Below are 57,054 nucleotides of genomic sequence, written 5' to 3'. Positions count from 1 at the left end.
GCGCCACGAATACGGCGGGCATCGCGGGTCACCACCACATTTTCATGAGTGACGTGCTCGAGGGCCTTGGCGACGCTGTGCAAATTGCCCATTCCATAATCGATGACGGCAATGGTCATGCTGCGCTCCTTGTCGAGTAAGTGGCCGAGTGAGTGGTCTGGCGGCCTGAGAGGCGAAGAGGCATCATCATGCCATCATGACAGCTTACAAGCTGCCTTTGGTGGACGGCATCTGGCCGGCCATGCGCGGATCTTCGGCAGTGGCCATGCGCAGCGCGCGGCCAAAGGCCTTGAAGATGGTCTCTGCCTGATGGTGGGCGTTGAAGCCCTTCAGGTTGTCGATGTGCAGGGTCACCTGGGCATGATTGACGAAGCCCTGGAAGAACTCCCAGAACAGCTGGGTGTCCAGCGTGCCGAGGCTGCCGCGGGTGAATTCGACGTTCATGAACAGGCCCGGGCGGCCGGAGAAATCCACGACCACGCGTGACAGCGCTTCATCCAGCGGCACGTAGGCGTGGCCATAGCGGTAGATGCCACGCTTGTCGCCGATGGCCTTGGCGAAGGCCTGGCCCAGTGTGATGCCGAGATCCTCGACGGTGTGGTGAGCGTCGATATGCAGATCGCCCACTGCCTTGATGTCGAGATCGATCAGCCCGTGGCGCGCCACCTGGTCGAGCATATGGTCGAGAAAGGGCACGCCGGTCTCGCAGTTGAGCTCACCCTTGCCATCGAGATTCACGCTTACCGTGATCTGCGTTTCCTTGGTGTCGCGGGAAACCGTGGCGGTACGCTGGGTCATGATGGCTGTACTCCTGCGCTGAGCGCATTGCGGTGAAACGCCGTCGCACGCCTGAGCGACGGGGGTCGAGCCAGCCATTATAGTGAATCGCGCCCCCCATCCGCTACAATGCGGGTTATTGTCGGGTTGCCCCGTTAGCCAAGGAGAAACGTCAATGCCGGTTACCCTGCTAAAGGTTACCAAGGCCGAATGGGAACGGGACCCGCAGCTTGCCCTGGATCTTGCCCGGATCTACGCCGATGTGCCTGCCGAGCGGCTGCCGCTGCCGGCGGATGACTACATTCGCGATCAGTTCGAACGACAGGGTACCTTTTGCTGTGGCCGCTTCAATGATCGCCTGCTCGGTGCCGTGGCGATGAATGTCGTCGACGGTGCCTGGTGGCTGTCGAACCTGTGTATTCGCAAGACCACCCGGCGCCGAGGTGTGGCTTCTCGGCTGGTGACGCTGATCTGCCAGGAGGCCCTGCGCGATGGCTGCCTGCTGCGTGTCGCTGCCTCTACGCTGATGCTCGGTGACGAGTTGCTGCTCAAGCGGCTGGGCTTCAGGCTGGTTGCGAACGGTGAACACTACGAAATGGACCCCAAGGCATCACTAGGAGGTAAAGGATGAGAGCACTGTTGCGTACGCTGCTAGCAGTGGTAGGGATACTGGGCTTGGTAGTAGTGGGTGCAGTGGTCTATATCACGACCTTCTTCGACCCTGAAGACCTCAAACCGCATCTGGTCCAGATGGTGCGCGATCAGAGCGGCCTGGAGCTTGAGCTGGATGGCGCCTTGTCCTGGTCCTTCTACCCGCGCCTGGGGCTCAGCGTGGCGGACGCCGAAGCCCGCCTGCCCGACCAGCCCGAGAACGAGCAGGCCTTCCTGGCCTTCAATCAGGCCGAGGTCAGCCTGGCCTTCGCACCGCTGCTGTCCGGCCAAGTAGCGATCGACGGCCTGAACCTCGACGGCATGCGCCTGAACCTCAAGCGTGACGCCGAGGGCCGCGGCAACTGGCAGACCCTGGTCGACCGGCTCCAGCGTCAGCAGCAGCAAGAGCAGACACAGGCGGCCAGCGAGGCCGCCGATTCCTCCGTCGTTGCCGAGGCGCAGGCACAGACGCAAACAAGCAGCGACGGCACCAGCGAGACGACAAGCGATGCGTCTTCAACGCTGCCCGGCGACCTGAGTGGCAAGGACAACGTGGCAGTGGCGCTCGACATTGCCCGCGTAAACGTCACCGATGGCAGCATCCGCTATACCGACCGGCAGGGCGGCCATGCCTGGCACATCGATTCCCTGAATATCAGCGGCAGCAACGTCAATCCTGCCAAGGCCTTCCCGCTCAATGCCGATTTCACCCTGTCGTCGTTCCTGGTGCCCGAGGGGCAATCGCGGGAAGCCGAGGCCCAATGGGTCAGCCAGATGAAGCTGGACAGCCAGGTGAAGCTGGGCCTCGACGATGGCCACTACGTGCTGAGCGACCTGAAGCTGAACACCAACACCCAGTTGGCCGGCACCGATGGCAAGCAGCAGAAGGCCAATCTCAGCTTTCCTAGCTTCGATGCCAACCTCAATACAGGCCGCTATGTGCTAGAAGACGGCACTCTGGAGGCCAGCCTTTCTCACCCGTCGCTAGGCGAAAAGGTACTGCCGCTGTCGCTGACGTTTGCCGCCGATGCCGATCTCGAGGCGCAGACCCTGCGCGTCAGCGAATGGCAACTGAGCGGAGAAAACAGCCTGCAGCTTGGTGGCAACCTGCGCGTCGAGCAGCTGCTCGGTGCCCCGCAGTACCGCGGCCAGCTGACGCTCGAGCCGCTGTCGCTTCGCAATTGGCTCGAGCGCCTGGGCAGCCTGCCCGAGACCGCCGATGACGCCGCACTCAAAAGCCTGGCGCTGTCGAGCCCTGTGGAAGGCAACCTCGAGCGGGTCAGCCTGCCGAGCCTGAACCTGAAGCTAGACGACACCACCCTCAACGGCTCGCTGTCCGCCGGCCTCGACGGTCGTTCGCTGGCGCTCGATTTGCAGGGCGATGTGCTGGACCTCGATCGCTACCTGCCGCCGGCCGCAGAGGGCAGCGACAGTGCTCAGGCAAGCGCCGACAGTGAGTCCAACGCCCAGGCGTCCGGTGAGGCTAGCCAGGCCGGTGCTGCCGCCGTCAGCCAGGCCGGTGGCGAACTGGTGCCGGTGGCGACCCTCAAGGCCCTGGATCTCAACGCGGACCTCGCCCTCGAGCGGCTCACCGTGAAAGGAATGGATCTTGAGCAGGTGGTGCTCAAGGCCCGTGGCAATAACGGCCAGCAGCGCCTGGAGAGCTTCGATGCGCGCTTCTTCGACGGCACGCTTTCCGCTACCGCCGGGCTCGACCTGCGCGAGTCGCCGCTGCGCTGGCGCTTTGCCCCGACGGTCAAAGACGTCGCCGCCGAGCCCTTCCTCGCCGCCCTCACCGACGAAGAGTCGCCGCTGCGCGGCAAGCTCAACCTTAGCGGTGAGCTGACCACCCGCGGCAATAGCGCGGCCGAACTGCCGGCGAAGCTCAACGGCCAGTTGACGGCCAACATCGACGACGGCGCGGTGTTCGACGTCAACGTCTCTGAGGAGCTTTGCACCGCCGTGGCGCTGCTCGAAGGCAAGCAGACCAGCCGCGAATGGAGCACCGATACGCGCTTTGACAACGCCAGCGCGACCCTCAATATCCGCGACGGCCAAGTGCGCAACGATGACCTGGATATCAGCATCCCCGGCATCCAGGTGACCGGCGAAGGCACCTTAGGCCTGGTCAACAAGCGCTTGGACTATCGCGCCGCGGCTCGCTTCGTCGATACCGCCGATGCCGCCTGCGAGGTCAATCCTCGCCTGACCAAGGTGCCGCTGCCGGTGCGTTGCGAAGGCGACCTGTCCGGCGCGCCTGCCGACTGGTGCCGCTTCGATCGCGGCGCCTTCCGCGACGCCGTGGCCAACCTCGCCCGCCAGGAAGTCGAGGACAAAGCCAGCGAAGAAGTCCAGAAACGTCTCGACGATGCACTGGATGGTCTCGATGAGCGTATCGGCGAAGATGCCTCCGGGGAACTTCGTAACGCCCTCAAGGGTCTATTCCAGTAGTCATGAGTGGCCGGTGATGAACCGGCCCTGATGACGAGACGTTTCATGCAAGCCTGTCCTGCGCCGACCCCATCGTCGGCGCTTTTTTTTGGGCTTTTTTACGCTCGAGCCCGTTCGCCGGTTACCCTTCACGCCCACCGCTGTAAGCGGCACCATCCATGACTCAACTGTCCATGACCCAAGCACCCATGACCGATATCCCCGAGGCCGTCGAGCCGATCGACCTCTCGCCCGACGAGTTCCAGCGCCGCCTGATGGCCTGGTTCGACGAATACGGCCGCAAAACCTTGCCCTGGCAGCACGACACCACGCCCTATCGGGTCTGGGTTTCCGAGATCATGCTGCAGCAGACGCAGGTGGCCACGGTGATTCCCTACTACGAGCGCTTCATGGAGCGCTTCCCCGACGTGCACGCCCTGGCCGGCGCCTCGCAGGACGAGGTTCTGCACCTGTGGACCGGGCTTGGGTATTACGCGCGCGGGCGCAATCTGCACAAGGCCGCCCAGGTCGTCGTCAATGAGTACGACGGCGAGTTCCCCGTGCAAAGCGTCGATGCCATGGCCGCGCTGCCCGGCATCGGCCGCTCGACCGCCGGAGCCATCATCAGCATCAGCACCGGCGAACGGGCGGTGATTCTCGATGGCAACGTCAAACGCGTACTGACGCGCCTGCATGCCGTGGAAGGCTGGCCGGGGCGGCCCAAGATCGAACGCCCGCTGTGGGCGCTTGCCGAGCGCTACACGCCGCATGAACGCCTGCCCGACCACACCCAGGCGATGATGGACCTGGGCGCCACCCTGTGCCGTCGCGGCAGCCCCAGCTGCTTGCTGTGCCCCTTCGAGGACGTGTGCCTGGCGCACGCCCGCGGCCAGGAAAAGCGCTTCCCCGAATCCAAGCCCAAGAAAGCGCTGCCCGAGCGCTCGACCATCATGCTGCTGCTGCACGATGAAGAAGGCCGCGTGCTGCTTCAGCAGCGCCCCGCTGTGGGCCTGTGGGGCGGCCTGTGGTGCTTCCCTCAGTTCGATGACCGCGAGGCCCTGATGGGCTGGCTGGACGCTCACGCACCCGCTGCCGAGCTGGCACCGGCCTGGAACGCCTTCAACCACACCTTCAGCCACTTCCGCCTGGCCATTACCCCGCAGCCCGCTCGCGGCAAACAGGCTGCCGTGACCGAAGGCGGCGGCCTCTGGTATAACCCCAGCGAGCCGGCCAGCATTGGCTTGGCCGCGCCGGTCAAGGCACTGTTAGAGTCGTTGGCGCGACTCGCCAGCCCATCCAACCCGCAAGACCCGGAGTAACCCCATGAGCCAGACCGTGTTCTGCCGCAAGTACCAGCAGGAGCTCGAAGCCCTGCCGTTTCCGCCGCTGCCCGGCCAGAAAGGCCAGGAGATCCAGGCCAGCGTGTCCAAGAAGGCCTGGGAGGAGTGGCAGGCGCTGCAGACTCGCCTGATCAACGAGAAGCATCTCAGCATGCTCGACCCCAAAACCCGCGAGTACCTGATGGAGCAGATGGAACGCTTCCTGGATAACCGCGATACCGACCAGGCCGAAGGCTACGTACCGCCCAGCCAGTGATTTTTCTTCATTCCATCTCTTTGAAAGAAAAAGGGTTGACGCGCGGAAAGCTTTCTAGTTAAATACGTCCTCGTTGGCACGGGCCAGATAGCTCAGTCGGTAGAGCAGGGGATTGAAAATCCCCGTGTCGGGGGTTCGATTCCCTCTCTGGCCACCAATCTGCTGGGGTATAGCCAAGTGGTAAGGCACCGGTTTTTGGTATCGGCATTCGCAGGTTCGAGTCCTGCTACCCCAGCCACTGCCAACCCAGATTAAGTAGCATCATCTGGTACTTGTAGTTAGTGAGTTGCCCCCGCCGGCATAGCTCAGTTGGTAGAGCAACTGACTTGTAATCAGTAGGTCCCGGGTTCGACTCCTGGTGCCGGCACCATTAAAAAGCAGCACACACAAGTAGTTAGATATGAAGAGGCCGCCCATTGAAGCGGCTTTTTTGTGTGTCTACATTTTGTCTACGTATAACCGCGCGCCAGCTTTGGCACATGCTCGCATCGCGATTGGCACATACCAGCGTCGATGAAACATCAAGGTTTAGCGAGAGACTTGGTACCGTAGCAGCCTACTAGCTCGTCAGCGATACTCAGGGCCCTCTCTAGGAACTCAGCATCCTGGCGAAAGGCATCAGGTGAGCACAGGCCCTCTGCCAACGCGCCACCCGGAATCACATCCCGGACCACCGCCTCCATCAACTGATAGCAGCATACGAACTGTGAGGCATCCTCTGCGTCCAAGATGCCCAACCTCTGAGCGTTGGATTTGAATACCAGGAAGTAATCTTCCGGAACATTCACCGAGAACTTTATAGGCTGTTCCAACTCCGCCGCCTTCTTCAGGTCTTCGAGATACCCGCGACTGCGAATAACCTCAGAAATTGCGCGCAGCTCCGCAATGAGCGACGCACGCAGCACCTTTGCATCATGCCTCCTTCGCATGTGCTCCAGGAGGCCATGCGGTACCAAGGCAGCTAGGAACCCGATTCCTGCTGCCCCGAGGGTGTACCAACCAGGTTGCTGGCTAGAGACGATATCCTTGATCGTGTCCAACTGACGCATCAGCTCTGTGGCTACTTCCTGCTCCATGAATCCCTGCCCTTCGTTTGGTTAAAAAAGCCCCGCCTGCTCGGCCTCGACTTCCCAGCTGAAGATAAGCACTTCGCTGGCCTCTGCGCCCTTGCCGCCGCCGGCGGTGTAGCGGATGTCGGTGGTCTCGATGTGGTAGCCAGCGTAGATATCGTACGCTTCCACCGCTACTCCCATGAAAGCGAGGACGGTCCTACACTTGATTCCAGCCGCTAGGCTTGTTTACCGCTCGTCGTCACAAGCGCTGCTCTAGCCAATCTCATTACGAACCGCTTAATCGTGCAGCTTTCTGTTTAGCCTTCCCCACACTGAATGACCATGCTCCTTGACACGACGGGGCTGGAATAAGTGCCAAACTGGTTTGAAGTGAGCATGGTCGACTGATCTCCTGTTCGCTCAAGGACGGAGTATCCCTTTGCTCCACAAATCTCACCTGCTTTTTCCGCGCATATCCCCCAGCTAAGAGCGCTTCCTGAACAATCAATGCTATAACCTCGCTCTCCGCCTGACGTGTAGGTCTCGGTTGCCGTCGCACATGCAGCTAGAGCTGACATTATCAGTACTGTGAGCACTGTTTTCATAAATTCATACCATTCCAGTTGTAGTTGTTTTATCCAGCCTGAGTCTGGTTGAGAGCTTACCGCTCGACAAGCAATAAGAGTTGCTCCGCCTGTGTGCTAAATGTGTCTGTTCTTATGTACCTATGCACTCAGCCGCCCTGTGGTTGGTTTCCCTCCTGCATCTCTCAATGCCACCCTGTGAGCAGCTTGGCGGCTTGCGCAGTTGCAGCACTAACGCCCATAGCCGGCCTCAAGCGCATGATGCCTACCCGATGCCACGCTTTGGCGATGCAACGCTCCTTGAAATATTCGTTCTCGTTCGTACATTCATGTTGGCTGCCCCATGGCATAGCCGGGGCGGTGAACAATCACGGATCCACAGCATAAGAAGAACTCATCCACGGCCAAGTGCCGGGCTGGATCTGCACTTATTTCACAGATGCTTTTTCACAAGCAATGGAGGTGATCTAGTGTCAGTACAGACCGCTACCCGCCAAGCGACACAAGCCACTAACGCGCCGCGCGATCCCTATCCCACGCGCCTAGCGCAGCCGCTGGATATGCCCTGGCTGAAGCGCCAGGAGCCGGTGGTGAAGGGCCGCGCCGAGGATGGCCCATTGGACCCGGGCCAGCTCGAGCGCTTCGAGCGCGAAGGTTTCCTGTTCGAGCCGAACTTTCTTTCCGGGCGCGAACTCGAGGAGCTGCGCGACGAGTTGAAGACGCTTTTGGAAAACAAAGACTATGCCGGGCGTGATTTCAGCATCACCGAGCCCGGCAGCCAGGTGATCCGCTCGCTGTTCGCGGTGCACTTTCTCTCCGAGCGCTTCTCAAGGCTCGCCCAGGACGAGCGGTTGATGGGCCGCGCCCGCCAGATTCTCGGCGGCGAGCCCTACGTGCATCAGTCGCGCATCAACTACAAGCCGGGTTTCCAGGGCAAGGGCTTCAACTGGCACTCGGATTTCGAGACCTGGCACGCCGAGGACGGCATGCCGGCGATGAACGCCGTTAGTGCTTCGATCGTGCTCACCGACAACCACACCTTCAACGGCCCGCTGATGCTGATTCCCGGCTCGCATCGGGTCTTCGTGCCTTGCCTTGGCGAGACGCCGGACGACCACCACAAGCAGTCGCTGAAGACGCAGGAATTCGGCGTGCCGAGCCGCGAGGCGCTGACCCGGCTGATCGAGCGCCACGGCATCGAGGCGCCGACCGGTGCAGCGGGCGGGCTGTTGCTGTTTGACTGCAACACCCTGCACGGTTCCAACGCCAATATGTCGCCGGACCCGCGCAGCAACGCTTTCTTCGTCTACAACCGCCGCGACAACGCCTGTGGCGAGCCCTATGCGGCGAAGCGCAAGCGCCCGGACTTCCTGGCGCATCGTCCGGGAGACGACTGGAGCGCGCAGCAGCGCTGAGGCCGGTGCGCCTTGGTTCTATGGCGTGGCGCCCTAGTTCTTTGGTGGAGGGCCACCTAACGAGGGCATGGGTGACGTAGACTGACGAGATTCAGTCACGGCGAGGGGTGCGCTTCGCTGCACCGCTCGCTGCTTGCTCATCATCAACTCGCCATGCGCTGGACCTGGTCAGGAGAATCGCCCCATGCATTTCGTGCCCCGCTTTACCGACGGACAGGACTTTCCCCATGCACTCGGCAAGATCGTCTGCGTGGGGCGCAACTACGCCGAGCATGCCAAGGAACTGGATAACCCGGTGCCGAGTGCGCCGTTGTTGTTCATCAAGCCGGCCACGGCGGCGGTGCCCTTGAAGGAGCCGATCGATATTGCTCCGTCGCGGGGCGAGGTGCATTTCGAGACCGAACTGGCGCTGCTGATCGGCGATACGCTGACCGATGCGAGCCCCCAGCAAGCCGAGCAGGCGGTGGCCGGCATCGGCCTGGCGCTGGACCTGACCCTGCGTGAGGTGCAGAGCCGCTTGAAGGAGAAAGGGCACCCCTGGGAAATCGCCAAGTCCTTCGATGGCGCCTGCCCGCTGTCGCAGTTCCTGCGTCTTAACGGCCCGCTGGACTGGTCGAGCCTCAATTTCTCGCTGGATATCGACGACGAGCGCCGCCAGACCGGCGATACCGCGGACCTGCTGTTCCCGATTCCCGAGCTGCTGGCCGAGATGAGCCGCCACTTTACGCTCTTGCCCGGCGATGTAGTGCTCACCGGCACTCCGGCAGGTGTCGGGCGGCTGCCTCGCGGTGCCCGCCTGCATTTCGACTTGAATGGCTGGCTCGAACTCGAGACGCAGGTCGCGCCCTGAGTCGCCGAGCCGTTGACGCTGGTGTCGCGCTGGCCGTGCCCGGCACAGAATGAAGAGCAGTGCCCCGCCAACCGGCGGGGCACTGTCGTTATGGGGCTGCCTGCGGAGCGCTGTGCTAGGTTGTCGAGACCGTCCGCAGGAGGCTGACCCATGCCCCACCAGACTCATCCCTTGCTCTCCAACCGCCCCTTTACCGAGAAGGGCAAGGTCGTCTCCGCCCAGGAGGCGGTGAATCTGATCCGCGATGGTGACGCCGTGGCCACCGGCGGTTTCGTCGGCATCGGCTTCGCCGAGCATCTGGCGGTGGCGCTCGAGGAGCGCTTCATGACGACCGGTCAGCCGCGGAATCTCACGCTGATGTATGCCGCGGGGCAGGGCGACGGCAAGACCCGCGGGCTCAACCACCTGGGGCACGAGGGGCTGGTGGCCAGGGTGATCGGCGGCCACTGGGGGCTGGTGCCCAAGCTGCAGAAACTCGCCATTGAGGGGCGCATCCAGGCCTGGAATCTGCCTCAGGGGGTGATCTCACATTTATTTCGCGATATCGCCGCCGGCAAGCCCGGCACCCTGAGCCGGGTAGGGCTCGGCACCTTCGTCGACCCGCGCCTGGGTGGCGGTCGCATCAACGACGTATCCACCGAGGAGCGGGTCTCGCTGCTGCCCATCGACGGCGAGGAATACCTGTTCTACAAGGCCCTGCCGCTGCAGGTCGCCCTGCTGCGCGGCACTACCGCCGACACCCTTGGCAATATCAGCATGGAGCGCGAGGCGCTGATCATGGAGTCACTGGCCATTGCCACGGCGGTGCACAACTCGGGTGGCCTGGTGATCGTGCAGGTCGAACGGCTGGCCAAGCGCGGCTCTCTGCCGCCGCAGAGCGTGCGTATTCCCGGCATTCTGGTCGATTGCGTGGTGGTCTGCGACGACCCGGAGCACCACTGGCAGACCTTCGGCACCCGCTATAACCCGGCCTATTCCGGCGAGATCAAGGCGCCGATGGCCACTCCCGAGCCGATTCCGCTGTCGGCTCGCAAGATCATCGCCCGCCGGGCGGCCTTCGAGCTCAAGCCCAATAGCGTGGTCAACCTGGGTATCGGCATGCCCGAAGGCGTCGGCCCGGTGGCAAGCGAGGAGCGAGTGCTCGAGCTGATGACCTTGACCGCCGAGCCGGGCGTGATCGGCGGGCTGCCCGCCAGCGGGCTCAACTTTGGCGCGGCGCTGAACGTTCAGGCGATCATCGACCAGCCGGCTCAGTTCGACTTCTACGACGGCGGCGGCCTGGATATCGCCTTTTTGGGCATGGCGCAGGTCGATGGTCAGGGCAACGTCAACGTCTCGAAATTCGGCCCTCGGCTGGCTGGCGCCGGCGGCTTCATCAATATCAGTCAGAACGCCCGCCGGGTGGTGTTCATGGGCACCTTCGTGGCGGCACTCGAAGAGCTTGCCATCGTCGATGGCGAGGTGAGGCTCGCCGAGGGTGGGGTGAAGAAGTTCGTGGCAAGCGTCGAGCATCGCACCTTCAGCGGTGCGCTGGCCGCCGCCGAGTCCAAGCCGGTGCTCTACGTGACCGAGCGCTGCGTGTTCCGCCTGACCGCCGAAGGCCTGGTGCTCGAGGAAATCGCCCCGGGGGTGGATCTTGAGCGCGATGTGCTGGCGCTGATGGACTTCAAGCCGCTGATGCCGGTGCCGCCACGGCTGATGGATGCGCGTATCTTCCGTGAAGAGGCGATGGGCCTGCGTGAGCACCTGCTGGATCAACCGCTGGCTCAGCGCTTCACCTTCGATGCGGCAGAAGAGGTGTTCTTCATCAACTTCGAGAACCTGAAGGTCAGCACGCAAGCGGATATCGATACCATTCGCGAGACCGTCGAAGCCTGGCTGACGCCGCTTCAGCGCAAGGTCTATGCCATCGTCAATTACGATCACTTTCGCATCGACGAGGATCTGCTGGGCGTCTACACGGAGATGGTCAGCGACCTGGAAGCGCGCTTCTATTCGAAGGTGACCCGCTACACCACCAGCGTATTCCTGCGCATGAAACTCGGCGATGCCCTCGAGGCGCGCTCGGTCGCCGCGCATATCTATGAAAGCGCCGAGGAGGCCAGGGCGCATCTGAAGCCCTAGCCAGGTTCGGCTAGGGCGGAACCATGGTCAGCCCAGGTAGGTGTAGCTCTTGAGCCCGGCATGCAGGTCGTCGAGGAAGGCGCGGCGCTGGGCTTCGGGCAGGCCGCTGGCTTCGAGCTGATGGCTCAGGCGAGCGCGCAGCACCTCGGCATCGAAGTTGACGTAGCCAAGCACCGAGGCCACGTCGTCGCCGCGAATCGCCTCTGAGAGTACCCAGCGGCCGTTGGCATCGAGCGCGGCGTCCACCGAGTCGGTATCGCCGAACAGGTTGTGCAGGTCGCCGAGAATCTCCTGGTAGGCGCCGACCAGGAAGAAGCCCAGCAGCTTTTCGTCGTCGTGCTGCCAGTCCGGCAGCGGCAGGGTGGCCTCGACGCCCTGGCCGTCGACGTAGCTGTCGATGCGCCCGTCGCTGTCGCAGGTGATGTCCTGCACCACGGCGCGGCGGGTCGGCTCCCGGTCGAGCCCCGAGAGCGGCAGCACCGGGAATATCTGCTGAATGCCCCACACATCGGGCACCGACTGGAACAGCGAGAAGTTCACGAACAGCTTGTCGGCGAGCTTCTCGGCCAATTCGTCGAGGATCTCCCGGTGGGCGCGGTTGCGGGCATCGAGCTGGCCACGCAGCCGGCCACAGGCGGCGAAGTAGACGGCCTCGCCTTCGGCACGGGCGGTGATGTCGGCAAGGCCCAGCACGAAGCGGTCCTGCAGCTCGGCCATCGCCTGCACCAGGTCGTGATAGGCCTCGACCAGGCCGCGGGGCTCCTGGCTGGCCGCCAGTTGGTCGTGCACCCGCCACAGCTCCTGCACCTCGCCGTCCTGAGCGGTGCGCGCCGCCGGCGGCGCCTCGCCGATGCGCTCCTCGCCGATCACGTTGGTGATCAGCACCGCGTGGTGGGCGGTCAGGGCGCGGCCGGACTCAGAGATCAGGTGCGGGTGGGGCAGGCCTTCGGCATCGCAGGCCTGGCGGAAGGCGGCCACCACGTTGCCGGCGTATTCGCGCATCGAGTAGTTGATCGAACATTCGCTGCGCGAGCGGGTGCCCTCGTAGTCGATGCCAAGCCCGCCGCCGACATCGACGGTATCCACCGGCGCGCCGAGTTCCCGCAGACTCTGGTAGAAGCGGGCACATTCGCGCAGGCCACGCTGAATGTCGCGGATATTGGCGATCTGTGAACCCAGATGGAAGTGAACCAGCTGCAGGCTCTCGAGGGAGCCTGCTTCGCGCAGGCGCTCGACCACCTCGAGGATCTGGCTGGCGGTGAGGCCGAACTTGGACTTCTCGCCGCCGGTGTTCTGCCACTTGCCCTTGCCCACCGAGGCCAGCCGGGCGCGCAGGCCGATGCGTGGGGTGACTTCGAGGCGGCGCGCCTCTTCAAGAATCAGCTCCAGCTCGGAGAACTTCTCGACGACCAGATAGACCTTGTGGCCCAGCTTTTCGCCCATCAGCGCCAGGCGCACGTACTCGCGATCCTTGTAGCCGTTGCAGACGATCAGCGAGGGAGCGTCGCCGGAGAGGGCAAGCACGGCCAAAAGCTCCGGCTTGCTGCCGGCTTCCAGGCCGACGCGGCCGCGGCCGCGCTCCTGAGTGGCGAGAATTTCCTCGACCACCCGGCGCTGCTGGTTGACCTTGATCGGATAAACAGCGGTGTAGCCGCCGTCGTAGTGCTCGTCCTGCATCACGTAGTCGAAGGCCGCGCAGAGCTGTTCGACCCGGTCGTGCAGGATATCGGTGAAACGCACCAGCACCGGCAGGCGCAGGCCGGCCGCACGCAGTTCGTCGACCAGGGCGTCCAGCGGTAGACTGGGGCCTTCGACCTCGCTGCCTAGCGGGCGCACCAGGGCATGGCCCTGGTCATCGACGTCGAAATAGCCGCTGCCCCACTGGTCGATGTTGTAGGTGCGTCTTGCCTTGGCGGCGGGTGCGGTCATGTCGCTCTCCTGAGCTGGCCTGAGCCGGCGCGATGACGGAAACGGAGCCGCATTATGACGCGGGGCAGCGCGACTGTCAGGAGCTTGAGCCCTCATCGGCTGTCGTTGCCTTTGTCGTTGCCTCCGTTGCTGTCGTCACGGCAGCTACGGGGTCGGCAGGCGTGGCGGCCTCGTCGGGCGGTGTCGCCGGTTCCAGCGCCAGGTAGTGGCCACGATAGGGGAAGACGGTCGACTGCTCGGGAGCATCCTTCTGGTGGCGGATATGCAGTACCACCAGGCCATCGGGATGAGCACGCCGCCAGGCGGGGATGTCCTGGTCGTCGAGCTCTGCGAGTGGCTCGGTGAAGCGTCCGGCGAACTGGAAGGTCGCCTGGTAGCTCATGTCTTCTATGGCGACCGGGCCATGATCTGCCTGCCATTCGGCGATCAGGCGCGCGGGCGGCGCCACATCGTAGGCCGACCACAGCGGCGCGAGCATCACATGCACGGTGGCCACGAAGGCCAGGCCATTGATCAGCACCAGGCCGCGCAGTGCCGTCTGAAGCGATCTCCAGCGCCAGGCCAGCGCACCGGCGGCGACCGCCATCAGCAGAGCGGCGCCCAGCGGGTCGATATCGCCGCTAAGCGACGGCTTGCCGAATAGCCACAGCCCGAAGCCGGCAGCCGCCAGCAGGCCCCAGCCGAGTCCAAGCCCCCATAGACGGGTCGGCGTCTGGCTGGCGCGGCCCAGCGCCTGGGCAGCGATCAGCGCAAGCCCTGGCAACAGCGGCATCAGGTAATGCACCTGCTTGGCGCTGATCAGGGTGAAGATGGCGAAGCCGCCCAGCGTCCACAGCCAGGGCAGGCGCGCCAGGCGCGAGCTGATCGTAGAAGGTGACGAATCGGTGCCGGGCTGGGCGTCGTGTGGTTGAGAGTCAGATGCGGCCCGGCGCCGCGGATAGAGGCGCGGCCATAACAGTGCGGGAAACAGCAGCAGCGGCAGGCAGTATAGGTACCAGTACCAGGGGCGGGCGTGGTCGAAGGCGTTGACCATGCGATCGGCGGTCTGGCCCCACAGCAGCATCCGCGCAAAGGCATCGCCGCCCTGCCAGGCGGCGGGTAGCGCCCAGCACAGCAGCATCAGAATGCCCACACCCAATGTCATTGCGCCGCCACGCCACCAGGCGCCGGGCGTCTTCTCGCGCCACAGCGGTGCACTGAGGAAGACGATGCCCCAGGTGAGCAGTGCCACCGGCCCCTTGGCCAGTAGCGCGAGCCCGAGCCAGGCCCCGGCGATCAACCACTGCTTGCGACCGGGAACACCACCATCGACGCTGATCAACGGTACGATGGCGCCCAGAATGCAGGCGGTGAGCAGCACATCGAACATCACCACGCCGCTGTAGGTCACCCATAGCAGCATGGCCCCCAGAATCAGGGTGGCGCGCCAGGCGAAGGCGGCGTTGCCCATGCGCCGTGCCAGGCGGTAGAGATGGAAGTGCGCCAGCAGGGCGGCCAGTGGCATGATCAGCTTGGGCCAGACGCCGTTGACGCCGCCGACCGTCCAGCCGAGCTGCATTAGCCAGAACAGCAGGGGCGGCTTATGGGAATAGGCCTCGCCGTTCATATGCGGCACCAGGAACTGCCCCTTTTCCCACATTTCCCAGGCCACGCTTAAATAGCGGGTCTCATCGATGGGGATATAGGGCCGGGCGAGGGCGGCAAGCGTCACCAGCAGATAGAGGCCAAGCAGCGTCAGCGCGTTGCCAAGCTGGGGGGATCGTGTCATTAGGGCTCCTTGGCGCTAGGCCACTCCGTTCGCGCTGCAATGCGAGTTGCCTTGCCGGCGACATGGGCAGCAGGGGCGTCTTGAATGCGCGGAAGAACCTTAGCGGCGGTGACTTAACGCAATCTTAGCGTTTGCCGAACCGCACGAGCGAAGCCGCAAACGACGACGCCCGCCGAATCTATCGGCGGGCGTCGCGATGAGCAGGGGGCTGGGAGTAGCCGCCGTTCGGTCAGGCCGGCAGCGGCAGGGCGCCCTTGAGGCGCTGGCCGAGAATGGTGCGGAAACGCTGGGGGTCATGGGGCGTGAGGTCGTGAGCGGGCGGATCCACGTAGACCACCAGCAGCCGCGAGAGCCAATAGCGCAGTGCGGTCATGCGCAGCATCATCGGCCAGGCATCGCGCTCGCTGCAGGTCAGCTCCCTGCGGGTCTGATACGCCGTGAGAATGGCGTCGTGGCGTTCCTTGTTCAGGCGCCCGTCATCGTCGGTGGCCCAGTCGTTGATGACGATCGCCAGGTCGAAGAGCAGATCGCCAGTGCAGCCATTATAGAAGTCGATGATGCCGCCCAGCTGCTCGCCGTCGAACAGGGTGTTGTCGCGGAACAGGTCGCCGTGAATGGCGCCCTGGGGCAGGTCGGACGCATCGCCGAAGAAGGCCTGATAGGTGTCGATCTCATCGCTCATCAGCGCCTGGTCCTCGGGCGAGAGATAGGCCAGCACCCGGTGGTGCATGGGGGCCAGCCAGTGCAGATCGCGGGGATTGGGGCGCTGGCCCTCGAAGTGGCGCGACACCGAATGCATATGGCCAAGGGTGTCGCCGAGGGCGCTGCACTGGGCGATGCTGGGCGCGGTGGGGTGCTTGCCGGGCATGCGCGGAAACAGCAGCGCGGGCTTGCCGGCGAGGCTCTGCAGGGCGACGCCATCGCGATCGTGCAGTGGGCCGGGCACCGGCAGCCGATGCTCATCGAGGTAGTCGAGCAGGTCGACGAAGAACGGCAGCTCCTCGTGTTCGCCCTGCTCGAACAGCGTCAGCACCAGCTCGCGAGAGTCGGTGGTCACGAAATAGGTGGTGTTCTCGGTACCGCTGGCCACGCCCTTCAGCTCCTTCAAGGAGCCTGCCTCGAAGCGTGTCAGGAAGTCGGCGACCTGCGCGTCGTCAAGCGGGGTGAATACGGCCATGTCTCTCTCGCCAGGAATGCCAAACGGCACATTGTACCGTCTTGCCGGCGCGATGCACGGCCCATGTCGTCAGTCCGTCGGCTGAGTGACGTCCTGTGTCTGCAACAGGCCTAAAGGCTAGCGGATGATGGGCGAATAGACCTTCACAACCGGTGCCGGGCCAAGCGCCGATCTACCACTCGACCAGCACCCAACTGGGAATCGCGATCTGATCGCCGGATTGGCGGGCGAAGTTGCCATCGCCGTCTTCATCGATCAGGAAATAGGAGGGCCCCACCTTGGGCGTGATCTTGATCGCGTAGAGCTGGCCGTTGACCCGGTATTCCTCGATGGTGCGGTCTTCCTGCTGGCGGATGGTGACGTCTGGTTCGACATCGGCGGACTGGGCCAGTGCCGGGGCCGTGGTGGCCAGGCACGAGCCGATGATCAGGAACAGGCCGAAGCCTGCGGTGAGGATAAGGCGACGCGATATGGCGAACATGGTGAGCTCCCGATATATCAGCGAAACAGTGTTCACGCTTGTCTCGCCAGTGTAGGTCAGCTCGATAGCGCTAGGCGAGCCTGACGTGATGCAGGGAGCTGCGTATCATGGGAGGCAGTGATCTTGCTCAAGGAATTGGTATTTATGGCCACCCCGCCCATCGTCCTCGTCGACGGCTCCTCGTACCTGTATCGCGCCTTCCATGCCCTGCCGCCGCTGACCACCTCCAAGGGTCAGCCGACCGGGGCCGTGAAGGGCGTGATCAACATGCTCAAGAGCCTGATCAAACAGTATCCGGACAGTCCGATGGCGGTGGTCTTCGATGCCAAGGGCAAGACCTTCCGCGACGAGATGTTCGAGCAGTACAAGGCGCAGCGCCCGCCTATGCCGGATGACCTGCGCAGCCAGGTACAGCCGCTGCATGACTGCGTGAAGGCGCTGGGCCTGCCGCTTCTGTGCGTCGAAGGGGTCGAGGCCGATGACGTCATCGGCACCCTGGCCCGCCATGCCACCGAGGCCGGACGCGATGCGGTGATCTCCACCGGCGACAAGGACATGGCCCAGCTGGTGAATGGCCACATCACCCTGGTCAATACCATGAAGGGCGAGACCCTGGACGTGGATGGGGTGAAGGACAAGTTCGGCTTGCCGCCGGAGCTGATCATCGACTTCCTGGCGCTGATGGGCGACAAGGTCGACAACATTCCCGGCGTGCCGGGGGTGGGCGAGAAGACGGCGCTTGGCCTGCTGCAGGGCATGCAGGGCGGCCTCGACACCATCTACGGCGATCTGGAACGCATCAAGACGCTGAGCTTCCGCGGCGCCAAGACGCTGGGCAAGAAACTCGACGCACACCGCGACGAGGCCTTTCTGTCGTACAAACTCGCCACCATCAAGACCGACTGCGAGCTGCCGGTCGGGCTTGATGATCTCGACATCGCGCATCCGGACCGCGAGGCGCTGACCGAGCTGTACCGGGAGATGGAATTCAAGGCCTGGCTTTCCGACCTGCTCGAAGGCAAGGACGAGAGCATCAGCGCGGCGGTCGCTGGCGAAAGCGATGCGGCCGACGAGCCGGAAGAGGAAGATCAGGAAGCGCCGGCCAGCACCCGTGAGGATCACGTCATCCTGGAGCAGGTCGACTTCGATGCCTGGCTCGAGCGTCTCAAGGCCAGCGAAGCCTTCTGCTTCGATCTCGAGACCACGAGCCTCAACTACATGGAGGCCGAGATCGTCGGCGTCGGGCTGGCGCTCAAGGCCGGCGAAGCCGCCTATGTACCGCTGGCGCACGACTATCTCGATGCCCCCGCCCAGCTCGATCGTAAGGCGGTGCTCGAGGCGCTGACGCCGCTGCTCGAGGATGCCAGCAAGGCCAAGATCGGCCAGAACCTCAAGTACGATATCTCGGTATTGGCGAGCTATGGCATCCGGGTCGCCGGGCCGCTGCACGACACCATGCTCGAGTCCTATGTGCTCAACTCCACCGCCACCCGCCACGACATGGACTCGCTGGCGCTGAAATACCTGGGCGAGAAGACGGTGAGCTTCGAGGAGATCGCCGGCAAGGGCGCCAAGCAGCTGACCTTCAACCAGATCGCCCTCGAACAGGCCGCCCCCTACGCCTGCGAGGACGTCGACATTACCCTGCGCCTGCACCACGAGCTGCGCCCGCGCCTCGAGCAGGAAGGCCGTGTCAGCGAGGTGCTGGACGCCCTCGAGCGGCCGCTGATTCCGGTGCTGTCGCACATCGAGCGTACCGGCGTGGCCCTGGACGCCGAGCGCCTGCACACCCAGAGCCAGGAGCTTGCGACGCGCATCCGCGAGCTAGAGGCCAGCGCCCACGAACTCGCCGGCCGCGAGTTCAACCTGGGCTCGCCCAAGCAGCTCGCCGAGATCCTCTTCGAGGAGCAGAAGCTGCCGGTCAAGAAGAAGACCCCCAAGGGCGCGCCTTCCACCGCCGAAGCGGTGCTCGAGGAGCTGGCGCTGGACTTCCCGCTGCCCAAGGTGATCATCGAGCATCGCGGGCTCTCAAAGCTCAAATCGACCTACACCGACAAGCTGCCGCTGCTGGTCAACAAGGCCACCGGCCGGGTGCATACCAGCTATCACCAGGCGGTTACCGCCACCGGGCGGCTGTCATCAAGCGATCCCAACCTGCAGAACATCCCGATCCGCACCGAGGAGGGGCGCAAGATCCGCCAGGCCTTCATCGCCAGGCCCGGCTACAAGATCGTCGCCGCCGACTACTCGCAGATCGAGCTGCGCATCATGGCGCATCTCTCCGAGGACGCCGGCCTGCTGGAAGCCTTCGCCGAGGATCGTGACATTCACGCCGCTACCGCCGCGGAGGTATTCGGCGTCGAGCTTGATAAGGTTTCCAGCGACCAGCGGCGCAGCGCCAAGGCCATCAACTTCGGGCTGATCTACGGCATGAGCGCCTGGGGGCTCGGCAAGCAGCTCAACATCGAGCGCAACCAGGCCCAGACCTACATCGACCGCTACTTCGACCGCTATCCGGGCGTGGCCCGTTACATGGAGCGCATCCGCGCCCAGGCCGCCGACGACGGCTTCGTCGAGACCGTCGCCGGCCGCCGGCTCTACCTGCCCGAGATCAAGGCGCAGAACCAGGGGCGCCGCCAGGCCGCCGAACGCACCGCCATCAACGCACCCATGCAGGGCACCGCCGCCGATATCATAAAGCGCGCCATGATTGACGTGCACGCCTGGCTGATGGACGGCGAGATGGATGCCTGGATGGTCATGCAGGTGCACGACGAACTGGTCTTCGAGGTGAAAGACGAGCAGGTCGATGACTTCATCGATGCCGTGAAGGCCCGCATGCGTGACGCCGCCGACCTGAAGGTACCGCTGATCGTCGAGGCCGAGAGCGGCATCAACTGGGATGAAGCCCACTGAGGCAGTAGCAAGTATCAGCACAAAAGCATCAGCCCGGCTTTGGCCGGGCGGATGTGGGCGGATATGGGCGGATGTGGGTAGGGTAAGCGCTGGCTGGATAAGCCGTGCTTGAATGCGCTACATGCTCGCCGCGCGCTCGGTAAGGCACTCATCGGAGGCCATTTCGAACTCCCGGCAAATCAGCGGCCGGTTCTCATAAATCGAGCACATCAAGGTGTCGCGATCGAGTGCCGAGCACCAGCCATCCTCCAGGCGGCGCATCGTCTCTCCGCCCCACTCGTCCACCTCGATATAGCGTTCCGGCACGCCGGTGTCGGTCAAGATGACCACTTCCAACCGGCAGCAGCAGGCCTGGCAGTTCGAGCAGGCGACCTCGCTGACCGGCAGGTTTTTCGCTTCTATAGGCGTCATGGATATCCGAGGTTGGAGACGTTTAGCGCCATCATACGCTAGCTTCTTGGCATTTTTCTGGGTTTGCTTGGTGTAAACCCATTTCCATGTCACCAGTCCAGCTCCTCATCGCATTCGTCTACGGAGGTGTCCACCCCCTCGCGAATAGACTCACGCATTCCCGGCACGGATAGCAGGTAAATTGTTTCCTGAATGGCCGACCAATCTTCCTCGGATACCAAAACCGCTTTGTTACGCTTACCCATAATGACGATTGGTTGGTGGGACTCGGCGGTCTCGTCAATCAATCGATAAAGGTTGCTGCGCGCCTCAGTCGCTGTAATCCTAGTCATGACGCATCTCGTACACGTTAAAACTTTAATAGGTGTACGCCTATCTGTACGTACGTCAAGGCGAGCGTACTTCATGCTGCCCTGCAGCAGGCACGGAACCCGCAGTTTAGTAGGTGCTGCCGCACCTGGTCTGGTTATATCTCTCTCGGTAGATCCAGATCCTTCTTGATTCTGTCTTCAAGGCTCTGTGCATCATCATAGCCATAGGTATTCGAGTATCCGATTAGATGCCTCACGGCCTCTTCAGGCCGGAGCCCCCTCCATCTGAGATAGCGCCTGTACCAACCAGGAAGCTCTATGTATGCTGCGGAAAGTTCAGCTGACGACTTGCAATTTGATCTTATGCGTTCCCTATGAAACTCCTTCATCTCGTCATTCAGGTTGTCAGCTTTTATAACCTGAGCATAAAAAATGAACTCAGAATGTACCCGCGCCCGAATCTCACGAAACCGTAGTACTGGTTGTACCGAGAAGGTGGAAAACCAATACCCCACGGCACCAGCAAAAATGCCTATAAGGGCCGTTATGAGATTAATATTCAATTTTCAACCTCCGGAAATACAACGCCTAATCGCAGTTAGCCGCCCAAAGCGTGGCAGCGCTTTGGGCGGTCAACTGTAGTGTCCTGCTATGGGTTTTCTGAGAACTTTATAACTTCCTTTAATTCTTCGATTTGGCCTATATGCATTTTTGCTTTTTTTATGTAGTCGTCGGAAGCTCGAATATACTCATTTCTCCGCCGGCGTTTTATAAACGGCTTGAATTCTTCAATAGCAGCTACGTGCAAAGGCAAGGACTCTGCTATGTATTTTGACATAGGGTGATTTATAAAATTAGTACCATCGGCAGAGCGTTTCTTGGGGAATTGCGTTTCAATTTTCACCTGTTCTGGAATCATCACTGATCTGAATTTTATTGCTGCAGCATTCCTGGCGTTATTTGCGCTAATAAAATATGATGCCAAAAAACCGATAAGTCCGCCAATAATAGTGGCTGGGATGCCAGCGATAACTTTTATCATCATTTCCGAACACATGCTGCCCCCTTTTTTGCTACCATAACGCCAGCCAGCATGCGCGGCTACGAAATGGAGGCGAAGCCGCATTGTAGTAGGAATCGCCGTGACTGGCATTGTTAACCTACAAGTATCTCGGCGGGCTCTATGTGCTGAGATAGTATCGCTAAGACTTGGTTAAGGTATGAGTGTATTTCCACATAGTTAGCGTCGGCGTGGTTCGGGCCCATTGCTGGATTGGTTTTCCCTACCTCTTCTGGCCATAGCTTGTTTGGAACTTCCGGAAGGGCTTCCTTAGCCAGATTTAGAAGCTGGTTATAGTTATCTGCAAAGTGTGCATTCGGTTTCTTCTCCCTCTCTTTTGCCGAAAGCTTTTCTAATGCACGCACAGAAGCTGCAACTTGCGGCTCCAAAACTTCAGCAATTATCTCCATTGCTTTTCTCCTTTTATGGTTAACAGTGATTAGGCAGCTTGCCCGTTTCCCCACTTGAACAAACGTGTGCTTTCAATATTCTTATGCTTCCTATTTAAGCTGCTGATTTTTATTGATTTTCTATTTTGGTGGCTGTGTAGTGCCAATAAGTGCGCCTGCTGCCTTTGCCACCAAGGTCGGCTTGGGGCGAGGGTGCTATTCGTCATGTGCTTCATCTCTAATGTCATGACTCAAAGTACCGAATGGCGTAGCTGGGGGAAAGAGGGCCTGCCAACGTTTTGGCTTAACGCCCGTCATGTTAGCCGATGGTGCTGCGGGCGATGCCTGACTGGACTTGCCGCTGGTGGCGAGGGATAACAGGAGGGGGTATCAGAGGAAACCACGGCGGAGGGACATCATGGCGGGAGCGGACAGGGTCGAGGTGCTGGCCTTCGATGTGTTCGGTACGGTGGTCGATTGGTACGGCTCCATCGCCCGCGAGGTCGATGCGCTGGGGCTGGATGTCGATGGCGGCGAGTTCGCACTGGCCTGGCGGGCGGGCTACAAGCCGGCGATGCAGCGGGTGCAGTCCGGTGAGCTGGGCTGGACGCACCTTGATGACCTGCATCGCGGCATTCTCGATCAGTTGCTCGAGCGCTTCGCCATCACCTCGCTTTCCGAAGCAGACAAGCGCCACCTGAACCGGGTTTGGCACCGGCTCGACCCCTGGCCCGATGCGGTGGAGGGGCTCACGCGCCTCAAAAGACGCTTCACGCTCTGTACGCTTTCCAATGGCAACCTGGGCTTGCTCACTAACATGGCCAAGCGTGCCGGGCTTCCCTGGGACTGCATCCTCTCTGCTGAGGTGTTCCGCCAGTACAAGCCGCATCCCGACACCTATCTTGGCGTTGCCGATGTCTTCGATGTGCCGCCAGCGGCGGTGATGATGGTGGCGGCTCATCAAGAGGATCTCGATAGCGCCCGCTGTCATGGCCTGAGAACGGCCTACATCGAGCGCCCGCATGAGTTCGGGATGGCAGCGTCCAAGGACGTGTCCGGCGCGCTCGACAACGACCTGCATGCGGCTTCGTTGGTGGGCTTGGCGGAGCGCCTCGGCTGCTGAGCCGTTGGCTTAAGTGATTAATTCATTAGTTACGTAAGGATTAACCAGTAAAAACTTGCCGTCTTTTTGGCTACAGCTACTATGGAAATAATGCTATAAATCAGGTGTTTTCTATACTGCCAGTTCAATGTATCGGTATCGCATTGAAAATGCCGTACTAAGACCTGTTTTGGCCCTGAGCAGGCAACGGCGTCGTGAGCAAGGTCGTATCGAAGGTTGATTGGTAGGGGCGATTAACGTTGCTATGAGGGTTACTGCTTTACTCGGTGGTCTTGTCCGGTGCTGGGGGATGCCGCATGAGGTAATGCTTTCACTGCTCGCCCTAGAAGTTTCACCCGCTGGGTGTTGAATCCATGCAGGCAAGGTCAGATAAGACGAGGAGCACATGGAGCGTGTTTTGCTAGGGGCAGGGCCTCATGAAAGCTATATCATCATGTGCTCATGCGGAGCCATCGAGGTCACAAGGGAGCCTACTCAGTGGCGTCGTTTCACGCCTTACCATCACTTGGTGCGCTGCTATTGCGATGAATGCGGCGAAATCAACAGCATGGAGGTTCTCGAAGAGAATCTTGCCGGGTCGGACCGTCAGGCGGTGCTCAAGGCCCTGAACGCCGTACCCAGCGTGACGATCCCCACGCCTGCGCTAGCCCCTCGTGACAATGTGGTCGTCGCGCTCCCTAGGGTGGGCCGAGACGCGGACGTGCCCGATTAAATCGGTGGTAGATTGAATGACTGATTCGAGCAGACGCTCATCGCTCACCGCCTGTGTCAGGAACGCCCTGAGCTGACCTCCTAGCCGGCGAAAACAAGGCAGATATGAGACAAACACAAGAAGGCCCGCAGCCATGCTGCGGGCCTTCTTGTGTTTGTGGCCGGTCGCATCACCGCTTTGCATCTCGCCGAGCCGGCACATGACTCGGTGTGGTGGGTTATCTTGTTAGCCTGAAAATTATATACTCGCTATTATTCGTGCTGGGCGGACGACTCCTTTGCACTCGCAAAGGGGGGGGCGGTTCCACCCAGCCCCGCGGTGTTTATCTATCTCTGTGGCCTGCGCGATGCCGGCCGTTCTTCATCTTCTAACGCCGCCAAGGCAGCGTCATTTTTTGTGCTGCGTGTCTCGTCATTTCTCATCTTATTGATTTCTCACAAGGGGAGCGTCGCTTGTTGGTACTAGACACTGATATGCGTGCAACCTGGTGGTGTCACGGCGGTACGCCATGAGCCAGGTAGACTTGCTGTTCGAGCGCTATGGCCCGCGTTACAAGCTGTGGGTCACCCTGACCGTGATGCTGGGCCTGGTGGCGCTGGGCATGTCGATCACCATCGTCAATGTGGCGATTCCCTACATCAAGGGCGCCTTCGGCATGAGTAACTCCCAGGTGCAGTGGCTCTCCACCGGTTTCCTGGCCTCGACCACGGTGTCGCTTTTGATCGCGCCCTGGCTGGTGTCCGCGGTGGGGCAGCGTGCCACCTTTATCGGCCTGCTGGTGGTGTTCATGGCGGCCTCGATCCTGGGCGGCCTGGGGCAGGGCATGATGGCGCTGATCGGTGCTCGGGTCGTGCAGGGTGCAATGACCGGGTTGATTCGGCCGGTGGCCATGCAGGCGCTGTTCGCCGCCTACCCGCCACAGGAAAGGGGCATGGCCGTGGCGATGTATGGCATGTGCCTGGGGCTGCCGCTGACGCTGGCCACCGTCATCGGCGGTTGGCTGGTCGAGAGCTTCACCTGGCGCTATGTGTTCTTCATCACCCTGCCGATCTGTTTGGCGGCGGCGGTGATGGGGTATTTCTTCCTGCCGGCCCGCGAGCAAAAGGGGCCGCGCCCGCCCTTTGACTGGGCCGGCGTAGTGCTGCTGTTCGCGGCGGTATTCGCACTGCTGACGGCGCTTTCCAATGGCCAGCGCTGGGGCTGGTACGACCCTCGCATTCCGGCGCTGGTGCTGCTATCGCTGGCCTGCGCCGGTGTCTTCGTGGTTTGGCAGCAGCGCACCGCTCACCCGCTGCTGGATCTGTCGATATTTGGCTATCGCATCTTTCTGGTCGGCACCCTGGCGATGTTCCTGTTCGGCGGGACCTTCTACGGAATCATGTACTTGCTGCCCCAGTTCGTGCAGTCGGTGCTGCATTACAGCCCGGTGAGCGCCGGTCAGATATTCCTGCCGTCCACTGCCGTGCTGGGCATTCTGGTGCCGCTGGTGGGCTGGCTCAGCGACCGCTACCCGCCGCACTGGATCACCTTGCCGGGGCTGGCCTGTACGGTCTTTTCGGCCTGGCAGATGGCGCAGATGGACTGGCATACCTCCTTCGCCTATCTGGCAACGGCGATGGCGATTCTGTCGGTGGGCATGGCGTCCTTCCCGCCGCCGACCCTGTCGAAGGCGATCTCCGGCCTGCCTCGGCATCTCACCGGCTATGGCTCGGGGGTGATCAACTTCGCCATGCAGTTGGGCGGCGCCATGGGCACGGCAGGCCTGGTGATTCTGCTCGACCGACGCTCGGTGCTGCACGGCCAGCAGCTCAACGCTGGCGTTACCGCGGGCAACGATATGGCCCAGCAGCAGCTGAGTCAGCTCGTCGAACTGGTGGGTCGCCTGGGCGTGCCCGCCAACCAGCAGCAGGCCATGGCCGGCTATCTGACGGGCCAGGTCGAGGCGATCTGGGCGTCGATCCTCGCCTATCAGGACGGCTTCTGGTTGCTGGTAGCCAGCCTGCTGGTGGTCGCGATTCCCTCGGTGCTGCTAAGCCGCTGGCAGCGCGCGCCCCACAGCTGAGCTTTATTACCTGGCCGCCAGAAGGGCTGCTCGAGTATTCAGCCAAGCTCTCATCTAAGGACTCTTTCAAGGACTTAAGCCCATGACATCGTCGACTTCTACCCCTCGTCGCCTCACCGGCAGGACCGCGTTCAAGCTGGCCTTGCTGGTGGCCGTGGTCGCACTCTGCCTGGTATGGGGCGGCATGGCGATTCTGCATCGCCTCAGTCATGTCAGCGCCCAGGATGCCCGGGTGATGGCCAACCAGGTCACGGTCAGCAGCCGGCTGTCGGGCTGGGTGACTGACTTCAGCATCATTGAAGGTGACCGCCTCGAGCGGGGCGATACGGTGGCCAAACTGTACAGCGAGCCCGATGAACAGAAGCTTGCCACCCTGCAGGCCAGCGTTGAGGCCATGCAGGCGCGGCTGGATCATCAGGAGGCGCGGCTGGCGCTGGCCAACCGACAGTTTCAGGGCGGCCTGAACATCGCCAACCAGCAGCTCGCGGCCAGCAAGGCAGCCGAGCAGGCCGCCCAGGCGCGATTGGAGCAAGCCCGAAGCGACTACAGCCGCTCGGATGAACTGCTCAAACAGCACTCGGTGTCGCAGCAGCAGCGTGATCGTGATTACTACACCCTCGAGGCCGCTCAGGCGGAGGCCCACCAGGCCAGCCAGGAAGTCGCGGTCAATCAGGCCCAGGCCGACAATGCGCATCTTGGCTTTCTCAATGGCGTGCAGGCGCCGCTGCCCAACCCCGAAGTGCTGCGTTTTCAGCGCGATGTGGCACGCAAGGAGCTGGCGCAGGCCAAGGCCAAGCTGAATCAGGAAAGGCTGCGGATTGCCGATCTGCAGGTGCCCAGCCCGAGCGCCGGCGTGGTCAACAAGACGCTTATCGATCAGGGCGAGTATGTCGGCGCCGGCCAGCCGATCCTGATGATGCATGACCCGGACAAGCTATGGGTGGAAGCCCGCATCAAGGAGACCGACATCAGCGAGCTGCGCCTCGACCAGCCGGTCGCGATTGCGGTGGATGCCTTCCCAGACGAGAGCTTTTCGGGCCATATCACCAATATCGGGCGCGCGGCCACCAGCCAGTTCGCCCTGCTGCCGGACCCCAATCCTTCGGGTAACTTCACCAAGATCACTCAGCGTTTGCCAGTGCGTATCGCCTTCGACAAGGGGCCCATCGACCTGATCGGGCCGGGCATGATGGTCAACGTGGATATCGACGTCAGCGGCGCCGGCCCGCGTCACGGCTGAGCAGGGTCGCGGCTCGGCGGTGATAGATGCCGAACCCACGCAAAAAAGCCCGCAGCCGTTGCGGGCTTTTTGTCATTGCTCTGTGCGTTTCGGGCGCGGTAGCTGTCGGCCGATGATGGCATCAGGCCAACCGGCCGGGGCTTAGCGCCAGCCGACGCGGTCGAAGATCCGTACCGCCTTGGGATTGTTCTCACCGAGCACGCTGACGTTCAGGTCATCGCGCTTGAAGTCGCCCCAGGAGGCCAGCACGTCGTCGATTTCGACGCCGTCGACCACCGGGAACTCGTGGTTACCCTTGGAAAACATCTCCTGGGCCTGGTCAGAGGCCAGGAACTCGAGGAAGCGCTGAGCGTTTTCCGGGTGCGGGGCGCCCTTGATCATGCCGGCGCCGCCGACGTTGACATGGGCGCCGCGGCCATCCTGGTTGGGGAACAGAATCTTGATCGACTCGGCGGCCTCGCGCTCGGCGTCGTTGTCGGATTCGAGCATGCGCACGTAGTAGTAGTGGTTGGCCACTGCCACATCACACTCGCCGCTGGCCACGCCCAGCAACTGATCGGTGTCGCCGCCTTCCGGGTCGCGGGCCATGTTGTCGACCACGCCCTGCGCCCATTGCTCTGCGCCGTCTTCACCGTGGTGAGCGATCATCGAGGCCAGCAGCGACTGGTTGTAGATGTTGTTCGAGGAGCGCATGCAAACCCGGCCCTCGAGCTTCGGGTCGGCGAGATCTTCATAGGTCGAGATTTCGCTGGGGTCGATGGCGTCCGGGTTATAGAAGATGGCGCGCACGCGCTGGCTGAAGCCGAACCACTTGCCATCGGGGTGGTGCATGGAAGCAGGCAGCCGCTCATCCAGCACCTCGGAGTCGACCGGGGCGAAGATGTCTTCCTTTTCGGCTCGCCACAGGCGGCCGGCGTCCACGGTCATCATGACATCGGCGGGGCCGGCCTCGCTCTCAAGGAGGATGCGCTGAATCAGCTGGTCGGAGTTGCCCTCGAGCACGTTGACGTCGATGCCGGTCTTCTCGGTGAAGGCGTCATAGAGCGCCTGATCCGAGTCGTAATGACGCGCCGAATAGATGTTCACGGACTCTGCCAGCGCTTGGCTTGCAAAGGCGGAGCCGGCCACCAGGGCGGCAAGGGGCAGAACGTGACGGCGTTGCAGGGGCATCGGACACCTCGTGGATAGTCGAGAACCTGATTTGAATGATAATGCGTTGCATTAACTGGCTGCCATTGAAGCGCCTGCGGGGAGCTGCGTCAACTGCCATAGCGGTCGCTTGGCGCCGGATGCGGGTGAGAGTCGCGAAAACCCGCCCCGGGGCTGATCCAGGTCATGGAGCCATGGCGTGCGTCGGGACCGACAAAGCGAGTAAACTGGAATGCATTTAGGACGCATTCCCGCTTTCACGCTGCGGCACAGGCCGTAGGCGTACGAGATGAGACGACGAGCTTCCATGACCTCCCAAGCGATTCCGACTGAGATTGACCGCCAGGTCTCCCACGAGGCCCCCGTCCTCGCCATGCATCACATTCGCCATGCCTACGGTAAGCACCAGGCGGTCGAGGATGTCAGCCTCTATGTGGAGCAGGGCGAAGTCGTTTGCCTGCTGGGCCCCTCGGGCTGCGGCAAGACCACGCTGCTACGCATTGTCGCCGGCCTCGAGACCGTGCAGGAAGGCGGCGTCGACCTGGGCGGCCGACCGATTGGCCGGCCCGGCAAGGCCCATGTGCCGCCTGAAAAGCGCAATGTCGGTTTGGCCTTCCAGGACTCGGCGCTGTTTCCGCACCTTTCCGTGCTCGACAACGTGGCCTTTGGCCTCGAGTCGCTGCCCGGCAAGCAGCGCCGTGCGCGGGCCATGGAACTACTCGAGCAGTTGGGGATGGAAGGCTATGCCAAGAGCTATCCGCACACCCTGTCCGGCGGCCAGCAGCAGCGCGTCGCTCTGGCCCGCGCCCTGGCGCCGGCGCCGTCACTGATGCTGCTGGACGAACCCTTTTCGAGTCTGGATGCGCGGCTACGCGACCGCATTCGCGACGATACCCTGCACGTGCTGAAGCGGGTCGGCGCCGGGGCCCTGCTGGTCACCCACGACCCGGAAGAGGCGATGTTCATGGCCGATCGCATCGCCTTGATGCGTGATGGCCATATCGTGCAGATGGGCACGCCGCTGGAGCTCTACTGTGCCCCGCGAGATCCCTTCGTGGTGACCTTCTTCGGCGAGGTCAACGAGATGGCCGGCGAGGTACAAGGTGGCCGGGTGAAGACGCCGATCGGTGAAGTGCCGGTGGACGATATCGCCGACGGCACTCAGGTGCGGGTGCTGATTCGCCCCGAAGCGCTCAAGATCGCGACCCTCGACGAGCCGCCGGAGGCCCTCTCCGGCGATGGGCGCCACGGCGATGGCGATGATAGCCATGGTCAGCACAGCCATGTGGTGATGGCCAAGCTCTTGGGGCGCTCGAGCCTCCTGCATATCTGCGCTCATGGCGCCGATGGCTGGGAAGCCCACCTCCATGCCCGGGTGCCCGGCGTGTTCCTGCCCGAAGAGGGGCAGCCCGTGCTGATCAACCTCGACCCGTCACAGGTCTTTGTCTTTCCCGCTGATGGCGCCGCTGCCGGGGCGTGAGCCGCGGATCGCCAGGCTCAACAGAATCACTGGAATGATTCCCACCGCCACAATGGTCAGCGAGGCGGTGGAGGCTTCGGCAAGCCGCTCGTCCGCCGCCAGGTTGTGGGCCCGCACCGCCAGGGTGTCGAAGTTGAAGGGCCGCAGGATGATGGTCGCCGGCAGTTCCTTCATGACATCCACGAACACCAGAATGGCCGCGGCCAGCAGGCTGCCGCGGATGATCGGCGTGTGCACGCGGCGCAGGGTGCCACCGGCGGTCTGGCCCAGGGTGCGGGCCGCGGCGTCCATGCTCGGCGTCACCTTGCCTAGGCTCGCCTCGATGGCGTTGAAGGAAACCGCCAGGAAGCGCACCACATAGGCATAGATCAGGATGAAGGCGGAGCCGCTGAACAAGAGCCCGACCATCATGCCGAACTGCTCGTTCATGAAGCCGTTGATGCGTTGGTCGAGCCACGAGAAGGGAATCAGGATGCCGACCGCCACCACCGAGCCGGGCACCGCATAGCCGATGGCGCCGATGCGGGTGGCCAGGCGCGTGATCGGGCGTGGATTGAGGCGAGCGCCATAGCTCAGTACCAGCGCCAGGCCCACCGCCACCAGGGCGGCGATGGTCGCCAGCACCAGGCTATTGCCGGCGAATTCCAGGAACTGGGCCCCGAACAGATCATCCCCACCCTGCACCGAGAGATAGGTCAGCAGGCCGCTGGGAATCAAAAAGCCCACCATGATCGGCGTCAGGCAGCCCAGGCAGGCCGCCACGCCCCGCCAGCCGCGCAGGTGAAATTCCGGCAGCTGCTGATAGCGACCCGAGGTGTGGAAGTAGCGCCGCTTGCCCCGCGACCAGCGCTCCAGCAACACGAAGATGATCACGAAGGCCAGCAGGCAGGCCGCCAGCTGGGCGGCGGCGACCTGCTCGCCCATGCCGAACCAGGTGCGGTAGATGCCGGTGGTGAAGGTGTCGACGCCGAAGTACTGCACCGCGCCGAATTCATTGAGGGTTTCCATCAGCGCCAGCGATACGCCGCCGACGATGGCCGGCCGGGCCAGCGGAATCGCCACGCTGGTGAACAGCCGCCAGGGCCCGCGTCCCAGGGTGCGGCCCACGTCCAGCACACACACCGACTGCTCGAGGAAGGCCGCCCGGGTCAGCATATAGACGTAGGGGTAGAGCACCAGGGTAATCAGCGTCGCGGCACCGCCCAGCGAGCGAATATCGGGAAAGAAGTAGTCGCCGCGTCCCCAGTCGAAGACCTCGCGCAGCCAGGTCTGCACCGGGCCTGCGTATTGCAGGAAGTCGGTGTAGGCGTAGGCAATCACATAGGTCGGCACCGCCAGCGGCAGCAGCAGCGCCCATTCGAACAGCCGTCGGCCGGGGAAGCGGCACATGACCACCAGCCAGGCCGTACCGGTGCCGATCACGAAGGTGCCAAGCCCCACCGTCACCACCAGGAAGAGGGTGTTGGTGAGATAGCCCCCCAGCACGGTGCTGGCCAGGTGCTGCCAGATGCCGTCGGTGGGCACCAGAATATGCGCAAGCACCACGATCACCGGCAGCGCTACGATCAGCGCGATGCCGATGGTCAGCACGCTCCAGGCGCTGAAGTGCAGCGATAGACGACGAGCCATGCTGGCTGGCCGAGAACGGGCGGAACGGAACAAGCGGTTGACTCCTTGCGGTGCTAGGGCTGGTGATCGAGCCTGCGAAAGAGGCCCATTCAGCTCCCCAATGCGATGGGGTCACCAGTGAGACCAGTAACGGATGAGAATGGTAACGGGCGAGAATACTAGCAGTTGGGGTCTGTCACTGCAGCCTGCCGCGAAGGTATTGCTACGCTCGGCAGGCTGCCTTGGCTCTGTGCTGGTTAGCCCTGTGCTGAGCGGCCTTGCCCGAGCCAGCGCAGGGCCACGGTCCTGGCGCGGGCGAGGCTCGCGCAGTGCGTCAGTTCGCCGGCGGTGGTGCGAATGCCGGCCCGGCGCAGCTTGACGATCTGACGGGGCGACAGGCCGACCAGGATCAGACCGACGCTCTGGCGGCGCATCTCCTCGACCATGCGGCGCAAGGCGACGAGCGCCGTGCCATCGATGCTCGGCACGCCGTGCATGTCCACCATCACGATGCGGACGTTGGAGTCGACGATTTGCAGCGACGACAGGGCCTTCTCGGCGACGCCGAAAAACATCGGGCCGTTGATGTCGTAGAGCGCGACTTGGGGCGGTAGGTCCTGCATCTCGGGGTGGCGATCGAGCGGGCGGGCGGTGGTCTGGGTCACCTGCGTCATGCGGCGAATGAACAGGGCGGCGGCCAGGCCCATGCCCACCGAGACCGCCAGTACCATGTCGAACAGCACCGTCAGCGCGAAGCAGATCGCCAGGATCGCCACATCGCCCGCAGGCGACGAGCGCAGGGTGTGCACGAACATCCGCGCTTCGCTCATGTTCCAGGCGATGATGAACAGCAGCGCGGCCAGCGAGGTCATGGGTACCAGTCCCAGCAGCCCGGCCAGCGCAATCACCGCCAGCAGCACCACCAGCGCATGCACCACGGCGGCGATCGGTGAACGCGCGCCGCTGCGAATGTTGGTCGCGGTACGCGCAAGGGCGCCGGTGGCGGTGATGCCGCCGAAGAAGGGCACGGCGATGTTGCCAAGCCCAAGGCCAATCAGCTCGGCATTGGGATCATGGCGGGTGCGGGTCATGCCGTCGGCGACCACCGCACAGAGTAGCGACTCGATAGCCGCCAGCATGGCAATGGCGAAGGCCGGACCGAGCAGCGAGCGGATAAGCTCGAAGTTCACCGCCAGCGGTTCGCCGTCGGCGTTAGGCATATGCCAGGGCAGGGCGAAGCTTGGGGCGATCGGCGGAATGCCGACGCCGCTCTCGCCCTCGGCGCTCCACTCGAAGCGCGAGGCGATGGTGGCGATGTCGCCCCCCAGCCAGTGATTGGCCACATAGGCGGCCAGTGCCCCGGCGACCAGCCCCGCCAGCGGCGCGGGCACTGGCGTGCGCAGCCGCGGCCACAGCAGCAGCACCGCCAGGGTGATGACGCCGATGGCAAGCTCGGCCAAGTGAGTCTCAGGCAAGGCGGCCAGGATATTCACCAGGCTGTCGGTGAAGTGCTCGCCGCGTGCTACCTCGAGGCCGAGGAAGTCCGGCACCTGCAGGGTGGCGATGACCACCGCGATGCCGGCGGTGAAGCCAAGCACCACCGGGTAGGGCACGAACTGAATCAGTGCCCCCAGGCGGGCGAGCCCCAGGCCGACCAGGATCATTCCCGCCATCAGCGTGGCGATCAACAGCCCCCCAAGCCCATAGTGCTGGACGATGGGCAGCAGGATCACCACGAAGGCCGCGGTGGGGCCGGATACGCTGAAGCGTGAACCGCCGGTAAGGGAGATCACGATGCCGGCGACGATGGCGGTATAGAGCCCGTGCTGGGGCGCCACCCCGGTAGCGATTGCCAGCGCCATCGAGAGCGGCACCGCCACGATGCCAATGGTCAGGCCGGCCAGGATGTCATGGCGCAGGTCTCCCAGCCCATAGCCCGCCTTCCAGGCGGCGAGCAGGCCAGTGCCGAGGCGAGGGCGATGCGCGGGCGAAGAGGAGTGCGCCATGAGAGATCCTTCAATTAGGTGCGTGGGGTTATCCAATAGATTGTGCGCCTGCCGAGCGTGCGACAAGACGATTTTCTTATATATGATCCCGAAAATAGGCGATGAAGGAAAAGTGGTCTTTTGCCACATTGCCGTCTCAGTTGCCGGGTTTTGAGCCCGGACACATCACCCCGGCTCTTGATACGCATGATTCGCGCAGCTTGGCGGCGGGTGGCGCGGGGCGTCTACGTCCAAGGTCCTCTTGTTGGGTAGTGCCTCAGCGTCAATGCTGGGTGGATATTCTTCGCAAGGGCACGACGTTCATGGGCTCTGACATCTTCCCTCAAGCACTGGCCGGGCCGCTTGCCTCGCCGCTTCTACTACGTGGCCTGGATGCCATGGGCGAGTGGCTGGTGGTGGTGGATGCCGAGTCGCGCATCGCCTATCTGAATGCCCCCTATGCCGCCTTCCTGGAGATCGATCCACTGGCGGCGTACGGCAAGCCGGTGCGTGAGGTCATCGAGAACACCCGCATGCCGGAAGTGGTGACATCCGGCCAGGCTGAGCTTGCGCAGCTGCAGATGGTGCGCGGTCATCACATGATTGCCCATCGCTATCCGGTGCGCGTCGACGGCAAGGTAGTAGGCGCGATTGGCACGGTGCTCTATCACGACACCTGGGAATGGCGGCAGATGAACGCCCAGGTAGAGGCGTTGGAAGCCGAGGTCGATTACTACCGCTCGGCCGCCCTGGGCGCCACACCGGGCACCCGCTGGCAACTGGCGGATGTGATCGGCGACAGCGCTGGCGTCCAGGCGCTCAATGCGCGGGTCCGCAAGGTGGCCCCGGGGGATGCCTCGGTGCTGATTCGCGGTGAGTCAGGCACCGGTAAGGAGCTTTACGCCCAGGCGCTACATCGCCTATCCGAGCGGGCCAAGGGCCCCTTCATCAAGCTCAACTGCGCGGCGATTCCCGAGGCGCTGCTCGAGGCCGAGCTGTTCGGCTACGAGGAAGGCGCCTTTACCGGCGCCCGCAAGGGCGGCAAGCCCGGCAAGTTCCAGCTCGCCGATGGCGGCACGCTGTTTCTCGATGAGATTGGCGACATGCCGCCGGCCATGCAGGTGAAACTGCTGCGGGTGCTCCAGGACCGTGAGGTCGAAGCGGTGGGGGCGACCAGCCTCGTGCCGGTGGACGTGCGCGTCATTGCCGCCACCCATCGGCCGCTAGAGAGCCTGATCGAGCGCGGCGAGTTCCGCGAGGACCTGTTCTACCGCATCAATGTCGTGCCGCTGGTGATTCCGCCGCTGCGCGAGCGGCGTGACGATATCCCGCTATTGGCCCGCCATCTGCTGGCAAGGCTCGCCGAGCGTCGCCAGCGGCGCTGCCCGAGTCTCAGTCAGGCGGCGATGGACTGTCTCACCTGCCATAGCTGGCCCGGCAACGTGCGCGAGCTGGAAAACGTACTGGAGGCGGCCTTCTACTTGGGAGGCAACCACCTGGATGTGGCCGACCTGCCCGAGGCATTGCGCCAGCGCCACGGCGAGCCACCCAGGCTCGGCGCCTCGCTCAAGGCGACCCTGGCTCAGGCCGAGCGCGAAGCCTTGTTGGCGGCACTCGCCGAATGCGATGGCAATCGCACCCGCGCTGCCAAGCGCCTGGGCATCGCCAAGTCTTCCTTCTATGAAAAGCTGACCCGACACGGCCTGCTGAGCGACTGAGGCGTCCGGTTTTCAGGACGTCGTCCGCTATTTCGGACGCCTGTAGGCTGCCCTTTACGTGAGCTAGAGCTTGATAGTGTCCGATTTTTCGGACGCCCTGGGATGGCATGTGATGTCTTGCGGCCGGCTATGGCCATGCATAGCGCTCAAGATGTTAATTAATCAATTGAAAATAAAGGGTTTAATCTTGCATGGCGCCGTTCTTGCGCCTGATTCCGACGCCAAAGGGTTCCATGCGACACCGCTGGAATAGCCGTCTGAAATAAGAACAACGCAAGGAGTCATTCATGCCAAGCCCGAATTTCCCGCGTACGCTGCTCGCTGCCGGCATTGCCGCCGCCATGACCGCTGGGGTCGCCCTGCCGGCCATGGCTGACGGGCCCGAGCGTCTCGATGTCGCCAGCACCTTCTCGACGAAGAACTTCCTGGGTGCCGGTGCCGAACACCTGTCCGAGGAACTGCAAACCGCGACCGGTGGTGCGGTCAGCCTGCGCGTTCACGAGCCGGGCGACCTGGTGCCTGCTTTCGAGGTCTTCAACTCCGTGTCCTCGGGCGCCATCCAGGCCGGCTGGGACTGGATGGGCTACTGGGCCGGCACCGTGCCGATCACCAACCTTTACGGCGCGCTGCCGTTTGGCCCCTCGCCTGAGGCCTTCATGTCCTGGATGTGGTCGGGCGAAGGCACCGAGCTTTTGCAGACCGAGTACGACAAGTACGGCGTCAAGGTGCTGCCCTGCTTCATCTCGCCCCAGGAAACCGGCGGCTGGTACAACAAGGAAATCAATAGCCCGTCCGATTTCGATGGCCTGTCGATGCGTATCTCCGGCCTCGGCGCCAAGGTGCTCAACCGACTCGGTGCCTCCACCCAGCTGGTGCCGGGCGGCGAGATCTACCTGGCGCTCGAGCGTGGCCGCGTCGATGCCACCGAGTTCTCGGTACCGCAGGTCGATGCCGCCATGGGCTTCGACGAAGTCGCCAAGTACTACTATTTCCCGGGCTGGCACCAGAGCGCCAGCTGGTTCTCGCTGCTGATCAACCAGGCGGTCTGGGATGAGTACAGCGATGAGCGCAAGGCGCAGTTCGAGACTGCCTGTCGCGCCACGCTGCAGTGGGCCATGGCCGAAGCGCCGCCTGAGCAGGTGCGGACCATCCATGAGCTGGAAGAGAAGGGCGTTGAAGTACGTCGCTTCCCGGATGAGGTGCTCGACGCCCTGCAGCAGTCGTGGGTCGAGGTGCGTCGGGAAGAGATGGAAAATAACCCGGCCTTCGCCAAGGCGTATCGCTCGCTGATGGAGCACGCCGGCCTGATCGATGAATGGTATGAGCTGCAGGCCATGCCGCCGATCATTCCGCTCGAAGAAGGGGATAGCTGATGACGCGCGCCACTCTCGCGCCCTGGCGTGAGCGTGGCGCGGCCGTGTGCGCCGCCCTGGGCCGACCGCTGGTCGGCCTGGGGCTGGTGGTGGGCCGCATCTCCAGCTGGCTGCTCTTGCTGGTGATGTTGGCCGTCCTCACGACCGTGCTGCTCAACGCCCTGGGCGTCAATGAAATCGGCCGCTGGGATACCAAGATTCTGCTGTTCGGCGATGCCCTGACCATCAACAGCATCACCGAGCTGCAATGGCATCTCTTTGGCATTCTGACGCTACTCGGTGGCACCTATGCCCTGCATCACGACACCCATGTGCGGGTCGATCTGGTCTATCACCGTCTGTCTCCCCAGGGCCGTGCGATCGTCGATGTGATTGGGCATCTGCTGATGCTGATTCCCTTCTGCCTGCTGATTGCCTGGCTCTCCAAGCATTTCGTGACCATGTCCTATATCTCTAACGAACAATCCAACTATGGCGGTCTCACCGACCGTTATCTGATCAAGGCGATGCTGCCGCTCGGGCTCGTCTTTCTGGCGGTGGGCGCGCTGGGCCAGGTCTTCGCCAAGCTTGCCGTGATCCTCGACCCGCGCAGCGCCGAAGCTGATTCCATCGCCGACGAAGGGGCGACCCATGGCTGAATTCTTGAGTGAATACGCCCTCGCACTGTTGATGGTCGTGACCCTGCTGGCGGGGATATTCAGCGGCTATCCGGTGGCCTTCCTGCTGGGCGGCCTGGGCATCATCTTCGCCTTCATCGGCGACATCCCCGTGCCGTTCCTGGGCACCGTCGGCTCGCGGATCTTCGGTGGGGTGATCGAAAACTGGCTGATGATCGCCATTCCGCTGTTCGTGTTCATGGGCCTGATGCTCGAGCGATCCGGGGTGGCCAAGCGCCTGCTGCTGACCCTGCAACGGCTCTTCGGGCGCACCCACGGTGGGCTCGCGGTCTCGGTGGCGATCCTTGGCGTGATCATGGCCGCCAGCACCGGCATCATCGGCGCCTCGGTGGTGATGCTGGGGCTTTTAGCGCTGCCGGTGATGATGAAGCAGGGCTACCGGGCCGAGATGGCCTGCGGGGTCATCGCCGCCTCGGGCACCCTGGGCATCCTGATTCCGCCCTCGATCATGCTGGTGCTGATGGGCTCGATCCTGCAGATCTCGGTGGGGGCGCTGTTCAAGGCGGCCCTGCTGCCGGGGCTGCTGCTCGGCGGGCTGTATATCGCCTACTTGCTGATCACCGCGCGGATTCGCCCGGACTGGGCGCCGCTTGCCGACATGAACGACGTCGACCCGACGCCGCTGCCGCTGGCGTTGCTGCGCGACCTGCTGGGCCCCTTCGTGCTGATCTTCGTGGTGCTGGGCTCGATCATGGCCGGCATCGCCACGCCCACCGAGGCCGCGGCCATCGGGGCACTGGGCAGCCTGCTGCTGGCGCTTGCCATGCGCAGCCTGGACTTTGCCACCCTGCGTGAGGCGGTGCGCGAGACCTCGCGTACCTCGGCGATGATTCTGTTCGTGGTCATTGGTGCCACCTGCTTCTCGGTGGTCTTCAAGCGCCTGGGCGGCGACTACATGATCGAAGAGCTGATCACCGGCACTGGCCTGGGTCCCTACGGCCTGATGCTGCTGATCATGGGACTGATCTTCGTACTCGGTTTCTTCCTCGAGTGGATCGAGATCAGCTTCGTGGTGCTGCCACTGGTCGCCCCGGTGGTCGAGGTGCTGGACTTCGGTTATGGGCTTTCCGGTCAGGGGCTTTTGGTGTGGTTCGCGATTCTGGTGGCGATCAATTTGCAGACCAGTTTCCTGACGCCACCCTTCGGCTACGCGCTTTTCTACCTCAAGGGCATCACCGAAGGTCAGGTGAGCATTCTGACCATCTATCGCTCGATCATTCCCTTCGTGCTGCTGCAGGTGACCGGGCTGGTGCTGTGCATGGTCTTCCCGGCGCTGGTGCTGTGGTTGCCGGGGCTGATGCCCTGAACCCGCCAATGAGCGTGAGCGGGCATGCGGTCGACCGGAGGACGGTTGTGAGGAACAAGGCATGCGCAAGCGGGTACTGATCGCCGGCGCCGACGAGATGCTCGACGCCTTGGCGAGGGTCTTCCTTGAAGAGGGGGCCACGGTGGCACTGCTAACGCCGGATGCGGCGAGCCTTGCATCGGTGTTGGATGGCCTGGGCGGCGAGCAGGCCGACCGCTTCGGCCTGGTGGCCGGAGATGGCGCGCTGGATGAGCTCTTGGGGCGGCTAGGGCGACTCGATGTGCTGGTTTGTGCCCCGCGGATGCTGCCTCCCGGCGAACCCCTCACCCGCAAGCTCGACGAGCAGGTGGTGGGGCCTTCGGGGCTTTTGCAGGTCGCCAGGGCCTGGATGCAGAGCCGTGGGGGCGGGCGGCTGGTTGCCGTCGCTCCGGACGGCGACAGCCAGGCGGCCAGCATGGTGCGTGAGGCCCTAGGGGCACTGGTGCGGCGTCTCGCCGATGGCGGCGGCCCGGCGATCCGCGTCAACCTGCTTTGCCCGAGAGGCGCCTCGAGCGCCGCGGTGGCCGACTGTGCTCGCTTCCTGGCGGGGGGCGCCGGGCGGGCCATTACCGGCCAGGTGCTGCGTCTATCGGATACCTGAGCGCCGCTACTGCCGGTCTTGCGGCCTTGCCAATCTCACCTCAAGCGCTAATGGCTGCCTCCAGGGGCCGGCAGGCTCCAGGCTATGGAGGTAGACTGCGTCGAGCGCATCCAGGGCTGGCCCCGGGATGGCGCTTGTCGCATGCTGTTCGCCATGACCATCCCGCTCGACATCTCTGATTCCATGACGCCTATCGATCCGCCAAGCCATGAGGCGTTCGCGGCCCTTCTTGGCCACCTCGCGGCCCGGCGCCACCGGGGCCTTCTGTGGATAGCCGCCCCCCAGGCCCTCGCCGTCTCCCGTGCCCTCTCGCTTTGGCAGGCTGCCGGTTGGGCCAAGCCCTTGTGGCTGGGTACGCCCCAGGCGAGCCTCGAGGCGGCGAGCATCGACCCTCTTCCTGCCGCCAAGGCGCGCACGCGGCTGGGCGGCGAGCACGACCTGGCGGTGATCGATGCCGTCTCTGCTCAGGCCGGTTTCGACCCCGAAGCCTTCGGCGCGGTTTCCGGCACCCTGCGTGCGGGTGGCTTATTGGTGCTGCTGACGCCGCCTGACTGGGGCGCCCGCCCGGATGGTGACTACGTCCGCCTTGCCGAGCATCCCTATCACGCCGAGGAGCTGAGCTCGCGCTATCTGGCGCGTCTCGCTCGGCTGCTTGCGGCCTCACCGGAGGTCGCGATCTGGCCGCCTGAAGGCCATCTGCATCTTGCCGAGCCGCTGGCAGAGGCGATAACCGTGTGGAGCGCGCCGGGTGCGTCGAGCGGTGACAACAGCCAGGCGCTACCCGAGGATGCCGACTGCGCTACTGCAGACCAGGCAAGAGCGGTTGAGCGCCTCGTGCGGCTGAAGCGCCGCCGCCCGCTGGTGCTGACCGCCGACCGGGGCCGGGGCAAGAGCGCGGCGCTGGGCATCGCCTGTGCCCGACTGCTCGCCGCTGGCGAAACGCAGATTCTGGTCACCGCGCCGCGTCCGGCGGCGGTGGAGGCGCTATTCGAGCGCTTGGCGGTGCTCTGTCCCAGTGGTCGGCGTCAGGCCAATGTGTTCTCTCTTGGGCCCTCTGAGGCTCCGGGTGAGGCGGCGGATTCGCCCAGCGTGCGCTTCGTTGCCCCGGATGCCCTGGTGGAAATGGCCCTGGCCGGCGAGCAGGGTGGCGCCGGTGCGCTGCTGCTGGTCGACGAGGCGGCGGCGATTCCCGCACCGCTTTTATCGCGGATGCTGGCCGCCTTCCCGCGGATCGCCTTCGCTACCACCGTTCACGGCTACGAGGGCTCGGGGCGCGGTTTTGCGCTGCGTTTTCGTGAGCACCTGGATCGCCAGACGCCCGGCTGGCAAGGCCTGCATCTGGCGACGCCGATCCGCTGGGCTGCCGATGACCCCCTGGAGCGGCTCACCGACAGGCTGCTGATGCTCGACGCCGAGCCTGACGAGGCAACATCAAAAGCCGAGCCTGACGAGGCAGAACCAAAAGCCGAGCCCGGCGAGCTAGATCAACAGGTCGAAACGGACGTCAACTCGACGGCAGCCGCAGAACTCTCGGTCGTCGAGTGCTGCCGGAACGTCCTGGCAGCCGACGAGCCGCGGCTAAGAGCGCTGTTCGGTCTGCTGGTCCAGGCGCATTACCGCACCCAGCCAAGCGACCTGCGCCGGCTGCTCGATGGCCCCGGTGGCCGGGTGGTGTGTCTGGGGGAGGCGCTGCCGAGGGCCGTGGCCCTGACCGTGGATGAGGGCGGCTTTGCGCCTGACTTGGCCGAGCAGGTGGCCCGCGGCGAGCGACGGCCTCGCGGTCATCTGCTGGCGCAGTCGCTGGCAGCCCACGCCGGCAGCCGCGAGGCGCTGACCTCGCGGATTCGGCGCGTTATGCGCATCGCCGTGGCCCCCGACGCTCGGCGCCTAGGCCACGGCCGAGCACTGCTGGCAGCGGAACTTGCCAAGGCAAGCGAGCAGGGAATCGACGTGTTTGGTGCCAGCTTCGGCGCCGAGGCCGGTCTTGTCAGCTTCTGGCAGCAAAGCGGTTTTCGTGCGGTGCGCCTGGGCCTGACGCGCGAGGCGTCCAGCGGCGAGCATGCGCTGATGGTCGCGCGGGCGACCAGCGCCCGTGGCGATAAGCTGCTCACGGAGCTCGCCGCGGGGTTCCAGGCGCTGTTGCCGAGCCTGTTGGCCTTCGAACTCAAGGAGTTAGACCCGGCACTGGCGGCGAGCTTGCTGGCCGAAGGGCCGGCGGACGAGCTTGATGATGCCATGCTTAGAGATATCGACGACGTGGCCCATGGGCACCGGGCACCGGCGCTGGCACGCCCGGCCCTGCAGGCGCTGGTGCGTCGCGGACTGGCGCTGCAACATCAAGGTGGCGATGCGGTGTCGTCTGATGAAGAGGCCTGGCTGCTGGTCGCCGTGCTTTTCCAGGGCCGAGATTCGGCCTGGCTGGCTCGGCGCCTCGGCTTGCCTGGCCGGCGCCAGGTGGAATCTCGGCTACGTCAGACGCTGGGTCGCTGGCGCCTGCTGTTCGCACTGCCCAAGGCAGACTAGAGGATAGCTGTGCCTCACGCTGGACGGAAATGGTCTGGCGGTGGCGGCGCAATGGGCAGAGCGCGCCCGGGGCTCAGTGACCGCCTAGAGTGATCAGTGGGTAGCCATCGACGGTGACCAGTGGCACGCCCCTAGAGTGGTGACGCCCCTCGCGAACGATTACCCGTTGTTCGATCACGCGGCTGCGGTCGTGATGCCAACGCGCCTGATGGTGTTTGCCATGGTGGCGGCGTTCGTGATGGCGATGATGATGCCTATCGCCATGACCGCGATGATCGTAGTCGTGGTGCCGATGAGCGTGGCGGTCGCGATCGGCCACGGCGGGGGTGACAAGGCCTAGGCCAAGCAGAAGGGGCAATATCAGTAAGAGAGAATGGCGCACGGTGTCGACTCCTGGATGGGGGAAGCTGCGCTCCCCTTACGTTATTGGCAGGGCTCCTGAGTCGCAGTATATCGGCGCCTTCTGGATAGTCGAACGGCGTTTCCTAATCTATGGCCAGCTTCCTCGCTCTCTTCACAATTCCCGCTCTCGAAGAGCCACTGGGGCTAGCTTCTGCGTTTGCGTTGATCATCGCCTGATAGCGGCCCTGAGCACCCATAAGCAGTGGCGCAGATACCAAAACGCCGCCCGATATGGGCGGCGTTGGTTCAACCTTTCTAAGTGATTCCCTGAGGGCAGGGATCAGCCGAGGTAGGCGTTGAGCATCCAGACGGTCTTTTCCTGCTCGCGGATGTAGTCACCCACCTGGGCGGCGGTGCCTTCATCATCGGCATCGGAGGCCAGGGAAAGAATCTCGCGCTGCAGGCCGATCAGCGACTGATAGCCCTGCAGGATGCCGCGTACGCAGGATGTGCCATCGTGGATGTCCTTGTCCTCGGCGATGTCTGACATCTTCACGTAGTCGCTGTAGGCGTGTACCGGTGTGTAGCCCAGGGTCAGGATGCGCTCGGCGACTTCATCGACCTTGAGCAGCAGGTCGGTGTAGTACTCCTCGAACTTGGTGTGCAGCTCGAAGAACTGGTTGCCCTTCACGTTCCAGTGATAGCCACGCACGTTCATGTAGAAGATCTGATAGTTGGCCAGCAGGGCGTTGAGGCGCTCGGCAAGCTGGTTGGCGCTGCTCTCGTGTAACCCGATGGCATTGGTATCGGTCATGGATACCTCCTTGATCTCAAATGAGTTTGTCTGGCTTTATCGTATGATGTCGCGCCGTGTCGCGATAACGAAATCTCGCCATCATCACCATAGTGCTGGTCTATGACATGCCGGCGACGGCGGCCGTTTTCAAGGTGTTGCTGATAAAGGCGTCGCGGTGCGCCGCCATGCCCTCTCTTTGCCCTGTTTGAAGGGCCTCTTATTGATTGCCGCTCAGCGTGTCGCTGACCAGGCCGCCAACAGGCGCGCCAGGCTGCCGGCGCGGTCGGCGAGCAGGGTCGGTGTGCGCTCCAGAGCTTCATCGAGGTTCATCGGGCCGTCGGCCAGGGCGAAGGCGGCGCTGATGCCCTCTGCATGGGCGGCCTGCCAGTCGTCACCGAGCTTTCCTACCAGCGCCACGACCGGGACACCCTTGGCGCGGGCGGCCCGGGCGATGCCGACCGGCGTCTTGCCGGCGAGGCTCTGGCCGTCGAGCTGGCCTTCACCGGTAATCACCAGGTCGGCGTCATCGAGCAGGGCATCGAAGCCCACCTGCTCCATCACCAGCGTGATGCCGGGGCGCAGCTCGGCGCCGAGGAAGGCGCGGGCAGCGAAGCCCATGCCGCCGGCGGCGCCGGCGCCGGGTAGCTCGCGATGATCGTCGCCTAACTGGCGAGCGGTGAGGTCGGCGAAATGGCCAAGTGCTGCATCCAGCGTTTGCACGTCGGCGTCGCTGGCGCCTTTCTGGGGGCCGAATACGGCGCTGGCGCCGTTCTTGCCCAGCAGTGGGTTGTCGACGTCCACCGCGGTCTCGACGGTGAGCTCTCTCAACCGAGGATCCAGGTCGCTGAGATCGAGGGTGGCGAGGTCGGCGAGTGCGGCGCCGCCCGCAGCAAGGGGCTGGCCCTGCGCGTCCAGCAGGCGTGCGCCGAGGGCCGTTAGCATGCCGGCCCCGGCATCGTTGGTGGCGCTGCCACCGATGGTCAGCAGCAGGCGCTCGGCCCCGGCATCCAGGGCGGCGAGAATCAGCTCGCCAACACCGAAGGTGGTGCTATGCAGGGCGCTGCGCTCTTGGCGTTCCAGATGCTGCAGACCGCTGGCTTCAGCAAGCTCGATGAAGGCGGTACGGCTTTCGGCCTGATAGCCCCAGGCCGCTTCCCGCCGCCGCCCAAGGGCATCCTGCACCTGGGTCAGGTGGCGTTTGGCGCCGGTGGCGGCGAGCAGGGCATCCAGGGTGCCTTCGCCACCGTCGCCCATCGGGCAACAGTGAGTCTCGGCGTCAGGTAGGGCCTTGAGAATGCCCCGGGCCATGGCCTTTGCAGCCTCGCGAGCGGAGAGGGCATCCTTGTAGCTGTCGGGGGCGATCAGGATCTTCATCGAGATTCTCGCAGTGGCGAAACGATGCAATGATCATCCTCGACGCTTGCGTAAAAGGCCACCCTCCTGCCGTTGACGGCTAACCACCGGCGCTGTCTACGCAATCCATCTGGCGTCATACACTATAAGGAGTAAGGCGGCGAAGCAGGTGCGGAGCATGGAGCGACACGGTGTGGGGAAAGGTTGGCTAGGCGTATCGAAACGCATCGGGGCGGTCGGGGTAGCCGGCATGCTGCTTGCTGGCTGTGCGAGCGGCCCGCCCCGGCTGCCGGAGCACTCGGAGCCGGCCGCTGCGGCCTGTCAGTGGCCGGCGCCCGAGGCGGGGACGTTTCGCTACCTGCGCCAGGTCATCGCCGCCCTCGAGTCGGATGATTTCGTGATCATCGAGTCCGAGGCCCAGCTGGGGCTGGTCACCGCCCAGCGCAGCCGGATACTCGCCGGTTATGGCATGCCCGGGTATCAGCCGCTGTTCGGGCTGTCGGGCTTCTTCGGGCTTGGCGGGCATCGCAGTGCGGGCATGGCGATCAATCTGAACCGCAGCTTCGGCGATGACCCCACTCAGGTCGAGCGGGTATCTGTGCTCGCCCGCGACGCTCGGGTCAGCGTCACGCGGGATCTTCAGATCGTCGAGGCCGACGGGCGCTTGCGCAGTGGTCGGGTGGTCGCCAGCGACGCCTTCTGTGGCGCGCTGCGTGAGGATATCGACCGCCTGGCCGATCTTGTGCCGCCAGGCGTCAAACCTGAGGAGCCTTTGCCATGAGCCTTGACCAAAGGGCGACACATCACGGATCAAGGCATCGCCTAACGCCCCGGTGGCTGGCGGTCGTCGTCCTCTTAATGGCAGGGCTCGCCGGCTGTGCCAGCTACTCAGGCCCGCCCGAGTCCCGCGATCTGGTGGTGGCGGCTTCGCCTCGCCAGGTGCTGGCTGAGGGGCTGACGGTGCTGATCGAACGCGGTTTCGTGATTCGCCATGCTGACCTGGACCTGGGTCGCCTGGATGCCATGCTGGCGACCTGGCCGGGCTATCGGCTGCGCCTGGATGCCCTGTCCACTGGCGACGGTGCGACCCGGCTATCGGTCAGTGGCTATCGCGGCCGCCAGCCGCTGGCGCCCGAGAGCCTCGATTCCTTGCTGGCCGAGCTGGCGGAAAGGCTGCCGTCGCAGCAATCAATCGGCCTCTGAACCCTGGCCATTCGTCCCGCATAACGAGTCCGTCTGATCTCCCCCAGGCTCGCTGAGCAAAGAGAGTGTTGCTTGGTGCCGCTCGGTCCTTGATCCTTGCGGCACTAGATTGCGGAGATAGACAGGTGAACAGACCATTCCTTTTCGTCCTGCCGCTGATGGCGCTGCTGTTGGGGCCGGTGGCTGACGCCCATGCCCATCCTCATGGCTGGGTCGATCTTGGCGTAACGGTGCAGTTCGACGACCAGAGCCGGGTCGTGGCGCTCGAGCAGCGCTGGCGCATGGATCCCTTCTACAGCTTGGTCTTGATGGAGGAGCTGGCCGCCGTGGAGACTGAGAAAAGCATGGAGGAGCGTCTCGACCAGTTGGGGCTCGAGATTCGCAATAATCTGGCCTCGCAGCATTATTTCACCGAGCTCTCCTACGATGGCCACTCGGTCCCATTAGGTGAGGTCCACGACTACAGCATCAGGCGCCAGGGGGGACGGCTGGTCTTCAGTTTTCTGTTGCCGCTGGACGAGCCGTGGAAGCTGGCTGGCGCGCCGCTGCGCTATCGAGTCTTCGATCCCAGCTATTACATCGAGGTGCTTCACGAGGCCAAGGACGAGACGCCACGTGCGGATGCCCTGACGCTGCGCGGTGCGCCCGAGGGGTGCAGCGGGCATATCCTTCCGGCGGACCCGGATCCGGCCAAGGTGGCGATGGCCGCACAGCTGGACGTGGACGAGACCGGTGAGCCTGGCCTGGGACGCTTCTTTGCCGAAACCGGAGAGATCGCATGCGAGCATTGATCGGCCAAAGCCCGGCCCGCTGGTTCGCTGTGGCCAGCGCGCTGGCACTGCTGGTTGCCGTGGTTTTATGGTGCTGGCAGGGCGGCATGCAGAACCTGATGCTCGATATCGTCGCCTGGCAGCGGGATCTGCATCGTCAGTTGACGCTTGCCATCACGGCACTGTCCGGTGCGCCGTCGCCGGCCACCTGGGCCGCGCTATTGAGCATCAGCTTTGGCTATGGGGTCTTTCATGCGGCAGGCCCAGGCCATGGCAAGGCGGTACTCAGTACCTATCTGCTCTCTCAGGGCGGCGCCTGGAAGCGGGCCCTGGCACTTTCCGCCGCGGCTTCACTGTTGCAGGGGCTGGTCGCCATCGTGCTGGTCGCGGTGCTGGTACACGGGCTTGGCTGGCTGACGCGCCAAGCCATGGGGTCCGTCGCCTGGGTCGAGCAGTTGAGCTTTCTGATAGTCATCGGGTTGGGGATATGGCTTTGCCTGAACGGGCTGCGGCGGCTGCGCCAGGCCAGAGCCGGGCAAGAGACGGTCGATCATTCGGCCGATCATCACGTGCATGACGACGCCTGTGGCTGTGGCCATGAGCATCATCTGGCTCCCGACCGGGTCGGCGACTGGCGCACGGCGCTGGGCACCGTGGTAGCGATCGGCATTCGCCCCTGCAGCGGCGGGGTGCTGCTGTTGGGCGCCGCCTCTCTGCTCGGGCAGTTCTGGGTCGGTGTGGCGGCGGTCATGGTGATGGCGGTCGGCACTGCCCTGACGGTGTCTTCACTGGCCCTGATCAGCGTGGTGGCTCGCGGCTGGGCCGAGCGGCGTATGTCCGCTCAGTCGCGGGATAGGCTGACGCCCGGGCTTGCCTGGGCGGCAATTGCCGGGGGGCTGGTGATCGTTGCGCTTGGCGCCTTGTTGATGGCGGGCGGCGGCACTTCGCCGAACGGCGCGCCGCTGCTCGAGGGCACCAGCGCTAAAACGGCCTCGCCCTTCGGCGGCTGAGCTCTATATGGCGGCTCAGCCTGGTGTGTCGGTTTAGTCTGGTGTGTCGGTTTCTAGCCCGCTTTGCGTCAGGCAGTCTTCCAGGCAAGCGCGCATCGCCGCTTCCTGGTCGGCGTCGTAGGCAAGGGCGCTGCCCTGTCCCCACACCGGCCCTGGCCAGGCATCGTCGCCCTCGTGGCGCACGATTACGTGCAGGTGCAGTTGGGGCACCATATTGCCGAGTGTCGCCAGGTTGAGCTTGTCGCCTTCCCGCGCGCTCATCAGCGCCTTGCCCAGCGCCGTCGCTTCCTTCCATAGCTGGGCCTGATCCGCCGTCGATAGCTCGTAGACCTCGCGGATATCGTCGCGTCGCGGCACCAGTACTAGCCAGGCGTAGCGGGCGTCATTCATCAGCCGCACCTGGCACAGCGGCAGATCGGTGATGAGCAGGGTGTCGTCGGCAAGCTGCGGATGCAGGGTGAAGTCGCTCATGGCTGTCTCGATGTGTGCTCTCGATGGGTGGCGGGGCTGAAGGGCGTGAATCGTGGAGGGTGGGGCCCGGGGCGGGCTCTCGCGCAATCGGCCGGAGATTGTCATGTATCACCGGGTCGATCAAGTGGTCCAGGCGACACGGGCGTTAAAGCCGCCAGTGGCGTTTTCTGGCGCTTGCCATGAGCCTGGCTCCTTACCGAGGGAGCCGCTTCCGTGGGGGTGAGTGGCATAGACTTGACTGGCGTTCTGCCCGGATAAGGCCGTAACCTATTAAGAGAAAGTCACAGCTCTGTGACGCAAACGGCGTGCGCAACTCGAGTCGGAGCGCCTAAGCTGGTTAACAGTCTTTTGAAAAAATGACAAAAAACTGAGCTGACGTGTCGACGTTGCGCAGCGGCTGATATGGGAGAACCATGATGAATGAAGTGACAACGCCCCAAGACGGTAGCGTGAGCGAGTCGCGCTCACGTATCCGTGCTCATTATGCGGCCGACGAGGCGGCGGTGCTGAGTGGGCTGGTCGAACGCATCAAGTTGTCGGAGGATGATCGCCGCAAGGTGGCCGAAGTGGGTGCCAACTATGTGGAACGGGTCCGCAAGGAAACATCGCCTTCGATGATGGAGGCGTTTCTCGCCGAATACGGCCTCTCGACAGAGGAAGGCGTCGGCCTGATGTGCTTGGCCGAGGCCTTGCTGCGCGTACCCGACGCGGAGACGATCGACGATCTGATCCACGACAAGATCGAGCCGTCCGACTGGGGCGCTCACTTGGGCAAGTCCTCTTCATCGATGGTCAATGCCTCCACCTGGGCGCTGATGCTGACCGGCAAGGTGTTGGATGATGATCCCAAGGGGCCAGTGCGGGCCCTGCGCAGCCTGGTACGCCGGATGGGTGAGCCGGTGGTGCGGACGGCGGTCGGCCAGTCGATGAAGATTCTGGGCCGTCAATTCGTGCTCGGTCAGACCATCCAGGAAGGCATGAAGAATGCTCGTGAGCTCGAGAAACAGGGCTACACCTATTCCTACGACATGCTGGGCGAGGCGGCGCGCACCGATGAGGATGCGGTGCGCTATTACGATGCCTACGCCAATGCCATCGCGGCCATCGCCAAGCAGGCCAAGGGCGATGTGCGCGGGAGCCCCGGCATCTCGGTCAAGCTCTCGGCGCTGCATCCGCGCTATGAATATACCCACCGTGAAACGGTGATGACCGAGCTGCTGCCCCGTGCGCAGGAGCTGGTGAGGCAAGCCGCCAAGGCCAATATCGGCTTCAATATCGACGCCGAGGAACAGGATCGCCTGGACCTGTCGCTGGATGTGATCGAAGCGCTGCTGGCCGATCCGAGCCTTGAAGATTGGAACGGCTTTGGGGTCGTGATCCAGGCCTATGGACGCCGCGCCGCGCCGGCGATCGAAGCGCTTTACGAAATGGCCGAGCGCTACGACCGCAAGATCATGGTGCGACTGGTGAAAGGCGCCTATTGGGATACCGAGATCAAGCTGGCCCAGGAAATGGGCGTCGACACCTTCCCGGTCTTCACCCGCAAGGTCAACACCGACGTCAGCTACATGGCCTGTGCCCAGATGCTGCTCGACTATCGTGACCGTATCTATCCGCAGTTTGCCACCCATAACGCCCATACCTGTGCCGCTATCGTCGCTATGGCGGGCGACGACAAGGACAGCTACGAGTTCCAGCGCCTGCATGGCATGGGCGAATCGCTGCACCACATCGTCAAGCAGTCGGAAGGCACCCACTGCCGGATCTATGCCCCGGTCGGTGCTCACCGTGATCTGCTGGCCTACCTGGTGCGCCGCCTGCTCGAGAACGGGGCCAACTCATCGTTCGTCAACCAGGTGGTGGATGAATCGATTCCCGCCAGCGAAGTGTCCAATGACCCGGTGGCCGAGATGCAGGGCCTGGGCGAGTCCATCTCTAGCCCGTCGATTCGCCAACCCGGTGAACTCTTCGCGCCGGAGCGCAAGAACTCCCGGGGTTACCGTATCAACGAGCCGGCCTCGATCCAGTCGCTGATCGCGGGCCGCGAGGCGTTCGCCGATACCACCTGGACCGCTGCGCCGATGCTCGCCGGCAGTCCGGCGCCGCAGGGACCTGGCCGCGATGCGCTGTCCCCCGCCGACGGCTCTCGCGTGGTCGGCAAGGTGTATGAGGCCACGCCGGAAGAGGTGGCATCGGCGCTCGACGCCGCCGAGGATGGCTTCCGCGACTGGTCTGGCCGGCCGGCGTCTGAGCGTGCCGCCGTGCTGCGCCGTATCGCCGACCTCTACGAGGAGAACTTCGCCGAGCTGACCGTCATCACGACCCGCGAAGCCGGCAAGATGATGTTCGATGGCATCGCCGAGGTCCGCGAGGCGGTGGACTTCCTGCGCTACTATGCCAACGACTGCGAGCGGCTGGAGACGGAAGAGCCCGGCAAGGCGCGCGGCATCTTCGTTTGCATCAGCCCGTGGAACTTCCCGCTGGCCATCTTCACCGGCCAGATCGCCGCGGCGCTGGCAGGGGGCAATGCGGTGCTGGCCAAGCCCGCCGAGCAGACGCCCCTGATTGCCGCCCGCGCCGTCGAACTGATGCGCGAGGCCGGCCTGCCGGAGGCGGCGCTACAGCTGCTGCCGGGCGATGGGCCGACCGTCGGCGGTCCGCTGACCAGCGATCCGCGCCTTGCCGGCGTCTGCTTCACCGGCTCGACCGAGGTGGCGCAGATCATCCATAAGGCGCTGGTGGAGAATGCAGGCCCCGATGCGGTGCTGATCGCCGAGACCGGCGGCCTGAATGCGATGATCGTGGATTCGACGGCACTGACCGAGCAGGCGGTGCGCGACATCCTGATTTCCTCCTTCCAGTCTGCGGGCCAGCGCTGTTCGGCCCTCCGGATGCTCTATGTTCAGGAAGAGGCGCGCGAGCGACTCCTGACGATGCTCGATGGCGCCATGGATGCGCTGGTGATCGGCGACCCATGGAACACCGACACCGACGTCTCGCCGGTGATCGACGCCGACGCCCAAGCCGAGATTTCTGACTACCTGGCGGCGCAGGAAAAGGCCGGCAAGGTGCTCAAGAAGCTGCCGGTGCCTAGCGAAGGCACCTTCGTCAGCCCGGCGGTCGTCGAAGTCGGCGGCATCGAGGATCTCGAACGCGAAATCTTCGGCCCGATCCTACACGTGGCCACCTTCAAGGCGCGGGATATCGACAAGGTCGTCGATGATATCAACGACCGGGGATACGGGCTGACCTTCGGTCTGCACACCCGTATCGATGACCGCGTTCAGCAGATCGTCGGGCGCATTCGGGTCGGTAACGTCTACGTCAATCGCAACCAGATCGGCGCCATCGTCGGCTCCCAGCCCTTCGGCGGCGAAGGCCTCTCGGGTACCGGACCCAAGGCCGGCGGTCCGCTCTACGTCAATCGCTTCCGCCGTACGGCGGCTGTCGAGCACCTAGAGGCACCCAAGGGTGAGGCCGTCTCTCTCGAGACGCTGCAGTCGGCCCTCGACGGCCTGGATGCGCGCAACTGGGCGGCGCGACCCGACCGTGTCGAAGTGCTGCGCAAGGTGCTCTCCGGCAAGGGCGGCGTAATTCGCAAGGCGCTTTCCGAGACCGCCGCGCTGGACATGACCCCGCAGACGCTGCCGGGGCCGACAGGCGAGAGCAACCGGCTGGCGATGTATCCGAAGGGCCCGGTGCTGTGTCTGGGACCGACCCTCGATATCGCCATCGCCCAGGCGGTGCAGGCCCTCGGCGTGGGCTGCCCGGCGGTGATCGTGGTACCCGGCGCGACTCAGGCCGTGCAGGCGCTTAAACAGGCCGGCGCCCCCGTCGCTGAAGTCGATGGCAGCATCGCGGCCGAGACCCTGACCAAGGTCAAGGGTATCGCCGCCGTGGCCGCCACCGGTGCCAGCGACTGGAACCGCGAGCTGCGCCTGGCGCTTGCCCAGCGCGAAGGCGCCATCGTCACGCTCGAGACGCAGACCATTGCGCCTGAGCGTTTCGCGGTGGAGCGCCATCTGTGCATCGATACTACCGCGGCGGGCGGTAACGCCAGCCTGCTGGCAACCGCCGAGTAACCCCCTAGGGGGCGGCCCGCTGGGTCGCTTCCCTGGGTTATACCGACGCCTTCCAGCGCTGTTCTATCTGACAAACTCGCCCGTATGTCGCCAAGGCGCATACGGGCGTTTTTGCATGCCTACCAGGCCCAGTCTCGCCTTGGGGCGATACGCTCCGTTGTCGTTTCGTGTCATGATTTGCTCCCCAGGTTTTTGGCGACAATGCCTAGCGGCTTCTCCGGGGCATTCTCTCGCGACAACCCCTAGCGACATTGCGCTCGTCACAGCGGAGGTGACATGACGGCATTCCCAAGCCTTTACGATGCCCTGGCCCTGATTGCCATTGGCGGCCTGGCCGGTTTCATTAACGTGCTCTCGGCGGGCGGCTCGATGCTGACCCTGCCGCTGCTGATGTTTCTGGGGTTGCCTGCGCAGGTGGCCAACGGCACCAATCGAGTGTCGATCGTCTTCCAGAGCCTGTCGGCGGTAGGCAACTTTCGCCGCGCCGGGGCCAGCCAGGTAGGGCTCAGCCTGCGTCTGGCGGTGCCGTCGGTGATCGGCTCGCTGCTCGGCGTCTGGCTGGCACTGCAGGTCAGCGATGCTCTCTTCGAGGCAGTGCTGGTCACGGTGATGGCGGCCAGTGCGCTGATGATGCTGCTGCCTCAGCCGCAGCTCGAGACCCGGCCGTTGACCCGCGAACGCCTGACGCCGCTGGTCTACCTGGCGATGTTTGCGATTGGTATATACGGCGGCTTCATTCAGGTCGGCGTGGGAGTGTTATTCATTGTCGTGCTCTACCGGTTATTGAAGATCGACCTGGCCCAGGTCAACGTCTTCAAGGTCTTTATCATCCTGATTTACACCTTGCCGGCGCTGGCGCTGTTTCTGTATCACGATCAGGTACGCTGGAGCTATGGCCTGCTGTTGGCGGTGGGTAGCATGAGCGGCGCCTGGCTAGCGGTGCGCGTCAATATGGGGCCTCGCGGGGCGCTATGGGTGCGCTGGCTGACGCTTGCGGTGATCGGGGCGATCATCGTGCGCCTGGTGGTGGGGTAGCGCTGCCGTCTCTTGCGAGGGAATATCTCCTTCTATCGTATTAGTACTATTGCATGGGCCTCGCAGTAAGATGGGGTGTGCGCTGTAAAGAGTGCTAATGTAGTAGCGATAGTTTGCGAATTTACCCATGCCACTCGATGAGGACATCACGATGACACGATTGATTGCTCTGACGCTCCTGACCCTGTTTTCCGTGTCGCTGCTGGCCGGCTGTAACACCATGCGCGGTGCCGGCGAGGACATCCAGCAGGGTGGCCAGGCGATCGAGGAAGCGGCCGAAAGCTAGGCCAAGTCTCGGTAGCGAATGCCATGGCGCTAGCGGTTAGCGGGGCAGTGACGGTTAGCGATAAAAAACGGGGCAGGCCATTGGCTTGCCCCGTTTGGCTGTGGGGCTTGGAAACCGGGTTACGTAGCGCTCTTGTTAGAGGCCTTGTGAGAGGCTTCTAGAGCCGCCTTGCGTTCGGCGTAATAGCTTTCCTGGGTCTGGCGCTCCTGCTCTTCTTCCTGCTTGCGCAGCTTCTTGCGCAGTGCGGCCTTCTCGAAGCGCAGCTGTTGGAGCGGAGTTTCCAGCGGTAGGGGCGCGACCTTGGCCGGCTTGCCGTTACTGTCCATGGCCACCATGGTCAGGTAGCAGCTGTTGGTATGGCGGATCACGCGTTCCTGAATCGACTCGGCGATCACTTTGATGCCGACTTCCATCGAGGAACTGCCGACGTGGTTGACCGATGCCAGGAAGGTGACCAGCTCGCCGACATGGATCGGCTGGGAAAACTTCACCTGATCCACGGAAAGTGTCACCACATAATGGCCGGAATAGCGGCTGGCACAGGCGTAGGCGACCTCGTCGAGCTTCTTGAGGATGGCGCCGCCGTGCACCTTGCCGCTGAAATTGGCCATGTCGGGGGTCATCAGCACGGTCATCGAGAGTTCGTGCTGGCGGGGTAGGTCGTTGTAGCTCACGGTGGGCTCCAGGGGATGGGAGTCAGAATGCTTGTTATGTCTCCCATCATAGCGTGACGCCCCCGTACACGGGTAGCTAACCCCTGGCGATGACTCCCGACGCCAGGGGCTTTGGAGGTCATGTGTGGCCTGGATAATGCCGCTGTTCGCCTCCTACAGGAAGGTCAACCCCAGCGCGATGATGGCGCCGCTGATGAACAGCTGGATCAGGCAGTAACCCATGATGTCTTTGGCCTTGAGGCCGGCGATGGCCAGCACCGGCAGCGCCCAGAAGGGCTGCAGCAGGTTGGTCCAGGCGTCGCCCCAGGCGACCGCCATGGCGATGCGCGGCACATCGGCGCCCAGCGCCGCCGCCGCTGGCAGCATCACCGGTGCCTGCACCGCCCACTGGCCGCCGCCGGACGGCACGAACAGGTTGACCACGCCGGCGCTGATGAACGACCAGAAGGGCAGCGTTTCGGCGCTGGCGAAGGAGACGAAGGCTTCCGACAGCGTCTGGGCCAGTCCTGACTGCACCATGATGGCCATGATGCCGGCATAGAAGGGGAACTGGATGACGATGCCGGCGCCACCCTTGATGGCTTCCTGAAGGCTGGCGAGCAGCCGGCGCGGCGTCTGGTGCAGCACGATGGCCAGGAACAGGAACAGGAAGTTGATCACGTTGAGGTTGAGCCCGCCGCCGCGCAGCACGAAGTGGTCAAGCAGGAACAGCAGGCCGGGTATGCCGACTAGCCAGGCCAGGGCGCGGCTGTTCTCGAGGCGCTCGGCCGGGCGGGTGATGCGCACGCGGGTTTCCTGATCTTCCTCCAACAGCGCCGGGTCGACGTAAACGCTCTCGTCTTCGCTTGGCAGCATCAGGCGGTTGACCAGCGGTACGCTGATCAGCAGCACGCCGACGATCGCCAGGTTGAACCAGGAAAAGATGGTCTCGGAGGTGGGGATCACGCCGATCTGCTCGACGGTGAAGTGCCCTTCGGTGGCGATGGTCAGCGGGATCGAGCCGGCGAGCCCGGCGTGCCAGATCAAGAAGCCCGAATAGGCACTGGCCACCAGCAAGCGATAGTCGACGCGGACCTGGCGAGCCAGCTCCTTGGCGAACAGCGCCCCGACCACCAGGCCGAAGCCCCAGTTGATCCAGCTGGCCACAAGGGACACCACGGTCACCAGCACGATGGCGCCACCGGCGTTCTTGGCCTTGCTGGCAAGCCCCGACAGTGCGCGCTTGACCGGCGGCGTGTTGGCGAGCATGAAGCCGGTGATCAGTACCAGCAGCATCTGCATCGAGAAGGTCAGCAGGTTCCAGAAGCCGTCGCCCCAGAAGCGCAGCACCTCGAGAGGTGTCTGGCGCTCGACCGCGATGGCCGCGACGGCGGCGACCAGCGTCAGCAGTAGCACGAAGATATACGGATCCGGCAGGTAGCGCTCGACCAGCTTGACGGCCGGCCGCGAGAGAAACTTGAGCATGATCGTGGTCTTCTCGTGTGTGTGAAGTTAGCGAATTAAGAAAATCCGATACACCACGTTAGCGGATTGTGCCGCGAAGGGACTATCGACCATGGTCGCCCCCGGCGATCCATACATGGCGACGATAATGGAGGTAATAGGCGCCCAGCGTCGCCGAGCGCACCAGCATGAAGGCACTGAAGGCGAGCCACAGCCCGTGGTTGCCCATCGGCTGGGTGAGCCACCATAGCGGCAGGTAGGCAGCGAGCCCGACGAAGATGCTGTTGCGCATCTCCCGGGTGGCCGTGGCGCCAATGAAGACGCCATCCAGCAGGTAGCTCCATACCGCGAGCAGAGGCATCAACACCATCCAAGGCAGATAGACGGCCGCCGTGGCGCGCACTTCGGGCAGGTCGGTCAGCAGGGCGATCAATGCCTCGCCGCCCAGCGCGAAGGCCAGCATGGCCGCGGCGGCGATGGCCAGCGAGAAGCGTCCGGCGCTGCGCACCGCGGCGGCGAATTCGTCCCAGCGCGCCCGGCCTACGGCACGCCCGGTCAATGCCTCGGCGGCATGGGCGAAGCCATCCAGGCCGTAGGAGGTAAGCATGATGAACTGCAAGAGGACCGCATTGGCCGCCAGCACCGTATCCCCCTGGCTGGCGCCCTGGGCGGTAAAGAAGGCCGTCGCGAACAGAAGGCCCAGTGTGCGCAAGAACAGCTGAGCATTGACCGCGAACAGCGCCTGGTAGGCATTGAGGGCGATCAGCCGCGCGCGGTCGAGCTGCCCGCCCAGGACGCCGAGCTGGCTTCTCACCAGCCATAGGCCTGCGCTCAGCGCCGTGTAGTCGGCGATTACCGTGGCCCAGGCCACGCCGTCGCTGGTCATGCCTAGTCCCACCACGAACCACAGGTCGAGGGCGATATTCACACTGTTGGTCAGCACCATCAGGATCAGGGTGACCCGGGAATTCTGCTGGCCGAGAAACCAGCCGAGAATCGCGTAGTTGGCAAGCACCGCAGGCGCGGAGAGGATGCGAATGCCGGCATATTCGTGGGCGAGGGCGGTGGCCTCGTCGCTGCCGTCGAGCAGCATGAGGCCCAGCTTGATCAGCGGCGTCGAGAATAGAATCAGCCCGGCGCCGATGACGGCGGCCATCACCAGCGACTGGCCGAGCAGGGTGCGCACCTCGGTATCGTCTTCGCGGCCGACCGCCTGGGAGGTCATGCCGGTGGTGCCCATGCGCAGGAAGCCAAAGCCCCAGTAGAGAAAGCTGAACAGGGCGGCGCCCAGCGTCACCGCCGCCAGATAGCGGGAGTCCGGCAGGTGGCCGACCACCGCGGTATCGACCAGTCCCAGCAGCGGGACGGTGATGTTGGAGAGGATGATCGGCCAGGCCAGGGGCCAGATGCGCGGTGCAGCGGTGCGTTGAGTGGACAAACCGTTTCCTCGGTCGAGCGAGCCAGTGGGATGGCAACATACAAACGCTGTCATGCTTCAATCCTGACAGCATACCTTGGTGGTCGGCGGACAAGCCCGGTCGTCCGCCAGGTGGGCAACCCTACTACACTGCGGGTAGCGCTATCATTCGTAACGCTGACTGACACGAGGAGCGACTCAGCATGCACAAACTCAGGACGGTACCCGGTGTAATGCCCGCATTGATGGCCGTGGCACTCCTGCTAGGCCCTATTCTCGTCGGTCCTATCTTCGGAAGTGGAGCGGCCCAAGCGGCCCAGCCAGTGCAGGAGCGAGAGCCAAGCGGCGGGGCGATGGTCGCGGATGCGTTGGTGGCCCGGCCGCTGCTGGCGTTGGCCACCGTGGGCGGAGCCGCGGTGTTTCTGGTGTCGCTGCCGTTTTCGGCGCTCGGCGGCAATGTCGATGACGCAGCCAGAACGCTGGTGGTGGCGCCCGCCGAGGCAACCTTTCGGCGCTGCCTGGGGTGTCGTATCAGCAAGCGGCGCGACGAGCTCTAGCCGCTAGGCAATGTCTGAAAAGTACTGCGCTCGCCCATACGGCGTTAAAAATCGGCTCAAGATGCTCATTTACACCCCGTAAACTCCGCTCTTTCGCC

Annotated in this window: 49 protein-coding genes and 3 tRNA genes (1 of these 52 only partly in view); 31 read left to right on the top strand and 21 right to left on the bottom strand. The window is 63.6% G+C overall.

The features are described 5' to 3' along the window. Positions 1-119, bottom strand: the beginning of a protein-coding gene (hisH, locus tag BLR71_RS15675) for an imidazole glycerol phosphate synthase subunit HisH (RefSeq protein WP_092528497.1). The gene continues 523 nt to the left of window position 1, outside the view; 119 of the gene's 642 nt are visible here — the first part of the coding sequence; it begins with the start codon at positions 117-119; its stop codon lies beyond the left edge, outside the window. 85 nt (positions 120-204) lie between these two features. After that, positions 205-798: an imidazoleglycerol-phosphate dehydratase HisB gene (hisB, locus tag BLR71_RS15670; protein WP_092528495.1), complete on the bottom strand. Its 594-nt coding sequence runs from the start codon at positions 796-798 to the stop codon at positions 205-207. A 154-nt stretch (positions 799-952) separates the two neighbouring features. Between hisB and BLR71_RS15665 the strand changes: the two genes are divergently transcribed. From BLR71_RS15665 to BLR71_RS15635, 7 genes are all read left to right on the top strand, one after another. Further along, on the top strand, positions 953-1,408 hold the full coding sequence (locus tag BLR71_RS15665; RefSeq protein ID WP_092528493.1) for an acetyl-CoA sensor PanZ family protein: 456 nt from the start codon (positions 953-955) through the stop codon (positions 1,406-1,408). Continuing rightward, positions 1,405-3,879 (top strand): AsmA family protein, encoded by a 2,475-nt coding sequence (locus tag BLR71_RS15660; protein ID WP_092528491.1) that lies wholly within the window; start codon positions 1,405-1,407, stop codon positions 3,877-3,879. The genes BLR71_RS15665 and BLR71_RS15660 overlap by 4 nt, the downstream gene beginning before the upstream one ends. Positions 3,880-4,067: 188 nt before the next feature. Then, positions 4,068-5,177, top strand: coding sequence for an A/G-specific adenine glycosylase (gene mutY / locus BLR71_RS15655; protein WP_092528543.1), 1,110 nt, complete (start codon positions 4,068-4,070; stop codon positions 5,175-5,177). 4 nt (positions 5,178-5,181) lie between these two features. Continuing rightward, positions 5,182-5,454, top strand: coding sequence for an oxidative damage protection protein (locus tag BLR71_RS15650; protein ID WP_092528489.1), 273 nt, complete (start codon positions 5,182-5,184; stop codon positions 5,452-5,454). Between the two features lie 81 nt (positions 5,455-5,535). Then, a tRNA-Phe gene (locus tag BLR71_RS15645) sits at positions 5,536-5,611 on the top strand. A 6-nt stretch (positions 5,612-5,617) separates the two neighbouring features. Then, positions 5,618-5,692, top strand: a tRNA-Gln gene (locus BLR71_RS15640). A gap of 56 nt (positions 5,693-5,748) precedes the next feature. Beyond that, positions 5,749-5,824 (top strand) — tRNA-Thr (locus BLR71_RS15635). A gap of 151 nt (positions 5,825-5,975) precedes the next feature. Here BLR71_RS15635 and BLR71_RS15630 read toward each other — a convergent pair. Next, complete coding sequence (locus BLR71_RS15630; RefSeq protein WP_092528487.1) at positions 5,976-6,530, bottom strand: hypothetical protein; 555 nt, start codon at positions 6,528-6,530, stop codon at positions 5,976-5,978. Between the two features lie 21 nt (positions 6,531-6,551). Beyond that, positions 6,552-6,695: a hypothetical protein gene (locus tag BLR71_RS15625; RefSeq protein ID WP_217629348.1), complete on the bottom strand. Its 144-nt coding sequence runs from the start codon at positions 6,693-6,695 to the stop codon at positions 6,552-6,554. Positions 6,696-7,560: 865 nt separating this feature from the next. Here BLR71_RS15625 and thpD point away from each other — a divergent pair. The 3 genes from thpD (at position 7,561) to BLR71_RS15610 (ending at position 11,479) form a co-directional block, all read left to right on the top strand. After that, complete coding sequence (gene thpD / locus BLR71_RS15620; RefSeq protein ID WP_245696533.1) at positions 7,561-8,505, top strand: ectoine hydroxylase; 945 nt, start codon at positions 7,561-7,563, stop codon at positions 8,503-8,505. 184 nt (positions 8,506-8,689) lie between these two features. Beyond that, entirely contained in the window at positions 8,690-9,355 is a 666-nt protein-coding gene (locus BLR71_RS15615; RefSeq protein WP_092528485.1) for a fumarylacetoacetate hydrolase family protein, read from the top strand. Positions 9,356-9,505: 150 nt separating this feature from the next. Next, positions 9,506-11,479 carry an acyl CoA:acetate/3-ketoacid CoA transferase gene (locus BLR71_RS15610; protein ID WP_092528483.1) on the top strand — a complete coding sequence of 658 codons (1,974 nt, stop codon included), beginning with the start codon at positions 9,506-9,508 and terminating at the stop codon, positions 11,477-11,479. Between the two features lie 27 nt (positions 11,480-11,506). Here BLR71_RS15610 and speA read toward each other — a convergent pair whose 3' ends face one another. The 4 genes from speA to BLR71_RS15590 all read right to left on the bottom strand — a co-directional run bounded on the left by speA (position 11,507) and on the right by BLR71_RS15590 (position 16,834). Continuing rightward, complete coding sequence (gene speA, locus BLR71_RS15605; protein ID WP_092528481.1) at positions 11,507-13,408, bottom strand: biosynthetic arginine decarboxylase; 1,902 nt, start codon at positions 13,406-13,408, stop codon at positions 11,507-11,509. A 76-nt stretch (positions 13,409-13,484) separates the two neighbouring features. Continuing rightward, a complete protein-coding gene (locus tag BLR71_RS15600) occupies positions 13,485-15,176 on the bottom strand; it encodes an ArnT family glycosyltransferase (RefSeq protein ID WP_092528479.1) in 1,692 nt (563 codons plus the stop codon). Positions 15,177-15,405: 229 nt separating this feature from the next. Further along, positions 15,406-16,353 carry a homoserine kinase gene (locus BLR71_RS15595; RefSeq protein WP_092528477.1) on the bottom strand — a complete coding sequence of 316 codons (948 nt, stop codon included), beginning with the start codon at positions 16,351-16,353 and terminating at the stop codon, positions 15,406-15,408. 172 nt (positions 16,354-16,525) lie between these two features. After that, positions 16,526-16,834 (bottom strand): DUF2782 domain-containing protein, encoded by a 309-nt coding sequence (locus tag BLR71_RS15590; RefSeq protein ID WP_092528475.1) that lies wholly within the window; start codon positions 16,832-16,834, stop codon positions 16,526-16,528. 144 nt (positions 16,835-16,978) lie between these two features. Between BLR71_RS15590 and polA the strand changes: the two genes are divergently transcribed. Next, a complete protein-coding gene (polA, locus tag BLR71_RS15585) occupies positions 16,979-19,750 on the top strand; it encodes a DNA polymerase I (RefSeq protein ID WP_092528473.1) in 2,772 nt (923 codons plus the stop codon). Between the two features lie 117 nt (positions 19,751-19,867). On the opposite strand, the gene BLR71_RS15580 is transcribed toward polA, so the two are convergent. The 4 genes from BLR71_RS15580 to BLR71_RS15565 form a co-directional block, all read right to left on the bottom strand. Next, the gene (locus tag BLR71_RS15580; protein WP_092528471.1) at positions 19,868-20,161 is read right to left on the bottom strand and encodes a YkgJ family cysteine cluster protein; all 294 of its coding nucleotides are present in this window, start codon (positions 20,159-20,161) and stop codon (positions 19,868-19,870) included. An 89-nt stretch (positions 20,162-20,250) separates the two neighbouring features. Continuing rightward, a complete protein-coding gene (locus BLR71_RS15575; protein ID WP_092528469.1) occupies positions 20,251-20,493 on the bottom strand; it encodes a type II toxin-antitoxin system Phd/YefM family antitoxin in 243 nt (80 codons plus the stop codon). 628 nt (positions 20,494-21,121) lie between these two features. Further along, positions 21,122-21,625: a hypothetical protein gene (locus BLR71_RS17525; protein ID WP_175491707.1), complete on the bottom strand. Its 504-nt coding sequence runs from the start codon at positions 21,623-21,625 to the stop codon at positions 21,122-21,124. A gap of 2 nt (positions 21,626-21,627) precedes the next feature. Further along, positions 21,628-21,942 (bottom strand): hypothetical protein, encoded by a 315-nt coding sequence (locus BLR71_RS15565; protein WP_092528465.1) that lies wholly within the window; start codon positions 21,940-21,942, stop codon positions 21,628-21,630. Positions 21,943-22,339: 397 nt separating this feature from the next. Between BLR71_RS15565 and BLR71_RS15560 the strand changes: the two genes are divergently transcribed. The 4 genes from BLR71_RS15560 (at position 22,340) to BLR71_RS15545 (ending at position 27,058) form a co-directional block, all read left to right on the top strand. Further along, positions 22,340-23,044, top strand: a complete 705-nt coding sequence (locus BLR71_RS15560; RefSeq protein WP_092528463.1) for a haloacid dehalogenase type II — start codon at positions 22,340-22,342, stop codon at positions 23,042-23,044. 547 nt (positions 23,045-23,591) lie between these two features. Then, positions 23,592-23,756, top strand: coding sequence for a hypothetical protein (locus BLR71_RS17690; protein ID WP_175491706.1), 165 nt, complete (start codon positions 23,592-23,594; stop codon positions 23,754-23,756). Positions 23,757-24,264: 508 nt separating this feature from the next. Beyond that, a complete protein-coding gene (locus BLR71_RS15550) occupies positions 24,265-25,818 on the top strand; it encodes a DHA2 family efflux MFS transporter permease subunit (protein WP_092528459.1) in 1,554 nt (517 codons plus the stop codon). Positions 25,819-25,900: 82 nt separating this feature from the next. Further along, positions 25,901-27,058 carry an HlyD family secretion protein gene (locus tag BLR71_RS15545; RefSeq protein WP_092528457.1) on the top strand — a complete coding sequence of 386 codons (1,158 nt, stop codon included), beginning with the start codon at positions 25,901-25,903 and terminating at the stop codon, positions 27,056-27,058. A gap of 141 nt (positions 27,059-27,199) precedes the next feature. On the opposite strand, the gene BLR71_RS15540 is transcribed toward BLR71_RS15545, so the two are convergent. Continuing rightward, a complete protein-coding gene (locus tag BLR71_RS15540; RefSeq protein ID WP_092528455.1) occupies positions 27,200-28,228 on the bottom strand; it encodes a Fe(3+) ABC transporter substrate-binding protein in 1,029 nt (342 codons plus the stop codon). A gap of 286 nt (positions 28,229-28,514) precedes the next feature. Here BLR71_RS15540 and BLR71_RS15535 point away from each other — a divergent pair, with 286 nt between their 5' ends. Continuing rightward, positions 28,515-29,687: an ABC transporter ATP-binding protein gene (locus BLR71_RS15535; protein WP_092528453.1), complete on the top strand. Its 1,173-nt coding sequence runs from the start codon at positions 28,515-28,517 to the stop codon at positions 29,685-29,687. Here BLR71_RS15535 and BLR71_RS15530 read toward each other — a convergent pair. Both BLR71_RS15530 and dauA read right to left on the bottom strand, forming a co-directional pair. After that, positions 29,640-31,316 (bottom strand): ABC transporter permease, encoded by a 1,677-nt coding sequence (locus BLR71_RS15530; RefSeq protein WP_092528539.1) that lies wholly within the window; start codon positions 31,314-31,316, stop codon positions 29,640-29,642. The genes BLR71_RS15535 and BLR71_RS15530 overlap by 48 nt on opposite strands. Before the next feature lie 236 nt (positions 31,317-31,552). Then, positions 31,553-33,301, bottom strand: a complete 1,749-nt coding sequence (gene dauA / locus BLR71_RS15525) for a C4-dicarboxylic acid transporter DauA (protein WP_092528451.1) — start codon at positions 33,299-33,301, stop codon at positions 31,553-31,555. Between the two features lie 302 nt (positions 33,302-33,603). On the opposite strand from dauA, the gene BLR71_RS15520 reads away from it, so the two are divergent. The 7 genes from BLR71_RS15520 (at position 33,604) to BLR71_RS17685 (ending at position 41,857) form a co-directional block, all read left to right on the top strand. Further along, complete coding sequence (locus BLR71_RS15520; protein ID WP_092528449.1) at positions 33,604-34,998, top strand: sigma-54 interaction domain-containing protein; 1,395 nt, start codon at positions 33,604-33,606, stop codon at positions 34,996-34,998. A gap of 287 nt (positions 34,999-35,285) precedes the next feature. After that, positions 35,286-36,371, top strand: a complete 1,086-nt coding sequence (locus BLR71_RS15515; RefSeq protein WP_092528447.1) for a TRAP transporter substrate-binding protein — start codon at positions 35,286-35,288, stop codon at positions 36,369-36,371. Beyond that, positions 36,371-37,009 (top strand): TRAP transporter small permease subunit, encoded by a 639-nt coding sequence (locus tag BLR71_RS15510; protein WP_092528445.1) that lies wholly within the window; start codon positions 36,371-36,373, stop codon positions 37,007-37,009. Before BLR71_RS15515 ends, BLR71_RS15510 begins: the two co-directional genes overlap by 1 nt. Then, positions 37,002-38,354 (top strand): TRAP transporter large permease, encoded by a 1,353-nt coding sequence (locus BLR71_RS15505; RefSeq protein ID WP_092528443.1) that lies wholly within the window; start codon positions 37,002-37,004, stop codon positions 38,352-38,354. The genes BLR71_RS15510 and BLR71_RS15505 overlap by 8 nt, the downstream gene beginning before the upstream one ends. Positions 38,355-38,415: 61 nt before the next feature. Continuing rightward, entirely contained in the window at positions 38,416-38,994 is a 579-nt protein-coding gene (locus BLR71_RS15500; RefSeq protein ID WP_092528441.1) for a Rossmann fold domain-containing protein, read from the top strand. Positions 38,995-39,078: 84 nt separating this feature from the next. Next, complete coding sequence (locus BLR71_RS15495) at positions 39,079-41,517, top strand: tRNA(Met) cytidine acetyltransferase TmcA (RefSeq protein ID WP_245696532.1); 2,439 nt, start codon at positions 39,079-39,081, stop codon at positions 41,515-41,517. A gap of 166 nt (positions 41,518-41,683) precedes the next feature. Continuing rightward, entirely contained in the window at positions 41,684-41,857 is a 174-nt protein-coding gene (locus tag BLR71_RS17685) for a hypothetical protein (RefSeq protein ID WP_175491705.1), read from the top strand. Between the two features lie 342 nt (positions 41,858-42,199). Here BLR71_RS17685 and BLR71_RS15490 read toward each other — a convergent pair whose 3' ends face one another. Continuing rightward, positions 42,200-42,673 carry a Dps family protein gene (locus BLR71_RS15490; RefSeq protein WP_092528439.1) on the bottom strand — a complete coding sequence of 158 codons (474 nt, stop codon included), beginning with the start codon at positions 42,671-42,673 and terminating at the stop codon, positions 42,200-42,202. Positions 42,674-42,886: 213 nt separating this feature from the next. Beyond that, positions 42,887-44,029, bottom strand: coding sequence for a glycerate kinase (locus BLR71_RS15485; protein ID WP_092528437.1), 1,143 nt, complete (start codon positions 44,027-44,029; stop codon positions 42,887-42,889). Between the two features lie 157 nt (positions 44,030-44,186). Here BLR71_RS15485 and BLR71_RS15480 point away from each other — a divergent pair, with 157 nt between their 5' ends. The 4 genes from BLR71_RS15480 to BLR71_RS15465 all read left to right on the top strand — a co-directional run bounded on the left by BLR71_RS15480 (position 44,187) and on the right by BLR71_RS15465 (position 46,991). Next, complete coding sequence (locus tag BLR71_RS15480) at positions 44,187-44,789, top strand: hypothetical protein (RefSeq protein WP_092528435.1); 603 nt, start codon at positions 44,187-44,189, stop codon at positions 44,787-44,789. After that, entirely contained in the window at positions 44,786-45,211 is a 426-nt protein-coding gene (locus BLR71_RS15475; RefSeq protein WP_245696531.1) for a hypothetical protein, read from the top strand. Before BLR71_RS15480 ends, BLR71_RS15475 begins: the two co-directional genes overlap by 4 nt. A 125-nt stretch (positions 45,212-45,336) precedes the next feature. Next, a complete protein-coding gene (locus BLR71_RS15470) occupies positions 45,337-46,002 on the top strand; it encodes a DUF1007 family protein (RefSeq protein ID WP_245696530.1) in 666 nt (221 codons plus the stop codon). After that, entirely contained in the window at positions 45,990-46,991 is a 1,002-nt protein-coding gene (locus BLR71_RS15465; protein ID WP_092528431.1) for a nickel/cobalt transporter, read from the top strand. The genes BLR71_RS15470 and BLR71_RS15465 overlap by 13 nt, the downstream gene beginning before the upstream one ends. A gap of 33 nt (positions 46,992-47,024) precedes the next feature. On the opposite strand, the gene BLR71_RS15460 is transcribed toward BLR71_RS15465, so the two are convergent. Then, positions 47,025-47,462, bottom strand: coding sequence for an HIT domain-containing protein (locus BLR71_RS15460; RefSeq protein ID WP_092528429.1), 438 nt, complete (start codon positions 47,460-47,462; stop codon positions 47,025-47,027). A gap of 416 nt (positions 47,463-47,878) precedes the next feature. On the opposite strand from BLR71_RS15460, the gene putA reads away from it, so the two are divergent. The 3 genes from putA (at position 47,879) to BLR71_RS15445 (ending at position 52,865) form a co-directional block, all read left to right on the top strand. After that, positions 47,879-51,544 carry a bifunctional proline dehydrogenase/L-glutamate gamma-semialdehyde dehydrogenase PutA gene (gene putA, locus BLR71_RS15455; protein ID WP_092528427.1) on the top strand — a complete coding sequence of 1,222 codons (3,666 nt, stop codon included), beginning with the start codon at positions 47,879-47,881 and terminating at the stop codon, positions 51,542-51,544. Positions 51,545-51,820: 276 nt separating this feature from the next. Next, on the top strand, positions 51,821-52,579 hold the full coding sequence (locus BLR71_RS15450; RefSeq protein WP_092528425.1) for a sulfite exporter TauE/SafE family protein: 759 nt from the start codon (positions 51,821-51,823) through the stop codon (positions 52,577-52,579). Between the two features lie 151 nt (positions 52,580-52,730). Then, positions 52,731-52,865: an entericidin A/B family lipoprotein gene (locus tag BLR71_RS15445; protein WP_092528533.1), complete on the top strand. Its 135-nt coding sequence runs from the start codon at positions 52,731-52,733 to the stop codon at positions 52,863-52,865. 119 nt (positions 52,866-52,984) lie between these two features. Here the strand turns inward: BLR71_RS15445 and BLR71_RS15440 are convergent, their stop codons facing one another. The 3 genes from BLR71_RS15440 to BLR71_RS15430 form a co-directional block, all read right to left on the bottom strand. Continuing rightward, positions 52,985-53,500 carry an acyl-CoA thioesterase gene (locus BLR71_RS15440; protein ID WP_092528531.1) on the bottom strand — a complete coding sequence of 172 codons (516 nt, stop codon included), beginning with the start codon at positions 53,498-53,500 and terminating at the stop codon, positions 52,985-52,987. 192 nt (positions 53,501-53,692) lie between these two features. Continuing rightward, positions 53,693-55,003, bottom strand: coding sequence for a short-chain fatty acid transporter (locus BLR71_RS15435; RefSeq protein ID WP_092528423.1), 1,311 nt, complete (start codon positions 55,001-55,003; stop codon positions 53,693-53,695). An 82-nt stretch (positions 55,004-55,085) separates the two neighbouring features. Further along, positions 55,086-56,420 (bottom strand): MATE family efflux transporter, encoded by a 1,335-nt coding sequence (locus BLR71_RS15430; protein WP_245696526.1) that lies wholly within the window; start codon positions 56,418-56,420, stop codon positions 55,086-55,088. 182 nt (positions 56,421-56,602) lie between these two features. Between BLR71_RS15430 and BLR71_RS15425 the strand changes: the two genes are divergently transcribed. Next, a complete protein-coding gene (locus BLR71_RS15425; protein ID WP_217629347.1) occupies positions 56,603-56,956 on the top strand; it encodes a hypothetical protein in 354 nt (117 codons plus the stop codon). The last annotated feature ends 98 nt before the right edge of the window (positions 56,957-57,054 follow it).

Origin of the sequence: Onishia taeanensis (assembly GCF_900100755.1) — a bacterium.
GTDB lineage: Bacteria > Pseudomonadota > Gammaproteobacteria > Pseudomonadales > Halomonadaceae > Onishia > Onishia taeanensis.
This window is presented reverse-complemented; position numbering and strand designations above follow the sequence as displayed.

Coding starts and splice junctions, on each gene's coding strand:
- BLR71_RS15590 (WP_092528475.1), bottom strand. CDS start 16,834: ATGTTCGCCATATCGCGTCGCCTTATCCTCACCGCAGGCTTCGGCCTG.
- polA (WP_092528473.1), top strand. CDS start 16,979: ATGGCCACCCCGCCCATCGTCCTCGTCGACGGCTCCTCGTACCTGTAT.
- BLR71_RS15520 (WP_092528449.1), top strand. CDS start 33,604: ATGGGCTCTGACATCTTCCCTCAAGCACTGGCCGGGCCGCTTGCCTCG.
- BLR71_RS15650 (WP_092528489.1), top strand. CDS start 5,182: ATGAGCCAGACCGTGTTCTGCCGCAAGTACCAGCAGGAGCTCGAAGCC.
- BLR71_RS15580 (WP_092528471.1), bottom strand. CDS start 20,161: ATGACGCCTATAGAAGCGAAAAACCTGCCGGTCAGCGAGGTCGCCTGC.
- BLR71_RS15460 (WP_092528429.1), bottom strand. CDS start 47,462: ATGAGCGACTTCACCCTGCATCCGCAGCTTGCCGACGACACCCTGCTC.
- BLR71_RS15630 (WP_092528487.1), bottom strand. CDS start 6,530: ATGGAGCAGGAAGTAGCCACAGAGCTGATGCGTCAGTTGGACACGATC.
- dauA (WP_092528451.1), bottom strand. CDS start 33,301: ATGGCGCACTCCTCTTCGCCCGCGCATCGCCCTCGCCTCGGCACTGGC.
- BLR71_RS15495 (WP_245696532.1), top strand. CDS start 39,079: ATGGAGGTAGACTGCGTCGAGCGCATCCAGGGCTGGCCCCGGGATGGC.
- BLR71_RS15475 (WP_245696531.1), top strand. CDS start 44,786: ATGAGCCTTGACCAAAGGGCGACACATCACGGATCAAGGCATCGCCTA.
- BLR71_RS15530 (WP_092528539.1), bottom strand. CDS start 31,316: ATGGCTCGTCGTCTATCGCTGCACTTCAGCGCCTGGAGCGTGCTGACC.
- BLR71_RS15610 (WP_092528483.1), top strand. CDS start 9,506: ATGCCCCACCAGACTCATCCCTTGCTCTCCAACCGCCCCTTTACCGAG.
- BLR71_RS15435 (WP_092528423.1), bottom strand. CDS start 55,003: ATGCTCAAGTTTCTCTCGCGGCCGGCCGTCAAGCTGGTCGAGCGCTAC.
- putA (WP_092528427.1), top strand. CDS start 47,879: ATGAATGAAGTGACAACGCCCCAAGACGGTAGCGTGAGCGAGTCGCGC.
- BLR71_RS15425 (WP_217629347.1), top strand. CDS start 56,603: ATGCACAAACTCAGGACGGTACCCGGTGTAATGCCCGCATTGATGGCC.
- BLR71_RS15445 (WP_092528533.1), top strand. CDS start 52,731: ATGACACGATTGATTGCTCTGACGCTCCTGACCCTGTTTTCCGTGTCG.
- BLR71_RS15550 (WP_092528459.1), top strand. CDS start 24,265: ATGAGCCAGGTAGACTTGCTGTTCGAGCGCTATGGCCCGCGTTACAAG.
- BLR71_RS15515 (WP_092528447.1), top strand. CDS start 35,286: ATGCCAAGCCCGAATTTCCCGCGTACGCTGCTCGCTGCCGGCATTGCC.
- BLR71_RS17525 (WP_175491707.1), bottom strand. CDS start 21,625: ATGCCAGTCACGGCGATTCCTACTACAATGCGGCTTCGCCTCCATTTC.
- BLR71_RS15665 (WP_092528493.1), top strand. CDS start 953: ATGCCGGTTACCCTGCTAAAGGTTACCAAGGCCGAATGGGAACGGGAC.
- BLR71_RS15535 (WP_092528453.1), top strand. CDS start 28,515: ATGACCTCCCAAGCGATTCCGACTGAGATTGACCGCCAGGTCTCCCAC.
- BLR71_RS15540 (WP_092528455.1), bottom strand. CDS start 28,228: ATGCCCCTGCAACGCCGTCACGTTCTGCCCCTTGCCGCCCTGGTGGCC.
- BLR71_RS15485 (WP_092528437.1), bottom strand. CDS start 44,029: ATGAAGATCCTGATCGCCCCCGACAGCTACAAGGATGCCCTCTCCGCT.
- BLR71_RS15465 (WP_092528431.1), top strand. CDS start 45,990: ATGCGAGCATTGATCGGCCAAAGCCCGGCCCGCTGGTTCGCTGTGGCC.
- BLR71_RS15660 (WP_092528491.1), top strand. CDS start 1,405: ATGAGAGCACTGTTGCGTACGCTGCTAGCAGTGGTAGGGATACTGGGC.
- BLR71_RS15450 (WP_092528425.1), top strand. CDS start 51,821: ATGACGGCATTCCCAAGCCTTTACGATGCCCTGGCCCTGATTGCCATT.
- BLR71_RS15615 (WP_092528485.1), top strand. CDS start 8,690: ATGCATTTCGTGCCCCGCTTTACCGACGGACAGGACTTTCCCCATGCA.
- hisB (WP_092528495.1), bottom strand. CDS start 798: ATGACCCAGCGTACCGCCACGGTTTCCCGCGACACCAAGGAAACGCAG.
- BLR71_RS15500 (WP_092528441.1), top strand. CDS start 38,416: ATGCGCAAGCGGGTACTGATCGCCGGCGCCGACGAGATGCTCGACGCC.
- BLR71_RS15600 (WP_092528479.1), bottom strand. CDS start 15,176: ATGACACGATCCCCCCAGCTTGGCAACGCGCTGACGCTGCTTGGCCTC.
- BLR71_RS15575 (WP_092528469.1), bottom strand. CDS start 20,493: ATGACTAGGATTACAGCGACTGAGGCGCGCAGCAACCTTTATCGATTG.
- BLR71_RS15510 (WP_092528445.1), top strand. CDS start 36,371: ATGACGCGCGCCACTCTCGCGCCCTGGCGTGAGCGTGGCGCGGCCGTG.
- BLR71_RS15440 (WP_092528531.1), bottom strand. CDS start 53,500: ATGACCGTGCTGATGACCCCCGACATGGCCAATTTCAGCGGCAAGGTG.
- BLR71_RS17690 (WP_175491706.1), top strand. CDS start 23,592: ATGGAGGTTCTCGAAGAGAATCTTGCCGGGTCGGACCGTCAGGCGGTG.
- speA (WP_092528481.1), bottom strand. CDS start 13,408: ATGACCGCACCCGCCGCCAAGGCAAGACGCACCTACAACATCGACCAG.
- mutY (WP_092528543.1), top strand. CDS start 4,068: ATGACCGATATCCCCGAGGCCGTCGAGCCGATCGACCTCTCGCCCGAC.
- BLR71_RS15505 (WP_092528443.1), top strand. CDS start 37,002: ATGGCTGAATTCTTGAGTGAATACGCCCTCGCACTGTTGATGGTCGTG.
- BLR71_RS15490 (WP_092528439.1), bottom strand. CDS start 42,673: ATGACCGATACCAATGCCATCGGGTTACACGAGAGCAGCGCCAACCAG.
- BLR71_RS15560 (WP_092528463.1), top strand. CDS start 22,340: ATGGCGGGAGCGGACAGGGTCGAGGTGCTGGCCTTCGATGTGTTCGGT.
- BLR71_RS15565 (WP_092528465.1), bottom strand. CDS start 21,942: ATGGAGATAATTGCTGAAGTTTTGGAGCCGCAAGTTGCAGCTTCTGTG.
- BLR71_RS15595 (WP_092528477.1), bottom strand. CDS start 16,353: ATGGCCGTATTCACCCCGCTTGACGACGCGCAGGTCGCCGACTTCCTG.
- BLR71_RS15545 (WP_092528457.1), top strand. CDS start 25,901: ATGACATCGTCGACTTCTACCCCTCGTCGCCTCACCGGCAGGACCGCG.
- BLR71_RS15480 (WP_092528435.1), top strand. CDS start 44,187: ATGGAGCGACACGGTGTGGGGAAAGGTTGGCTAGGCGTATCGAAACGC.